Below are 55,533 nucleotides of genomic sequence, written 5' to 3'. Positions count from 1 at the left end.
GAGGCCGAGACGAAGAAATTCGCCGGCATCATCCAGAAGGAAGGATTGCAGATGGACGTGCAGTGACGCTTCGCAGTGCTCGTAATGACGGGATGGGAGATATCGCCGACCGAACAAAAGCGCCACGGGGTTTTATCTCGTCGTTTGCGCAGTTCAGTGCGCCAACACGCCCCCCGACAGAACGTGAAAAACAACCCCATGCACAGTAGAGGCACCTCGCAGCCTGGCACGGTGTCCATGCGATCAAGCTATTGCCGCGTCGAGGAAATCAGCGACAAGGTTGGCCAACGCGCAGAAATCGCGCAGCAATTGCAGTTCGAGGTCATGGCATATTCGTCTTTTACGAATTTCGATTGACGCGTCGGGCAAAACAGCGCACCTACTTCACACGGGGCGTGCCGATCGCCACACCGGTGAGCGTCCCGTTTATGTGCATCGGGCCATACAGTTCACCATAGGTATTGCATCCAAACACGCGATGGGCCCGGTACAGTTCGGACATGTCGCGATCGCATTGATGCTCGACGCCCAAGCGCCTCTGAACGGACTCGAAACCGATGTAGAGAGCGACCTCCCCGATTTCTTCATGGATTTGCGCGAAAAGATCACTGGTCGGATCGATCGGGTCACGCAGTGTGGCCACTGTAAACACGAGGCCTTTGTCAATGGCGGCGGCAAAATGTAGCGTGCCGTCCGCATCGATCCGGCGTATCGAGCGCGCGTAATACGCATCGCCGATCCGTACGAGCACTGGATGGGATGCAAATGCAGTCACATCGAGTACGCCGCCGGCGAGGCCGGCCATGCGAGAATACTCGGCTGCTGCGGGCTCGGCATTCAATTCACTGACAGTGCGTCGATCTGGATCAGCCTCCGTTACTACCATTTTTTCCGTGCTGGGCTCCCAAGTGTCGCAAGAGAAGATGAGGAACGGCAACGACGTCCTAAACACAAGGAGCACCGCCGCGTCTGTATGGGCGCGGCCCCCGAAGTAGACCCAGCTACGCTCAAATCGCAGGCCATCTGCGGCCGAGCCGCCAACCAACGGGATATGATCAAGCGAGGCATACACCGCCGCCAATACGACCTCTTCCCGCTGGCACATGCCATCGATGAGCAAGAGCCCGAAACAGCGCTCGCCATCGGCATTGCCGTCTTGTCGGAAGAAGCGATGCCGAATATCTGGGCCAAGAGTGCTGTTGTCTTCGATGCGAAAATCCGAGAGCCCCAGGATGGGGTGAGCAGTCACGTCGAAGTCGGCTGCGCTGAAGGCGAGCGCGACGATGCTGTTGTCATCCCATCCGTTCAGCGCAATCTCGCCGGCGGTCGTGCAACCGAAGACTGGCGTGCCATTGAAGCGGGCTGCCATTTCGGCCGCAAACCGTTGCGGGTCGTAACAAGGCGAAACAAACACTAGAACCGCCGCAAGCCCACTGGCCGGGAGAACGCTTGCCAGTTCCGCCGCCGCACCCGCGGCGGTAGACGCTTTCGTCTCGACCGCTACAACACCAGATGGGCATCGATTGAGCATCGGAGTGAGAAGCCTGGCTGCTGAAGCGCGATGAATTCCGATTGAATCATCATCGCGCTTTGGTTCTCTGATTGAGCTTGATCCCTTCGAAAGGCGGCTGCGAATGCGACCGTTCAGTTTACTCGTGTGGCAAGCAACTCGTGCAGGTTAGCGTCGAGCTGTGCGAGCATCTGCGGATCGGTGCCGAATAGACCCAGGTGCCCGTCGATGCTGGCCAGCGGGCGGAACTCGCTTCCCGGAATGAGCCGCTGCTCGGCCTCGCAATCGGCCGGCGGGAAGAACATGTCGTGACTGATCGGCATCACAAATGTCTTCGCCTTGATACGCCCGAGAGCAGCAGCAAGGTCGCCCTCGGCGTTGCGACTGACGTCGCCGCGCTGCCACTTCCACGCCATGGACAGCAGATTGTTCGGGTCCATCGGCGCGAAGTATCCGGTCATAAAGGTGTCGACAAAGGCCTCCACGGTTTCGAAACCCAGCGCCTTGTGCCTGTTGGCGCGGAAGAAGTCGGTGCTCCAACCCATCACGGCCCAGAGCTTCGCCTGTCGTTTGAGGCCCGCGGCAACGTCGGCCGGCGAGTCGTAGCGCCCTTCGCGGAAGCCCGGATCGGTCGTGATTGCCTCATTCAATGTCTCCGCGAAGAGGAAGTCGTGCTCGGTATTCTTCGCCGTACCGGCGATCGGCGCCGCGCGCTTGACGAATTCCGGATAGCGCACGGCCCACTCATAGGTCTGCTGCGCGCCCATCGAGCCGCCGACCACGAGTGCCAGGCTCTGAAGCCCGTACTTTTCGGTCAACAGCCGATGCTGGGCGCGAACGTCGTCGGCGATGCGGATCTTCGGGAAATTTGGTCCAGCCATCGCCCCACTGGCGTTGTGCGGCGATGTCGACAATCCACTGCCGATCTGGTTGACCACGATGATGAAGTACTTCGCAGGATCGAGCGCCCGGCCCGCGCCGATATAGGCCTGCTCCATGATCTTGCTCGTGCCCGAATACCAGGTGGGAACGAGAATGGCGTTATCCTTCGCAGCGTTGAGCGCGCCGTGTGTAGCGACGGCGAGTTTACAGTTGGGAATGGTGCCGCCATCCTCGAGCGGCAGGTCGCCGATGTCGATCATCTCGTAGGGGCCGTGACCTTCGGGCCCGTAATAGGGATTGTTGCTCATTTGAATTTTCCTTCGGCCTGGAGTCAGTTCATCGCGAGACCGGGATAGCCGTTGGCGGCCAGCTCGTCGCATTGTCTGTTGTAGTTGCCGACGCCCCCGATATAGGACAACAGCCGGCGCGGCTTGCCGTCGACGTTGGAGCCCATGTACCAAGAGTCGGTTTTGATCACGAGCGTCGCGGCAGCGGTGTCGTCATGGTGCTTCACCCAATTGTCCTCGAACTCCCGCGTGGCCTCGATCGTTTGCTTACCTTGCTTTCGCGCGTAGCCGATGCAGTCGGTGATCCAGTCGACTTGCTGCTGCAGACAAGTGGTCATGTTGCAGAGGGCCGCTGAAGGTGCGAGCGGCGCGCCTGTCGTAAACAGGTTCGGATAGCCATGGACCTGGAGGCCCATGGCGGTACGAATCTCCTGCTTCCATTGTTCCTTCAGCGAACGACCGTCGCGGCCGCGGAAGTCGATCCGGCTCAGCGCGCCGGATCCGGCGTCGAAACCGACAGCGAGGATAATGACGTCGACTTCGTGAACCTTACCGTCGGAGGTTTGGATACCCTCCGGTACGATGCACTCGATCGGCGTGGACCGGCAGTCGATTGCTTCGACGTTGTCCTGCAGATAGACCTCGAGATAGCCGTTCTCGAGCGGCACGCGATGCGTGCCGAAGCCATAGTCGGAAGGGATCAGGAGGTTGCACAGTTTCGGGTCGTTGCGCAGGCGCTCACGCATCTTGCCCCGTACGAAGTCGGACACGACGGCGCTGACCGATTCGACGAAGAACATCTCCGGGAAGGTCGCGAGCCACATCGATAGCGAGCCTTCTTTCCAGAACTTTTCCAGCACCTCCGTGCGCTCTCCGGGCGTCAGCTCCGCCCACGGACGGTTCTCGAAGTCGTAATGGAAGCCGGCGAAGGTCGAACGGACGCGCTTCTTCAGGTCGTGGAATTGACCGGCCCAAACGTCCCATTCGGCCTGGCTGTATCGCGGATTTTTCATCGGAACCACGTATTGCGGCGTCCGCACGAAGATCTTCATTTCGGCCACGTCGGAGGCGATGGTCTGGATGACCTGGATGCCGGTCGCACCGGTGCCGACCACCGCGACGCGCTTACCTTTGAGATCGACGCCGGCCTTCGGCCATCGTCCCGTATGGTGGATCTCACCTCGGAACGTCGACTGGCCGGGAAAGCGGTCGACGAGCGGGGCCGAGAGCATGCCGCAACAGGCGAGGACGTACTGAGTGTCGATCTTCTCTCCAGCGTCCGTCGTGACCGTCCAGCGGCCGTCCTTCTCGCGATAGTGCGCTGAGGCGATGCGGCTGTTGAATTGAATGTCCTTTTTCAAGTCGAGGTGATCCGCGACGAAGTTCAGCCAGCGTTCGGTCTCGGGCTGCGCGGGAAATCGTTCGCTCGGCTTCCAGGCCCTGTACAGATCTTCGGAGAACCAATACTGGTAGACCTCGACCTGGGAGTCGAAGCGCGCCCCCGGATAGCGATTCCAGTACCAGGTGCCCCCCACCCCCGATGCCGTATCGTAGGCGCGGACGTTCAGTCCCATCTCGCGCAGGCGATACAACTGATAGAGGCCGGCGATCCCGGCGCCAATGACCAGCGCGTCCAACCGCGTTGTCGGTGCGTCCGCACGCGGCGCATGTGTCGGCTCCAACAAGGTGCCCATAACGTTTCCCCTCTTTTGTATCGGCCGCTTGAGCGACCGAATGACCATTCGGCGTGGGGAGGAACGTTAGAAGCGACGTGCAACCTCGTCTTGAATGAACCGGTGTGTCTGTTGAAGGATCAGGTGAAGGAGCGCTAGCGAGAGCTGCCGTCCCTCAGGGCGGCCGGTGTCCGCCCCAGCCGTGCGCGCATGACGCGTGTCAAATGGGCCTGATCGGCGAAGCCACATTCCGACGCGATCGCCTTCAGCGGCAATCGACCAAGAGCCAGCATTTGCTGCGCTTTTTCGAGCCGGCGATCGACGACGTATTGGTGGGGGCTACTTTGAAACGAGGCGCGAAAGCGTTTCCCGAACGTCCATACGCCCATCGAGGCGACTTCGGCGAGTTCCTCGAGCGAGAGCGCCTGATCGATTCGGGCTTCGATGTAGTCGACAATGCGCTTGCGTGTTGCCGGCGGCAGCTCGCCCCTGCCCGACTTGTCGACAAACTGAACCGATGCAAAGTTGCGAAGCAGATTGACGACAAGCTGCGTGCTCAACGCGTCGACGTATAACGCACCGCCGATGCCGTTGCCGCCGGCTTCGCGAGATATCGCCTCGACGACTTCGGTCACGATCGAGCTTTGCGTGCGCAATATGTCGTGTAGCCGCACCGCAGCGATCGGTCGCTCGAGGACGTCGGCAGCCACGCGGGAAACCACGGCGTCCGAGAGATAAACATGCGAGACCTCAATCTGCTCGGTCCAGTGCCAGTGTGAGGCCTGCGAGCGGGTCAACAGCGAAACGTCCCCCGGGTGACACTCAGTCCGGGTCCAACGCCCCTCGAAACGCCGCTCCATCATAGTGCTGCCGCGCTTGTAAGAGACGATCATGAAATCGGCCATCGCGGGCACTGGGACGTCGAGACCACGATAGCGGTAGGTCCGCAGCTCAACACCCTTCCAGCCTTGACCGGTACTGCAGCGCAGCAGCTCGCCCGGTACCCACCGCGGAAGTTCTTCCGGTCGAATGAGCAGTGCCATGGGATTTTTCCATCGTCGCGGACAGACGGGCACCTGTACGAACTATTGTCAACAGCAGGTTTGTAACTGTCAAGCCGCCCTGAACGGGCGTGGCGCGCGCTCGCTGTATCCTCTGCACCGGGCGAGCCAACTTCAACGGCATGTGCACAAGCAGTTGCGGCAGATCCTTCCGGTTTTGGAAAGCAGCAATAGGCAGGAGACCTGCAGGCTTGAAACGCGACCAGGATATTGAGGTGACGGTGCTGGACTGTACCGCAATTCCCGTAATTCCGGCATCATCCAGCAGGAGGAGGGATTGCAGATAGACGTGCAGTAGCTCCTCGGATGGGCAACGCAACGCTGTGCCGCACCTCCGACCTGTTTTCCGATCTGGTCCTAGGCAGGCTCGGCCGACGGCTGCTGCACCAGAGCGGCAATCGCCGAAATCGAGTCCAGGCGCGTCAGGTCGAAACCGATGTCGGAGAAATTGATCCCGTAATCGGTCTCGATGCTCATGATCAGCTCGACCGCGTCGAGGGAATCGAGACGCCCGCTGGTGAACAGCGGATCGTCGTCACTGAGCGGCGAAATATCGCCCTTCATGATGAGGCGCTGCGTGATGTAGTGCCGCATCCGCGATCTGACTTCGGGGCGCTCTGTCGTGGTCATGTCGTGACTCCCAGGAGATAGAACAGGAATTCGGCGCGTTGCCAGAGCGAGTGCTCACGGTCCAACGGTGCATCGAAGATGTGAATGACACAGAAGAAGCCGGAGACCCACAGGCAAGGCAGCAAGCGGCCGCGCAGCCACCCTTTCGGGGCCGGCTGCGGCACGCGGCGCATCTGCGAGAGTCCCACGCTAACAGCCAGGACGAACGTGTAGAACGCGTGGGATTGTTCGCCGACCACGGCGCGCCAAAGCCCCATCTCACCGACGAAGTGAATGTCGCGAATGAAATGGAACAGCAAATTGCCGACACAGGCCGCAGTAAAGGTGGCGAAGAACATGCGAAGCCGGCGATGGCCGCGGAAACAGCGCACGAAGGTGGGGTAGAAGAAGTGATCGACCAGCAATTCCTTGTAGTAGAAGTAATAGCGGTTCCAGAACTCGGCGAGCGTCGCCGACTGCAGGGGACGATAGGTGTTGCGCAACAGCCGAAAGCCGGCAAGCCGCGCCGTTGCGACGATGACGCCGCCGAACACGGTCATGCTCAGCAGGTCGTCGACAAAAAAGACCACAACGCTTGCCCACCCCACCAGGCGTGGCTGTGGATGACCGGCGAGATACTGCAGCAGATTGTCGTCGAACATCGGAAGCCGTAACTGACCGTGGACGAGTTCGCCGAAGCAGATCTTGCCGATCGCCAGGATCAGGACCCAGGCCGCAAGCTTGACGCCCTTGAGCTGCGTGACCGCGAGCTCCTCCGACGTCTTGGCCTCGAAACGACGAAGGTAGGACAGTCCTTTCCCGAATGGGGTCAGCGTTGCTCCCCAAAAGGGATGAAAGACGCCGAGGTGCTGCCACACCGGAGCTCGCTCCTTGGTCGCGTCGACCAGACCGTAGGCAAGGAACCACAGATATGGCTGGAACGTCATCAGGAACGACCAGAGCAGAACACGCGGTGTGCCGGCCGTGAAACTGGCCTGCGTTACGACGACGAGCGCCAGGAATGCGATCAACAGGCCGAGCGTCGGGCGACGGAGCACGATGGCTCCCGATCCCTGCATGGCCAGCAATACGGAGAACAGCGCGAACGTTACGGCCACCATGGCCGCCGACACCAATGGCTGATCGATCCGGTCCGCGACGCCTTCGTCGATTGCGAGCCGGGCGAGAAACGTGCGGTCGACCAGGAAGCCGCTGCGCCAAAGCAGCAGCGAGGTCGCAAGAAAAATCAGGACGCGCCGGTATCGCCCGGCGTAGGCGCAGGCCAGCGCCAGACCGGCGGCCGAGAAGTCGATGCCGATCTGCCAGAACAGCACCGCCAGCAGCCCGACCCCGCAGCAAAGCACCACGCGTCCATGGGCCTCCTGCACTCCCGCCACAAGCGTCGGGTCACGATCGATTTGAGGAATCAGCCGCCACGACGGCTTCGCGAGCACACCCGTGGTCGCACCATCATAGGGCTGGCTCTCGACGCTCATCGGACAACGCGCGTGGACGCTGCGGGCTTTGGCATCTACGAGGCCCTTGCGACGGCTTCACCAAGCAGGGACGCCACCGAACGCCGGTCTGCCTTGCCATTGGCGTTGACGGGAATGTCTTCCAGCCAGATGAACCTGCCCGGTACCATGTAGGCGGGAAGATGCGCGGCGCAGTGCTGGCGCAGCTCGCTCTCCGGCAGTCTTGCACCCGCATAGGCAGCCAGCAGCCGGGTTGCACCGCCGGCATCCTGAAGCACCACAGCGAGCGCGCGCGTGACGCCCTTGCACGCGACGAGGGCGTGATCGATCTCCTCGAGCTCGACCCGGTAGCCCCGAAGCTTGACCTGATTGTCGGCCCGGCCACGAAAGCGGAGCACACCGGATCCAGCTTCGGCCTCGACGAGATCACCGCTGCGATAAAGGATCGATCGATAGCCCTCGATCAACGGATCCTGGCGGAAGCGGCGGGCCGTCTCTTGCGGATTGTTGATGTAGCCAAGCGCAACGCCCGGACCTCCGAGCCACAGCTCGCCCGCGGTGCCCGCGGGCACCGGCTTCAGGTCCTCGTCCAGAATCCGGTAGCTGAAATTGGGATTGAGCCGCCCCAGCGGAGCCAACCCGTCGGAGGTGTCAAAGGTGGATTCGACGATCTCGAAACCGCTACAGATGCAGCTTGTTTCGGTCGGGCCGTAGCAATTGATCAGCTTCGCCTTGCCGGCAAACGCGTCGTAGAACCGGCGAAGCCGCGCCAGCGGAAATCCCTCGCCGCCGAACATAAACCGGCTGACGCTCGGCAGCCAATCGGGACTGAGCAGGTGCATGGAGTCCAGGAACATGAACAGCGTCGGCACCGCGAAGAAGAACGTGCACTGATGCTTCGTGATCTCCGACACCAGCGCCGCGGGCGGACGTCCCTTCAGCGCGTCGAGCGCAACGATCGCCGCGCCGTTGAGCAATCCGGCATAGATATCGAAGACTGAATTATCGAAGTAGATCGGATTGACGTTCGTCAGCCGGTCGCCGGGTCCGATGCCAAGATCGTGCTTCGCCCAATCGATCAGGTGCAGCACTCCTTGATGGGGGATGACCACGCCCTTCGGCTCACCGGTCGAGCCCGACGTGAACATCACGTAGGCGGGATCAACCCCGGTGATCACAGCGGTTTGCGGCAGGTTGGCCTCGTCAAGCCGCGACACGGCATCGCGCAGGGCCGCACGGGCATCGGCGTCGCCGATCAATGCGCGGGTGCCAACTCCCTCGCGCACGCTGACGATCAGCGCCGGGCGGCATCGCTCCAGCATCAGCCGGGCGCGCTCCGCGGGAGCGGCCGGATCCAGGAACGCGTACGGCGCTCCGATCTTGATGCAAGCCATGGCGAGCGCATAGGCTTCGACCATCTTCGGCAGCTCGAGACAGACGACGGCGCCCTTGTCCACGCCCTGCGATGTCAGCCATCGCGCCAGCCGGTTTGCGAACTTGTTGAGCTCGACAAAGGTGAGGCTGTCGCCTTCGCAGATCAGGGCGACGGCCTCCGGCGAGGCCGCGGCAACCGCTTCGAAATGCAGCGCCAGATTATGGGCGACCATCGTTATGCCTCGACCCGCTCATGGTTGGCAGGATCATCAGGCACGATCGACGGCGCCGGCATGATGGCGGCAAAATCGCGCTGGCTCAGTGCAATCACGGCCGCAGGCAATGTCTCCTGGCGGAATTGCCCTCGCAGCGCATCGCTGAGCTCCATGCCGAGTTGCTGGAGGAACGCGGCAGCCATCGGGTCGGTCGCCAACGGCCTCCCCGCCCTGATCCAGGGTTCCGTTTGCGGGGCGAGGTCACGGCTCTTGCCGCGCGCAGAAGCAGCCTCGGGATCGACGCGCAGCACCGCATCGTACCGATACCGGATCAGCTCGTAGCTCGATCCGCGCTTGAGCTGGATCTCGGCTCCCGAAATCTGCGGGATGAATTCGGGGATGCCTTCGAAGTACTCGGGGTGGATCACCAGTTCGCGATCCTGGGCGATCGCCAGCGTGATCTTGCGCTCCAGCGATGCCGGGGTGACACCCGACGGGGCTTTTGCGGATTGGACCTCACGGTGAAAGACCGGCAAGAGCTCGAGGTTGCGAACATCGCCGACGAAGATGTGGCCACCAGGAGCCACCAGCTTGACGGCCTGCTCCAGGACCCTGTGCAGATATTCGATGCCGGGGAAGTACTGCACGACCGAGTTGATCACCACCGCATCGAACGATTGCGGCGACAAGCCGCCGATATCAGTGGCCTCCCGCTCGAGAAATTCGACATGCCGAAGCTCGGCCTTCGACTGCGCGAACGCGCGCAATCGGTGAACAGCGACCGGTGAGAGATCGGTCCCGCAATACACCTCACAGCCAGGCGCGAGCCTTTCGACGAGCAACCCAACCCCGCACCCGACCTCCAATATCCGCCTCGCACCGAGAGCGCGAATACGCTCGATCGTGCAATCCAGCCAATCGATCATCTCGGTTTCGGGAATGGGCTTGTTGGTGAAATTGCTGGTCCAGCCCACGAACGACGGCGCAACACTGTCAGGGCCATGGCGGTACACTTGATCGAAGGCCCGACGCCATTGCGTCACCCTGCGATCGGTTTCGGCCTGAAGGTGTTTCGACTTGCCGGCGCTCAGGCGGTCAGGAGCAACAGCCGCGAATGCGAGCTTGAACTGGCGGCCATCGGGGCTCTCCTCGGCGCAGATGACGGCATCCGTCACGTCCGGATGCGCCGCCAGTGCACGCTCAATCTCGTTCATTGGGGGTGCACGCAACCGAACCTCCTCTTGCAGCCAGCCGCCAGGGCAACGAGCGCCGGATCATGTTGAGAGCGCATCGCGCCGCAGACGGGATGAGAGGACCCAAACGCGCGTGCTACGGAAATTCGCTAAAATGCCGCCAAAGCCTTGCTAGAATCTAGAGCGCAGCGGGTTAAGCAACCTTAAAGACGAGAGCTCCGGAACCGGGCCGCTTAACGGGCGGACGCCTGGCCCCTCGCCCAAACAAAACCCCCGCAGCCTGCGCCGCGGGGGTCACCGTCTTCAGGCCGGTTTCGTGGTTCAGTGCGCCAGGATCGCCAGCAGCAGGAGGGCCACGATGTTGGTGATCTTGATCATCGGGTTCACTGCGGGACCCGCGGTGTCCTTGTAGGGATCGCCGACGGTGTCGCCGGTCACGGCCGACTTGTGGGCATCAGAGCCCTTGCCGCCGAAGTGGCCGTCCTCGATGTACTTCTTGGCGTTGTCCCAGGCGCCGCCGCCCGAGGTCATCGAGATCGCGACGAACAGGCCCGTCACGATCACGCCGAGCAGCATGGCGCCGACGGCCGAGAATGCCGCCGACTTGCCGGCGGCACCGCCGCCCGCGATCGCGTAGATCAAGAAGTAGACGACGACCGGCGACAGCACCGGCAGCAGCGAGGGGATGATCATCTCCTTGATCGCCGCGCGCGTCAGCAGGTCGACCGCCTTGCCGTAGTCAGGCTTGTCGGTGCCCTGCATGATGCCCGGCTTCTCGCGGAACTGGCGCCGCACCTCCTCGACGATCGCGCCGGCCGCACGCCCCACGGCGGTCATGCCCATTGCGCCGAACAGATACGGCAGCAGGCCGCCGAACAGCAGGCCCACCACGACGTAAGGATTGTTGAGCGAGAAGTCCGGATTGACGCCGGCGAAATAGGCGTGGTGCGCGCTGTCTGCAACGAAGAACTTGAGGTCCTGGTTGTAGGCCGCGAACAGGACGAGAGCGCCGAGACCGGCGGAGCCGATCGCGTAGCCCTTCGTCACCGCCTTGGTCGTGTTGCCGACCGCATCGAGCGCATCGGTCGACTTGCGCACCTCCTTCGGCAGGCCCGCCATCTCGGCGATGCCGCCGGCGTTGTCGGTCACCGGACCGAACGCATCGAGCGCGACAATCATGCCGGCCAGTGCCAGCATGGTGGCGGTCGCGATCGCGATGCCGAACAAGCCGGCGAGGCTATAGGTGACCAGGATGCCGGCGATGATGACGATCGCGGGCAGCGCGGTCGCTTCCATCGAGACGGCGAGGCCCTGGATCACGTTGGTGCCGTGACCGGTCACCGAGGCCTGGGCGATCGACTTCACCGGACGATAGTCCGTGCCGGTGTAGTATTCGGTGATCCAGATGATCAGCGCGGTGACGACGAGGCCAACCACGCCGCATTCGAACAGCGCCATGCCGGTGTAGTCGACGCCCTCGAGCTTGCCGAAGCCGATCAAATAATAGATCACCACGGCGATGCCGATCAGCGACAGGATGCCGGTTGCGATCAGGCCCTTGTACAGCGCGCCCATGATCGACTGGCTCGGCCCGAGCTTGACGAAGAACGTGCCGATGATCGAGGTGATGATGCAGATGCCGCCGATGGCGAGCGGCAGCGTCATCATGTTGGCGAGGATCGGCGTCTTGGCGAAGAAGATCGCAGCCAGCACCATGGTGGCGACCGCAGTCACCGCATAGGTCTCGAACAGGTCGGCCGCCATGCCGGCGCAGTCGCCGACATTGTCGCCGACATTGTCGGCGATGGTCGCCGGATTGCGCGGATCATCCTCCGGGATGCCCGCTTCGACCTTGCCGACGAGATCGCCGCCGACGTCAGCACCCTTGGTGAAGATGCCGCCGCCGAGACGGGCGAAGATCGAGATCAGCGAGGCGCCGAAGCCGAGCGCCACCATGGCGTCGACCACGGTGCGGCTGTCGGGCGCGAGCTTCAGCGAATGGGTCAGGAAGCCGAAATACAGGGTCACACCGAGCAGTGCGAGACCGGCCACCAGAAGTCCGGTGATCGCGCCCGCCTTGAAGGCGAGCTCGAGGCCGCCGGCGAGCGACGTCGTCGCGGCCTGGGCGGTGCGCACATTGGCGCGGACCGAGACGTTCATGCCGATGAAGCCGGCGGCTCCCGACAGGATGGCGCCGATGGCAAAACCGATCGCGACATAAAGGCCGAGGAAATAGGCGAGCAGCACGAAGATGACGATGCCGACGATGCCGATCGTGGTGTACTGGCGCCGGAGATAGGCCTGTGCGCCTTCACGCACCGCTGCCGCGATCTCCTGCATGCGCGGCGACCCCGCATCCGCACTCAACACCGAAGACGTCGCCCAAATCGCGTAGACGACGGAAAGCACTCCGCAGAGCACTATCAACCATAATGCTGTCATTTGATTTTTGCCTCAGATCCTTGATGTACGACCCCCGGCGCCTCTTGTTGTCCGTCGTGCGGTGCGGCGCCTTGATTTTGAACAAAGCCGCCCGCAGGCGGCTTTAGTCGGCCACAAGCTTGCCAAAATCAAATTGAGGGTGCAACGCCGTATAGGGGCGAAAAAGCCGATCTCGGCAAGTATTTAGACTTAATCCCAAGCGCCGGGGCCGGCAGCTCCGATGCAGCCGGCCGCTACGTTTGGCAGGCTCGGCCTAAGCTGCCGCCCCCACGGGATGCCGGGATGAAGACGCCAATTCCAACGTCTGCCCGTCAGCACTCGTACGTCGGTTGAAGATTTTGACCTCGTAGACGCTGTCGCTCGCGCCGGCCTCCAGCGTCACCGAGATGACCTGGTCGAGCGTGAGGACACCGAGCGGCACTTCCTGATCGGGTAGGATCAGCCTCGCCTGCTCGCCGACGAACACGATCACAAGATGGCCTTTCGCCATGTTGCTCTTCGCCAGCACGCGCAACTGGCTGTGATAAGGCTGCCGCGTCCAGGCCGATGGCAGGTCGGGATCAACCACGACCTGGATGTTGTTGGTCTTGGGGTGCACCGTCAGCACCATTTTCGCCTGATCGGGCTTCCAGTGCATGGGCAGCGCCGGCATGGTCTTCCAGAGACAATCGAACGCCGCGCACTCGCCTGGCCTGCTGTCATGGATGGCGCAGCCGAGGGTAGGCTCGCAATGTGAGCACCACGTGCCGGCAGGCTTGCCGAACGCGACAACGTTGTAGACCTTGCAGCAGAGCGTGCAGCTTCCGCACGCGCGCTCCTGAGCCGCCGGCGCCGCGCCCGCCCCCGAAATGACCGCCGTCATCGAAACATATCCCTCAGCCGCCCATCTCTCGGCGCTGATACATCCGCAGGCTTTCGCGGGGATTGCGAGAGGCTGGCCTTAAGCTGCCGATCTCACGTGGTATCCAAGCCTAGAAATGGCTGTAGGACAATCGCCGCAGCGTGACTTCGCGGCCTTGTGCGTCGATCCATTGCGGCGCCCCCTGGCCGGCAAGGATGGTACCGATCATCGTGACCTGGACCCCGGCCTGCTCGGCCTCCCGCGAGAAGGCTGCGCTGCGTCCCTTCGGAACCGCGCACAGGATCTCATAGTCGTCGCCGCCCGACACCAGCTTCTCGAACCCGACCGCGGAGATCGCGATGGCGGCGGCCGGCGACGCCGGGACCTGGTGCGCATTGACCACGGCACTGACACCAGAGGCGGCGCAGAGCTTGGCAAGATCGCCCGCCAGTCCATCGGACACGTCCATTGCCGCGCTCGCATGGTCGCGCACGACCTTCGCCAGCGCATTGCGCGGCCGTGGAACGCGGTAGCGATCGACCAGATAGTCCCGCGCAGCCGGGTCCGTCAGCGCCGCAGCGGCCGCACCGCCCGTGAGCACATCGAGGCCAAGGGCGGCGTCACCGATCGTCCCCGTCACAAAGATAAGGTCACCCGGACTTGCGCCGGTGCGTCCGACCATCCGCCCTTTCGGCACGCGGCCGAAGGCGGTGATCGAGATCATCTGCGGTCCCGGCGTCGACACCGTGTCGCCGCCGAGCAGCAGACACGCAAAGCTCTTGGCGTCCTCGCCGAGAGCATCCGCGAACGGTCTCAGCCAGGCATCCTCCTTGCTGCGCAGCGCCAGCGTCAGCACGAAGCCGGCCGGTGAAGCGCCCTTGGCGGCAAGATCGGACAGGTTCACCCGCAGCGCCTTGCGCGCGATGGTATCAGGGGGATCGGTGGCAAGATAATGCACACCCTCGACCACGGCGTCGGTGGTGACGACGATGTCGTCGCCCGATGTGGACAGGATCGCTGCGTCATCGACCAATCCGAACGCACCCGGATCAGTCGCGAGCGGCTTGAAATAGCGCGCGATGAGGGAGTCTTCGGCGGAAGGGTTGTGCGGCGTGGTCATCGCGTCAACCCCACACACAACTGTCATCGCCCGGCTTGACCGGGCGATCCAGTATTCCAGAGACGGTCATGTGAAGTCGATAGGCCGCGGCGTACTGGATGCCCCGCCTTCGCGGGGCATGACACCGGAATATGGGGCAGCAGCATCGCATCAATTCACCGCCCTACGCCCGTCCTACCCCCGCCCGAACTCATCACCGCGAAACTGACGGCCGATCTGGTCGAGCACGGCATTGACCATGCCGGTCTCCTCGCGGTCGACGAAGGCGTTGGCGACGTCGACATATTCGGACACCACGACGCGGCCCGGCACGTCCTTGCGATGCTGCAGCTCATAGGCCCCTGCCCGCAGCACCGCGCGCAGGATCGCCTCGATCCGCTTCAATGGCCAGCCCTTCGACAGCGCCTCGTCGATCAAGGGATCGAGCTTCTTCTGGTCGCGCACGACGCCGGAAACGACGTCGCGGAAGAATGCGGCTTCGGCCGGCAGATAGGTGTCACCTTCGACCTCGTTGCCGAGCCAGTGGCTCTCGAACTCGGCAAAGATGTCGTTGATGCCGGCGCCGGCGATGTCCATCTGGTACAGCGCCTGAACGGCCGCGAGCCGCGCCGCGCCGCGCCGGTTGGCTTTCTTCTCGGCGGGCGCAGCCGGTTTCCTGATGTCAGCCGTTTTCTTAGGATCAGACATGGCTCAGGCCCGCGCCAGGCGGCGCTTGATGCGCAGCATCGCAAGCGCCGCGCGTGCGGCATCGCCGCCCTTGTTGAGCTCGCTGGCGCGCGCCCGCGCCCAGGCCTGCTCCTCGTTGTTGACAGTGAGGATGCCGTTGCCGAGCGGCAGTTTTCGCGAAACCGCCAGATCCATCAGCGCGCGAGAGGATTCCTGCGAGACGATCTCGAAATGAATGGTGTCGCCGCGGATCACGCAGCCGAGCGCGATCACCGCGTCATAGGGCTTGCCGTTCGCCGCAGCCGCATCGACTGCGATGGCGACCGCGGCCGGAATCTCCAGCGCGCCGGGAACCGTGATGATGTCATGGGTCAGCCCCGCCGCCTTCAGCTCCGCGACCGCGCCGTCCAGAAGCGCGTCCTGGAGATCGTCATAGAACCGTGCCTCGACGACAAGCGCCCGTGCGCCGGAAATGTCGGTCTGGTCCTTCAGGGGTGCGCGCCGCGCGTCAGCCATCGTTCAATCCGTTCTACTGGGTCGGCGCGTTATGTAGTCGCCGCGGCCGCGTAAGCCAAGTTTTAAAGCGCAAATCCGGCTTCGCCGGTCAATTCATTTCCGTCAGCCGCGCCGCGTAGCGGGCCATCAGATCGACCTCGATATTAACCTCGCTGCCCGCCTTCCAGCCGCCGATCGTCGTGACTTCGAGCGTATGCGGAATGATCAGCACCGAAAAGGTCGTATCCTCAACCGAATTGACCGTCAGCGAGACGCCGTCGAGCGTGATCGAGCCCTTGGTGGCGATGAAACGCGCCAGCTCCCGCGTCGTCGAGAGCTCGAACCGCGCCATGTCGGGCAGGTCTTCGCGGCTCATGATGGTCGCAATCCCGTCGGCATGGCCGGCGACGATGTGGCCACCGAGTTCGTCACCGATCTTGAGCGCACGCTCGAGATTGAGCTTGGTGCCGAGCTTCCAATGCTTCGCCGTCGTCAGCGCCAGCGTCTCGGCGGCAGCATCGACGTCGAACCAGGTTTTGCCGTCGGCGACACCGGACGCGACCACGGTAAGGCAGACGCCGTTGTTGGCGATCGAGGCGCCATCGGCGATGGTGGTCTGGTCGTAGCTGCAGGCAATGCGCAGGCGGTGCAATTGCCCCTGCGCCACGGGCTTGAAGCTGATGATCTCGCCGATATCGGTGACAATGCCGGTGAACATGCTAGGCGCGCTCGTAGATGGTGAGAGTATCGGGGCCGAATGTCTCGCTAGCATGAACCTTGTAGGCCTGCGACTGCGTGATTTTCGACAGGGGCAATGCATCGAGCGCATCGACCCCGCCCGCACCCACCTCTTCCGCTCCGCGGAACAGCCAGATCTCGTCGACGAGGTCGGCGGACACGAAGGCGGCCGCGACGCGGCTGCCGCCCTCGACCATCAGCCGCGTGATGCCTTTCTCGGCGAGCGCGCGCAGCACGGCCGGCAGGTCGAGCCCGATTGCACCATTGGGCGGCATGCGCATGATTTGCGCACCGGCCGCGCCAAGGCGGGTCGCGGCGGCTGCTTCGGCAAGCTCGGAAGCCATCACCCAGAGCGGCGTTTCGCGCGCAGAACGAACAAGCTGGCTGGAGGCGGGAATTCGCAAATTCTGGTCGAGGACGATGCGCACCGGAGAACGTCCTTCCATGCCCGGCAGGCGGCAATTGAGCTGGGGATCGTCCGCCAGCACCGTCCCGATGCCGACGAGGATGGCATCACTCTGCGAGCGCAACAGATGCGCGCGATCGCGCACGGCTTCGCCCGTGATCGCGAGCGGCTTGCCGCCTTCAGCGCCGATCTTGCCGTCGGGCGAGACCGCGAGCTTCAGGATCACATGCGGACGTTTGTCGCGGATACGGCGGAAATGACCGGCGTGGTCGAACGCGGCCTCCGCCGCGCACAGGCCGACATCCACGGTGATGCCGGCGGCGCGCAGGCGCGCATGGCCCTGCCCCGCCACTTCAGGATTGGGATCCTCGATCGCCGCCACCACGCGCTTGACGCCCGCCGCGATCACCGCATCGGCGCATGGCGGTGACTTGCCGAAATGCGAGCAAGGCTCGAGCGTGACGTAAAGTGTGGCGCCGCGCGCCGCCTCGACTGCACGCCGCAACGCCTCGCGCTCCGCATGCGGCCGTCCCCCTGGCTGCGTCCAGCCACGGCCGACGATGACGCCGTCCTTGACGATGACGGCACCAACGGCCGGATTGGGCCAGGTGCGTCCCTGCCCGCGCCGGCCCAGCGCCAGCGCCAGCTGCATGAAGCGGCGATCCGAATCCTTGGACTCGCGGATCCTCGCGGCGAACTGATCTTCCAGGATGCGGAAGATCATTTGCGGATCGCGGCGAGCCGCGCTTCCTCCTCGCCGGAGAGCTCGCCGAGCACGTCGGCGAAATCCTTGGCCTCGCGGAAATTGCGATAGACGGAGGCAAAGCGCACATAGGCGACGTCGTCGAGCGTGCGCAGATGCTCCATCACGGTCTCGCCGATCACCTCGGACGAGATCTCGGCTTCGCCCCCGGTCTCGAGCTCGCGCACGATGGTGGAGACCATCTTCTCCACCCTTTCAGGCTCGACCGGCCGCTTGCGCAAGGAGATCGACACCGAGCGCATCAGCTTGTCGCGGTCGAACGGAACGCGGCGGCCGTTGCGCTTGATCACCGTGAGCTCGCGCAGCTGCACGCGCTCGAAGGTGGTGAAGCGGAAATTGCAGGCGATGCACACGCGCCGCCTGCGGATGACGGAAGAATCCTCGGTCGGACGCGAGTCCTTTACCTGCGTATCGAGACTGTTGCAGTTCGGGCAGCGCATCCGAGTACCTTGATCCCTAGAGCATGATCCGGAAAAATGCGAAGCGGTTTTCCGGAAAGATCATGCTCAAACAAAGAGCTAAAGCTCGATGATGATTCAACCCAATCTCATCGCGCTTTAGACTTGGCCTCTTACTGATAGATCGGGAACCGATCCGTGAGCGCCTTGACCCGTTCCTTGATCGCGGCCTCGACCAGCGGCGCCGTGCCGTCGTCGGACTGCGCGATCGCGTTGAGCACCTCGGCGATCATGCCGCCGACCTGCTGGAATTCGGCGACGCCGAAGCCGCGGGTCGTCGCTGCGGGCGTGCCGAGACGCAGGCCGGAGGTCACGAACGGCTTTTCGGGGTCGAACGGAATGCCGTTCTTGTTGCAGGTGATGGCGGCGCGGACCAGCGCCTTCTCCGAGACGTTGCCCTTCAGGCCCTTGGGCCGGAGGTCAACCAGCATCAGATGGTTATCGGTGCCGCCCGAGACAATGTCGAAGCCGTGGCTCTTCATCGCCGCGGCCAGCGCCTTGGCGTTCTCGACGACGTTCTTCGCATAGACCTTGAAGTCCGGGCGCAGCGCTTCGCCGAAGGCAACCGCCTTCGCCGCGATCACATGCATCAAGGGGCCGCCCTGCAGGCCCGGGAAGATTGCCGAGTTGAGCTTCTTGGCGAGCACTTCGTCGTTCGCGAGGATCAGGCCGCCGCGCGGACCGCGCAGCGATTTGTGCGTCGTCGTGGTGGTGACGTGGGCGTACGGCACCGGCGAAGCATGCACGCCGCCGGCGACGAGACCGGCAAAGTGCGCCATATCCACGAGCAGGTAAGCGCCGACGCTGTCGGCGATCTCGCGGAAACGCTTGAAGTCCCAGGCGCGCGAATAGGCCGAGCCACCGGCGACGATCAGCTTCGGCTTGACCTCTTCGGCCTGCCTCGCGACCGCGTCCATGTCGATGATCTGGTCCTCGCGGCGCACGGTGTAATGCGACGCCTTGAACCACTTGCCGCTCATGTTGACAGGCGAGCCGTGGGTGAGATGGCCACCGGCCGCAAGGTCGAGACCCATGAAGGTGTCGCCGGGCTGGAGCAGCGCCAGGAACACGGCCTGGTTCATCTGGCTGCCCGAGTTCGGCTGCACATTGGCGAAATTGGCGCCGAACAGCTTCTTGGCGCGATCGATCGCGAGGTTCTCGGCGACGTCGACCCACTCACAACCGCCATAGTAACGTGCGCCCGGATAACCCTCTGCATACTTGTTGGTCATCACCGAACCCTGCGCTTCCAGCACGGCCCGGCTGACGATGTTCTCGGAGGCGATCAGCTCGATTTCATGGCGCTGCCGGCCGAGCTCGCCCTTGATGGCGGCAGCGATTTCCGGGTCAGCCTGCTCGAGCGAGGCGGTGAAAAACGAATCGGGCGCAGAGGTTTTGGCGGAGGCAGAGGTCATCGGCGAATATCTCCACCGCCGCAGCCTGTTCGGAAGGGCTACGGTCGGTCTTGTGTGGCGGTTGGAAGCACGCGCGATCTACCACATCGCCCGCCCCCGGCCAAGCATTTGCGGGTCGGGCGTCGGAATTATGCAAGATATGGTGGAGATGGCTGACCTGGAGGCCCGCAAGCTTACGGGGGAGCCTCAGCGTAGAGATGTGGACTGGCCGGTTTAGGCGGCCCAATCCCCAACCGAAGCCGGCAAGTCACCCCCTCGGGGGTCGAGCTGACCGGACTTGCCGCCATTCAGGCCGTCCCGTCTACAGCCCGGTATACCCCGCCTTCACGGGGTCCACGCTGCCATCGAGCTGGCGCAGGTAGGTGAGGCCGCAGACGGTCAACCTGTGGGTGTCCTTCTCGCCGGCTTCCATCAGGGTATTGAGGTAGTTTGTCACCTTTTCCCGCGCCTCTGCGCTCGCCGCCGCCGTCCGGTTGGCGAGCAGGTCATAGGTCTGCATGATGCGGTCGATGGCAGCTTCCATGGCATCCTCTGGTTCATCGATGTTTTTGGAGTCTTGATCAGGCAACCGCGCGAGCCTCGGACTGGGTCTCGAATCGCGTGATCGCCTTGTTGGCGAGCCTGATCTTGTTGACTTCGCCGTGCTGGAGCAGCTTGACGATGATCTCGAGCAGGCGGTCGTTGGTCGCGAGCGTGTCGGGGATTGCGCCGGATCGGCGAAGGTAATTCGCGGCGATGGCGTAGGCATCGCTCACGAGTTCGACGTTGATAGCCTGCAACCCGCGCTCGACCAGCATCGCATCCTCCGATCCGGAGAGACAACTGCGACGCGAGAATCCGGTTCCGCCCCGGCTGGCTTTTTTTCGCAACTGCGAAGAGACGTCAAAACGCGCCGGTCCGGGCAAGCCGGGCCGACGCGCTTGGGGAAGTCAGGCACGTTGGGAAGCCTGCCGGTCTTGTTGCGGGCCGGCTTGGCCTTGACCCCTTCTGGAACTCAGAGGCGATACAGGATCTGGTCGGTCCAGAACCGCTCGAGGCGGTGCAACGACTTGTTGAGGGTCGAGAACTCCTCGCCCGAGATGCCGCCGACCTGTTCAACGGTCTTGACGTGCTTCTGGTAGAGGCTGTCGACGATGCGGCGGACTTCCTGGCCCTGCGGCGTCAGGCGGATGCGCACGGAGCGTCGATCAACGCGCGAGCGCTGATGATCGAGGAAGCCGAGCTCGACGAGCTTCTTCAGGTTGTAGGAGACGTTGGAGCCGAGATAGTAACCGCGCGTGCGCAGCTCGCCTGCGGTCAGCTCCTTGTCGCCGATGTTATAGAGCAGGAGCGCCTGCACGGAATTGATATCGGCGCGGCCACGACGATCGAACTCGTCCTTGATCACGTCGAGGAGCCGGCGATGCAGCCGCTCCACCAGAGTCAAAGCTTCCAGATAGAGCGACTGCACCGAACCCTGCGGGCCGGAAACGCGCTCTGCGGTATCTGCCGCAGTTGCGACGGCTTTCATCATGACACTTCCCCTGTTGTCGTTTTTGTCGACACTTATTCGACGCAACTTGTGTTCCGTCTGATAGGTCCAACTTAAGGGGGGCGTTTGAAGATCGGCTTAAATAAGAGAATAAAGAGATCATGAATTTAAGACAGTGAATTGCGGATTAAGCCTGTGCCACAAGCACTTTTCGCAACCGTCTGTTGACCGTGGCAAGGTCCTGTTCACCCTCCGTCCGGCCCCGCTGTCGCATTCCAGAACAGCCCCGCCCCAATTCGAAACGCTCGCGTAAGAGCTGTGGCTGAAAGCGCTAGGTCAATGAAAACTTACCTCGAATTTGAGGCAACCAGCGGTCAACCAAGTCATCACGACTCGGCAAATGCCACTCTCGTGTGCCGGACGAGCGCAGCGAAGATCCTGGACCAGAAGTCACAAGCGAGATTGCAGAGACATGGGCCCCGGCTCTGCAATGCATCACGCCGCAAATGGGGCGCGCTGCATTGCGTCCGGGGCACGAGAGTTTGCAGCGCTACGGCGGCCGTTCGCGCGCGGCCATCCAGGCGAGCGCGAGATAGGCGGCGAGCATGAAGGCCTCGACGCCGACGACGATCAGGCTGCCGCCATAGATCCCCGGAAACATCAGCTCGATCACCGCCATCGAGACCACGGTGGTCAGCCACACCACCGCGCCCCAGGGCGTGGCCAGCCACAGGCCGACGGCGGCGACGAGCTCGATCACGGCGAAGTAGACGGTCGCGGCCTGCCAGGCCATCGACTGGTTCTCGAATGCCTCGTCCTCGCCGCCGACGAAGCCGGTCACCTGCGCCCAGTGATAGAGGCCCTTGAGGATCGACAGCAGCGCCATCACCCGCAGGAACAGCACCAGCCGGCGCGTCCAGACATTGTCGTCGGACTCAGCTCGCTCCGACGAGATCGCAGCCACCGACATCGCGCTGTCTCGGGCGTTGTCTCTGACGGCATCCCTGGCATTGGCACTATCGCGGGTGGATATGTCGGACATGGCCCCTTCTGGCTGTTTCGCTCCGCAAAATCAATCGGCTGCCATCACCTTGCGGGAGGTCAAGCCGCGGTGACGGGAACCATGCGAACTGGTATAAGAATAATTCCAGCCGGAGGAAGAGCGTAATGGCTATCAAATACGGACGTCCGATCGAACTGCGCGAGGTTTCGCGCCGGGATGGCACGACCGCCTCCCCTGCCCTCGATCTGGCCGTCCGCCCGCGCCGCAACCGCAAGGCCGAATGGGCCCGGCGCATGGTGCGCGAGAATGTGCTCACCACAGACGATCTGATCTGGCCGCTATTCCTGATCGACGGCAACAACAAGCGCGAGCCCATCGCCTCGATGCCCGGCGTCGATCGCCTCAGCGTCGATCAGGCGGTGCGCGAAGCCGAACGCGCGATGAAGCTCACCATTCCCTGCATCGCTCTGTTTCCCTACACCGACCCGTCCCTGCGCGATGAGCAAGGCTCGGAAGCGACCAATCCGAACAATCTGGTCTGCCAGGGGGTGCGCGCAATCAAGAAGGAATTCCCTGAGATCGGCGTCCTTTGCGACGTCGCGCTCGATCCCTTCACCAGCCACGGCCATGACGGCCTGATCTCCGACGGTAAAATTTTGAACGACGAGACGGTCGCGGTGCTGGTGCGCCAGGCCCTGGTGCAGGCCGAAGCCGGCTGCGACATCATCGCGCCCTCCGACATGATGGATGGCCGCGTCGCCGCGATCCGGGAGGGGCTCGATCGCTCAGGCCTGCTCGACGTGCAGATCATGGCCTATGCGGCCAAGTACGCCTCCGCCTTCTATGGCCCGTTCCGGGATGCCATCGGCTCGGCCAAAACCCTTGTAGGCGACAAGCGCACCTATCAGATGGACAGCGCCAACACCGATGAAGCGCTGCGTGAGGTCGAGCTCGACATCTCCGAAGGCGCCGACATGGTGATGGTGAAGCCCGGCATGCCTTATCTCGACGTGGTCCGCCGCGTGAAAGACACCTTCGCGATGCCGACCTTCGCCTATCAGGTCTCGGGCGAATACGCGATGATATCAGCCGCCGCGAACAACGGTTGGCTCGACGGCGACCGCGCCATGATGGAGAGCCTGCTCGCCTTCAAGCGCGCCGGCGCCGACGGCGTGCTCAGCTATTTTGCGCCGAAGGCGGCTGAGAAGCTGCGCTCCGAAGCATAGGTGCCGTAGTGCCGTAGGGTGGGCAAAGCGTAGCGTGCCCACCATCCGGTAGCCGTCGCCACAAATCGTGGGCACGGCGCTGTCGCGCCTTTGCCCACCCTACAAAGCCGGTGGCCTTGTCTTCCAGCGTCGTCGTGACGGCCGGCCCCGAATGCCGGAACGTTTCGGCTAGTTGCGAACCGCGCGCCCTTGCCCGCCTACACCAATCAATCAGCCGCTTGCGCCGCAGGCCGCGGCCCGCACAACGGACGTAGCGCGTCGCGTTGCTCGGGCGACAACACCGTGACTGCATAGATCGGCTCGGGCGGCTCCCGTTTGAAGAACGGATGCGGCCATGTCTTCCCGCGCACCTTCCACGCAAGCACCTTGCCGATAGCGCGCAGGATGAGAGAGAGATTAATTGCAGTTGAGCCCACCGGCGGCTCGCCCACCGCATACTTGCCGAGAATGGCGCCGACCGGCGGGCCGGCGACATGGTCAACGGCGGGCGCGCCACCCTCGAACGCCTGGGCGATGATGCCGACAAAGGGAATGGTCGGCGAGACCGTGTTGCCGACCGGTGTGTTGCAGCAGCTTGCATACCACCGGTAGAGGCCCTTCGGGCTCAGTCGCACCCCCGCGATCCGGTCCTGTCCCTGCACAAAGGAGAGCGTCGATGGCGCGACCTGGACAATGTCGCTGCCGCCTTTCCTATTCAACAGATCGGCGCGGCCGAGCTGGTGTGCGAAGGCCTGGCAGTCGTCGCAGTAGCAGACTACACGATTGACCGTCCGGGGCGACACATCCGCGACCACGGCGCGGACGTCGCCGCAGCGGCATCGCAATTCGATCTGGCCACCCATGAAAATGATCCTGTCCGGGGCCCGAATTGCCCTCGCCCCTGCAGCATGATGCAAATCATGAACCGCGCAAGCGTCGCCGGCCGCCGAATCGCCCGAATATTTTGCAGGGTTGACCGGCCGACAGCCTTGGCGTGTGGCCGGATGGTGCCCATGTGCTGCGGGAGAGATCGGAAACCGGAAGGGAAGCTCATGTCTTACTCGGGTTCGCCAGATGACAGCGGCGTCTGGCGCAATGACGGCGGCGCGCAGCCGCACGCCTACGATCCCTATCTGCATCCGGAACTGTTCCGCGGCGTTGCGACGCGGCGCGTATTCGCGTTCCTGATCGACATGATCGTGATCTCCGTTCCCGTCGTCCTCGGCTACATCTTCATCGCCGTGTTCGGCGTGGTGACGCTGGGCATCGGCTGGGCGCTGTTCTGGCTGGCCTGGCCGGCCTCCGTGATTTGGGCCATCGTCTATTACGGCGCCAGCATCGGTGGCCCCTCGTCGGCGACGGTCGGGATGCGGATCATGGACCTGGAGCTGCGCACCTGGTACGGCGCGCCGGGCTACTTTGTCCTCGGCGCCACCCATGCCGTGCTGTTCTGGGTCTCGGTCTCATTCCTGTCGCCCTTCGTGGTGCTTGTCGGCCTCTTCAACGGCCGCCGGCGCCTGCTGCACGATTTCGTGCTGGGAACGGTCGTGATCAACAATTCCGTTCGCGCGCCCGTACCCCAGAGCGCACGGACCTGGTGAGGTCATGATGGTCAAGGACCTGCTAACCTGGATCCGCTAGACTGACTGATCTGACCAGCCGAGCAGACCGATTGACCGGGAGCTTTGGTAGCGCGATGCTGATACCCAGTTCGGAGGCCCACGACGTCCCTTGACCCAGCATTCGCGCGACACCCCACAATTTTACCTCACGGCGCCGTCCCCCTGCCCGTATCTGCCGGGCCGGCATGAGCGCAAGGTGTTCACGCACCTCGTGGGGGAACGCGCCGGCGACCTCAACGATCTCCTGACCCATGGCGGGTTCCGCCGCAGCCAGTCGATCGCGTACCGGCCTGCTTGCGACCAGTGCCGGGCCTGCGTCTCGGTCCGGGTCGTCGCCAATGAGTTCCGCGCGTCCCGCAATTTCCGCAAAGTGATGGCGCGCAACGCGGACATCATCGGCGAGCAGCGCAGCGCGGTGCCGACCTCAGAGCAATATTCGGTGTTCCGCGCCTATCTCGATGCCCGCCATCGCCATGGCGGCATGGCCGACATGACCGTGCTCGACTACGCCATGATGGTCGAGGACAGCCATGTCGAGACCCGCATCATCGAGTACCGCAAGCGCGGCCCCGACAGCGGCCTCACCGGCCGCGGCGAGGAGCTGATCGCGGTCGCACTCACCGACGTGCTCAGCGACGGCCTGTCGATGGTCTATTCGTTCTTCGAGCCGAGCCAGGTGTCCCGCTCGATGGGCACCTTCATGATCCTCGACCACATCGCCCGCGCGCGCCGGCAAGGCCTGCCTTACGTCTATCTCGGCTATTGGATCGAGGGCTCCAAGAAGATGGACTACAAGGCCCGTTTCCTGCCGCAGCAGCGCCTCGCCCCCTCAGGCTGGCTGCGCATCGACGCGCAGGGCGACTCGGCCTCCGAGCCGCAGGATTAGCTGCTTCACACTCTCTGTCATGCCCCGGCTTGCCGTCTTCGCTGAAGCTTCGCCGGCCGAGTGCCCTTGTAGGTCTGGCGTAGCCTAGCGGAGCCGGGACCGGGGCATCCAGTACACCGCAGCCTCTCGCTTCAATCGCAACCGTCTCTGGAATACTGGGTCGCCCGGTCAAGCTGGGCGACGACAGCGGCGGTATAGTTAGCCAAACAGCGTATCCACCAGCAGCTTCACGTTCAGAACCACGATCACGCCCGCGACGATCCAGGCGATGGCAACAACGGACACCGGTATCGCGAACTGCCCCATCTTGCGCCGGTCGGAGACGAAGCGAACCAGCGGGATGACCGCGAAGGGCAGCTGCATCGACAGCACGACCTGGCTGAACACCAGCAAATCCGCAGTGCCGCGCTCGCCATAAACAGCGGTGACGGCGATCACCGGAATGATGGCGATGCCGCGCGTGACGAGGCGCCGCGCCCAGCTCGGCAGACGCAAATCGAGAAAGCCTTCCATCACGATCTGGCCGGCCAGCGTCGCGGTGACGGTTGAATTCAGGCCAGAGGCCAGTAGCGCCACCGCGAACAATGTCGAGGCGATGCCGAGGCCGAGCAGCGGCGACAGCAGCTCGAAGGCCTGGCCGATCTCGGCGACGTCGGAATGGCCGCTGGTATGGAACGTCGCGGCCGCGACGACGAGGATCGCAGCGTTGATGAACAGCGCCAGCATCAGCGCGATGGTGGAATCCGTCGTCGCCCATTTGATGGCGTCGCGGCGTCCCTCGTCGTTGCGCGCATAGGCGCGCGTCTGCACGATCGAGGAATGCAGATAGAGATTATGCGGCATCACGGTCGCGCCGATGATGCCGATCGCGATGTAGAGCATCTCGGGATTGGTGAAGATCTCGCGCTTCGGCGCAAAGCCGCGCAGCACCTCGGCAACCGGCGGCGCCGCGGCGACGATCTGAACCGCGAAGCAGACCGCGATCACCGCAAGCAGCGCCATCACGAAGGCTTCGAGGAAGCGGAAGCCACGGTTCATCAGGACCAGCAGCAGGAACGCGTCGAGGGCCGCGATCAGCGCGCCGCCGACCAGGGGAATGCCGAACAGAAGTTTCAGCGCGATCGCGGTGCCGATCACCTCGGCGAGATCGCAGGCGATGATCGCCGCTTCGCAGGCAAGCCAGAGCAAGAAGTTCACCGCCGGCGAATAGGTGGCGCGGCAGGCCTGCGCCAGATCGCGGTCGGTGACGATGCCGAGCCGCGCCGCCAGCGACTGCAGCAGGATCGCCATCAGGTTCGAGAGCAGGATGACCGAGAGCAGCGTGTAGCCGAACCTTGACCCACCGGCGAGGTCGGTCGCCCAATTGCCGGGGTCCATGTAGCCGACCGAGACCATGTAGCCCGGGCCGACAAAGGCGAGCAGCCGCCGCCACCATGCCCCGGCCGCGGGGATGGCGACGGTGGCATTCACCTCGGCGAGGCTCTTGGTGGCCGGCGCGTCGGTGCGCCAGCCGGCAGCATCTTGGGTCAGGTCCTGGGTCAGATCCTGGGTCAGATCGGGCGATCGGGCATCCATGCGGTCAGAATACCGGAGTCGATTCTTATTGCAACTCATTTGCAACTGCATCTAGGCGCATTGGTTCCCGCCGCCCGTTCCGGCTTTGCCCGTTCCTGTCGGGAAGCGGGTGGGTTTGACCGTTCCCGGCAGCGAATACTGGCGGCATCACGAGTTTGCAGGAAATGCGCCATGTCAAATGCCCTTGGGCTTCCCGACACCTTCGACCGCCTCGCCTGGTCCAACCTAACGGCGCAATCGGCCGAGCAGATCGCGCTGGCCGCCGCCCCCATCGTCGCCGTGCTGACGCTGGGCGTTGCCGAGGGCCAGACCGGCGTGCTCCAGACCGCGCTTACTTTGCCCTTCGTGCTGTTCGCGATTCCCGCCGGCCTGCTGGCCGATCGCATCTCCCGCCGCGCGCTGATGGCAGGTGCCGAGGCGCTGCGGGCGGTGGCGCTGGCGGCGATCGTGCTGCTGCTCTGGCTCGGCGCGCTCAACCTGCCGCTGCTGGCGCTGCTCGGCTTTGCCGCCGTCTGTGGCACCGTCGTCTACAGCGTCGCCGCGCCGGCGCTGGTGCCCTCGCTGGTGAGCGCCGAACTGCTGTCGGCCGCGAATGCCCGCATCGAGCTTGCGCGCACCATCGCCTTTGCCAGCGGGCCGGCGCTCGGCGGCGCGCTGGTCGGCTGGTGGGGCGCGAGCCCGGCCTTCGGCTTCGCCGCGGCGCTGTCAGCGATCGCCGTGATGCTGCTCTCCGGCCTCTACGAGCCCGCGCGTGCGCCGGTGCCACGACGCCATCCGTTCCAGGACATTCGTGAGGGCGCCGGTTTTGTCTTCCACCATCCGCTGCTGCGGCCGGTGTTCATCACCCAATTCATCTTCAACACCGGCTGGTTTCTGCAGATCGCGGTGTTCGTGCCCTACGCGGTGCGCCATCTTGGCCTGACCGCGGCCGGCGTCGGCACGGTGCTGACGATGTACGGCGTCGGAATGGTGATCGGGGCGCTGTTCGCCACGCGCGTGATGAAGCGCATCGCCTTCGGCACCGTGGTCGGCCTCGGCCCGATCACCGGTTTCGTTGCCGCTGTGGTGATGGCGCTGACGGTGCTGGTGCCCTCGCCCTGGCTTGCGGCCTTGAGCTTCTTCCTGCTCGGCGTCGGGCCGATCCTGTGGGTGATCTCGACCACGACCTTGCGCCAGTCGGTGACGCCGCCGCGCCTGCTCGGGCGCGTCTCCGCCATCAACATCATGAGCTACGGCGCCCGCCCGCTCGGATCAGTGCTCGGCGCGATCGTCGGCGGCCTCTGGAGCGCGGAAGCGTGCCTCTATGTTGCGGCGGCCGTGTTCGGCGTGCAGGCGCTGGTGATCTGGCTGTCGCCGGCGGTGGCGCTCGACCGGCAGCCGGCGATGGTGGGCGACGAAGCCGCGGCGCGGGCCTAATTCGCCAGATACCTCTCATAGCTGCCGGTCACCGGCTCGCTCGCATCGACTTCGGGGTCGAGCGTGTAGAGATCCTGCGCGCGGCCGATGCCGCGGAGCGCATAGCGGCCGGTGGAAACGAGGTAGCGGCGGCCCGCGGCATCCAGGCCCTTGTAGAACTCGGCTGACGCCAGCAGCTCCCGATCGACCGAGCGGCTCATCGAGGCGATGCGGCTGACCTCGTTCACGGTCGGCCCCACCACGGTGAAATCGAGCCGGTCCTCGCTGCCGATATTGCCGTAAAAGACCTCGCCGACATGCAGGCCGATATAGGCGGACGTGGTCGGGCGGCCCTCCGCCGCCCGGCGCGCATTCAGCGCCGCCACGTTCTGACGGAACAGGTGCTCGGCCCGCAGCGCGGCCCGCCGCGCATCGGCCATGTCCTCGCCCCAGAACATCGCCAGCACGCCGTCGCCGATCAGCTTCAGCACGTCGCCACCTGCCTCGTGGATCGCGTCGATCACGGCCTGGGCGTAATCGTTGAGGAACGGGATGATCTCGTCCGGCGCGATGCTCTCGCTGATCCCGGTCGAGCCGCGCAAATCCGAATACCAGAGCACGGCATTGATGCGCTCGGTCACGCCGCGCGAGATCCGCCCGCGCAGGACCTGCTCGGAGGCATCGCGCCCGAGATAGACCCGCCCCAGCGTCCGCACGATGTCGACCTGCTGCGCCGATTTGATCGCAAGTCCCAGCACCGGCACGAGATCGCGCAGCGCGGCTAGCTCGGCTTCGCTAAAGCCTTCGTCCCGCCGCGTCGTCCAGTAGGAGTAGAGGCAGTCCATCTGCCCGAGCGCTCCGGTCTCGCCGAAGCGGTGCACGAAGGCCAGGAAATGGCGGTGACCGTGTTCGGCGAGCTCGCCGATCTGCGCGAAATCGAGCGAGGGCGCGTCGGCAAGATCGATCACCATCTCGTCGTGGCCATGCTCGAGCAGATGGTAGAACACCGAGCGGCGCCAGTTCTTGGCCGCATCGCCATCCGCCGTCGAGCCGTATTCGATGACGTTGCTCTCGTTGCTCGGCGTGTCGCTCCAGCGGAAGGCACGGCCCTCGTAGATCGGATGCAGCGTGTCGATGACGACGAGGCCGCGCGAAAGTTCCAACCCTTCAGCGCGGCAGCGCTCGCAGAAGCCGCGCAAGAGTTCGGGTTCGGGAAGGCCGGTGAGCCCCTGGCCGGCCACCCAGTTCATCAGCGCAAGGCGGGAGGTGAGTTGCATACGCCATTATGGCGTGCATTCGTGACGAACGAAAGGCCGCAACCAAGGCTCGCACCGCCAGCAGGTCGAATATGCCGCCAACGCTGTTGACGCGCTCTCGCCTGGGGTCGCAAATGCCGAAGATGACACCAAAGGCCAGAAATTCGACGACATGAGCCAGCGCCAGCTTCCGATCATCCTCGCGCTCGGCACCACGCAGACCCTGGCCTGGGCTTCCAGCTATTATCTGCCGGCCCTGCTTGCCGATCCCATGGCGCACGACCTCGGCATCTCCAGCAACTGGATTTTTGGCGCGTTCTCAGCCTCGCTCGTGATCTCCGCGATGCTGGGGCCCCGCATCGGGCGACAGATCGACCTCGTCGGCGGGCGACAGGTATTGTCCGCCTCGAACCTGACCATTGCCGCCGGCCTCGTCCTGCTCGGCTTCTCCCAGTCGGTGGCGGTGATGACCTTCGCCTGGTTCGTGCTCGGCATCGGCATGGCGATGGGGCTTTACGATGCCGCGTTCGCTGCGCTCGGCCGCATCTATGGCGCAGAAGCGCGCGGCTCGATCACCGGCATCACCTTGATGGCCGGATTCGCCTCGACCGTGGGCTGGCCGCTCACCGCCTGGGGATTGGCCCATATCGGCTGGCGCGATACGTGCTTCGCCTGGGCTGCCGCCAACGTCCTGATCGGCTTGCCCCTCAATTTCTTCGTGCTGCCTTCGATCAAGGGCGCCAGGCAGGCCGCGGCAACGGCGGAGAAACCGCACGTCCCGCTCGACCGCACCATGGTCCTGCTCGCCTTCGTCTTTGCCGCGGTCTGGACCGTCACCGGCGCCATGGCCGTGCATTTTCCGCGCATCCTGGAGGCGACCGGTGCGAGCCATGTCGAGGCGATCGCGGCCGGCGCGCTCATCGGCCCGGCCCAGGTGGTCGCGCGCATTCTCGAAGCCAGCGTCCTCTCCCGCTTCCATCCACTGTGGTCGACCCGCCTCGCCTGCCTCACCCACCCGATTGGCGCGGCTGTCGTCGCCATCTTCGGCGCGCCGGCCGCGAGCGCCTTTGCGCTGCTGCACGGCTCCGGCAACGGCATCTTGACGATCGCGCGCGGAACGCTGCCGCTGGCGATCTTCGGCCCGAAGGATTTCGGCTACCGCCTCGGCATCATCGGCGCACCGGCGCGGATGGCGCAGGCGATCGCGCCGCTGGCCTTTGGCCTGCTGATCGACATGATGGGCGCCAAGGTGCTGATGGTCTCATCCGCGCTCAGCCTGTCGGCGCTGGCCGCGCTGTTCCTGATCCGCGCAGAGAAGCGGCCGGATTGACCGTGCCGCCGCTTTCGCGCACAAGCGCTGGCATGACCGACGACAAGAGCCCGCCCCGCACCCTCAAAGGCCTGATCCGCTGGGCCATGACGCCGCCGCAGGCCTGGGGCGTCTATCTGCTGGCTTTGCTCCTGGTGTGGCTGGTCTCGTTCTATGCCGGGACGCTGAAGCCGAAGAAGACACCGGACGCCGGCCCGCCCGTCACCGCGCCGAAAAGCTGATCCGGTCTCAGTCGTAAAACTCCGGCGACATCTTCTGGGTGTCGCGCTGGCCCTTGTCGTGGTTGATCCAGAGCTGCGCCTTTTCCTTGTCGAGCGTGTCGGCGATCTTCTGCATCGAGGCCGCGCTCTGGTCCTTGTTGGTGTTCATGCTGGGAACGCGGCGGTTGTCCCAATTATCCCTGAAGTGAACGGCATCGCCTGAGAGCACCACCACGCCGGTCTTCGGCAGTCTCACCATCAGCGACTGGTGTCCCGGCGTGTGACCGGGCGTCGAGAGGATGGTGATGCTGCCGTCGCCGAACACGTCCTTGTCGCCCGCGAGCAGCTCGACCGGATGCGAGGGCTTGAAGCGCGGCTCATTGTTGGCGCCTGGCCAATCATATTCGGCCTTCTGCACGTAGAGCGTTGCCTGCGGGAACATCTCGACATTGCCAATATGGTCGGGATGGGCGTGCGAGACGCCCATCACCGTGACGTCGGCGGGCTTCACGCCGATCTGCTCGAGCTGCGAAGCCAGCGTCTTCGGGCGCCGCCAGGTGACGGCCTTGGGATCGGCCGGCACAAGGCCATTCGGCATCGCCGCAACGGCGTCGGGAATCCCTGTGTCCCACAGGAACCAGCCCTTCGCGTGCTTGATGAGATAGCAGGTGTCGACGAAGTCCATCGACTTGCCTTCGTTCACCCCGGGAGACCAGCGCCCGATATCGCCGGCGACGCCCTCCCCGCAATTCATGATGTAAAGCCTTTCGACGCCCGGCATTTGCGCGGATGCAGCCCGGACGGTCAGCGCAAGTGCGATCATAGTGAGAGCGAGCGTGAACTTGCGGGTCATCCTTGGTCCCTCCTGGCAGCCCTTCTTGTTGCGACCGAGGATCAACCCCGCCCTCGCCGCAGAATTCCGCTTCCACGCACTCCAAGCCTGCACAATGCCATGGCATCAGGCGATTGACAGGTCGGCGCGGTTTCGCTGTAATCAACGCCATGGGGATTTGAGCGATCTCCCCACGAGGCGACATGCCCAAGTATCGCGTCCCGTTCAGTTCCCACGAGGACGCATCAACATGCCTACATTCACGACCATATCTTCAGATAAATTGGCGCGCCTGATCGGCACGGCCAATGCTCCTGTCCTGATCGATGTCCGCACCGAGGACGATTTTGCCGCCGACCGGCGGCTGATCCCTGGCTCGATCAAACTCAGCCACGAGACGGTTGCGGAATGGGGCGGCCAATTTGCCGGCCGCCGTACCATCGTCTCCTGCTTACGCGGAGAAAAGCTCGCGCAGGGCACCGCGGCGTGGCTGCGCCAGCTCGGCGCCGAGGCCGAAACGCTCGAGGGCGGTTTCGAGGGCTGGAAAGCAGCAAATCTGCCGCTGCTCGACACCCGCAAGCTGCCCCCCCGCGATGCCAAGGGGCGCACGGTCTGGGTGACGCGCGCCCGGCCCAAGATCGACCGCATCGCCTGCCCCTGGCTGATCCGCCGCTTCGTCGATCCCGCCGCGGTGTTCTTGTTTGTCGCGCCGCCCGAAGTGGTCGCGGTCGGCGAGCGCTTCAAAGCCGCGCCCTTCGACATCGAGAACGTGTTCTGGAGCCACCGCGGTGAGCTCTGCACCTTCGACGTGATGGTCGAGGAGTTCGGCATTGCGACGCCTGCGCTGCTGCGGCTCGCGACTTTGGTGCGCGGCGCCGATACGGCGCGGCCCGATCTGGCCCCGGAGGCCCCTGGCCTGCTCGCGGCTTCGCTCGGGCTGTCGCGCATGTACGATGACGACCTCGAACAGCTCGAGGCCGGCATGCTGCTCTACGACGCCTTCTATCGCTGGTGCCGCGACGCCACGGCCGAGACCCACAACTGGCCGACCAACAAGGTGAAGGCGTAATGGACACCCGTAACGTTCAAGCAGGAGCTGATGCCGGTCACGGCATCAGCTTCGGTGAAGCCTTTCGTGTCTGGCTCCATGTCGCGTCGTTGAGCTTCGGCGGGCCTGCGGGCCAGATCGCCGTGATGCACCGCATCCTGGTCGAGGAGAAGAAGTGGATCTCGGAAGGCCGCTTCCTGCATGCGCTGAACTACTGCATGCTGCTGCCGGGACCCGAGGCGCAACAACTCGCCACCTATGTCGGCTGGCTGATGCATCGCACCGCTGGCGGACTGATGGCGGGCGGGCTGTTCATCCTGCCCGGCATCATCGCCATCATGGGCCTCAGCTATATCTATGCGGCTTATGGCAATGTCAGCTTCGTCGAGGCGCTGTTCTTCGGCCTGAAGGCCGCCGTGCTCGCCATCGTCGTCGAGGCCGTGTTTCGCGTCGGCAAGCGCGCGCTGAAGAATCGCATCATGATCGCGCTGGCCGCGATCGCCTTCGTTGCGATCTTCTTCTTCGCGGTGCCCTTCCCTGTCATCATCATCGCCGCCGGCCTGATCGGCTATGCCGGCGCCCGCGCCGGCCGCACCGAGTTCGCGCCCGCTGGTCATGGCCATGGCGGCAGCAACGCCGCCATCGACAGCATGCTCGGCGAAGCCGTGCCCGAACATGTGCGTCCCGACACCGCGCGTGCGATCCGCACCGCTGCGCTCTGGCTTGCCCTGTGGCTGGTCCCGGTGATCGTTCTGCTGCTGGCGCTCGGCCAAGCCAATGTGTTCAGCCAGATCGCGCTGTTCTTCTCGAAGATGGCGCTGGTCACCTTCGGCGGCGCCTATGCCGTGCTGGCCTATGTCGCCCAGCAGGCCGTTGAGCATTATCACTGGCTGAAGCCGCACGAGATGCTCGATGGCCTCGGCATGGCCGAGACCACGCCGGGCCCGCTCATCATGGTGCTCCAGTTCGTCGGCTTCATGGCGGCCTATCGCGATCCCAGCGGGCTGTCGCCGATGCTGGCGGCAACCCTCGGCGGCTTGCTCGCCACCTGGGTCACGTTCACGCCCTGCTTCCTCTGGATCTTCGTCGGCGCTCCCTACATCGAACGGCTGCGTGGCAATACGGGCCTTGCCGGCGCGCTGAGCGCGATCACCGCCGCGGTCGTCGGCGTGATCCTCAATCTGTCGATCTGGTTCGCGCTGCACACGCTGTTCCGCGAGACCGTACCGGTGCACGCCTTCCCGCTGGATTTCGACAGGCCGGTATTGACGAGCGTCGACCTGCCGGCGCTCGTGCTGTCGATCGCAGCCGCGACCGCGATCTTCCGCTTCAAGCTCGGCATGCTGACGGTGCTGGCCGGGAGCTGCGCCGCCGGCGTGGCGCTGCGGATGGTGGGGGTGATCTAGGGCGGAATTCCGCGAGCGTTGACGTGGATCAATACTGCCGACGTTGGGAGTGCGACCGGTGTGTTGAACCCGACTTGGAGTACCGACTTGGAGGACGCTCCAATGTGTAAATGGGCTTTGACGATTTTGACCGTGGCTATCGCCTTAGCAGCGGGGCACGCCCGGGCCCAAAGATTCGATCCGGCTTTTCCCGTTTGCTTGAACGTCGTCTCTCGCGGAATCAGTCCATACTATCGGTGCACCTATACGACGATGGACCAATGCCGGGCGTCGGCCAACGGTCAAATGTGCGTCCTCAACCCATATTACGCCGGTGCGACCGCCGGAGGGAAGATGCGGCGCAATTCTCGCCAAACATACACGCCGCCTGCGCCGCCGATCCACCACCGTGCCGCGCCGTACAATCAATTCAATGAACCTTATTATGGCGCCTCCCAAGGTTACGCACCGGGAGAAAAAGAACGATTTCTCCAAAGTACGAGACAATACATGTGACGGATGATGCGCCGGTCGGGCAAAGCAGCTGCGATCGGGAGGCCCTTCTGTCAAGCCCTTCGGACGCGATGGACGTTGCAACTCGCCGCGAGAAGGCAAAGGTGCGTCTGTTGTTTGGAATTTAGATTGGAGAGCGATGGCCTCTCCGCTTGCTCCGTCATTGCGAGCGCAGCGAAGCAATCCAGGGTCTTTCCGCAGAGGGATTCTGGATTGCTTCGCTGCGCTCGCAATGATGTCGAGATAGCCGCGAGGACCAGCGCACACGAGGCCCGCAGCACTACCGCATCATCATCCGCGCGATGGCTTCCCCGATCACCACCGTCGTGAAGTGGGTGTTGGCGCGGCAGTCGGACGGCATGATCGAAGCATCGGCGACGCGCAGGCCCGAGATACCCTTCACGCTGCCATCAGGATTGACGACACCGTCGGTATCATTGACGCCGCTCATGCGGCAGCTGCCGGCAGCATGCTGGATGTCGCCGGTTTCACGCCGCAGCAGCGCGTCGAGCTCGTGATCCGGCAGTGCTGCGGCCTGCGGCAATGTCAGGTCGGTGTCGGTCAGCCGGATCCAGTCGGCGATGCCTGACAGCGCCGGCTGCGAGGTGATCACCGCGAGCCGCTTCACCGCATCCATCATGCGCAGCATATCGCGGGGATCGGCCAGCATGTTCTCCTCGACAACAGGATCGATCGACGGATCTGTCGAGGCCAGCTTGAGCGTGCCGCGCGAATAGGCGTTGAACAGGCCGGCGCCGATCGCTCCGGGCATGCCGATGCCGCGATGATTGAACGCGATCAGGATCATGTCGCGCTTGCCGCCATCGGCGAGGCCTGAGGAATAGGTCACGCAGCAATTGGTATGGCGGGTGTCCGGATCGGTCGGCCGCAGATTTTCGTGCAACTGGATCGTGGCGCGAAACAGTGGATGATCGAAGAAATGCTTGCCCACAGGCAGATCGCGTTCGAGCGCGATGCCCATCGCCTTCAGCTCTTCCGCAGGCCCGATGCCCGAGCGCAGCAGGATCGCCGGGCTGTGGATCGCGCCGGCGCAGAGCACGATCTGGCGCGCGCTGATCTCGTGGGTGCCCTGCCCCTCGATGTGGACGCGAAGGCCGGTCGCCCTGTTGTCGCTGATCAGGACGCGATCGACCAGCGCACGCCCGCGGATCTCCAGATTGGCGCGGCCACGCGCGGGCTCCAGATAACCCTCATTGGTGGTGATACGGCGGCTGTCGCGGCTGTTGATGGGATAGCAGGCGACGCCCTCACCGTCAGGGCCGTTGAGATCGGCGCACCAGGGATAGCCGCTCGCGAGCGCCGCATCGCGCAAGCCGCGATCGATCGGGCCCCATTTCTCCGGTGGTGCGCGATAGACCGGCAACGGTCCGCCGCGACCATGGCCCGAGGTGTCGCCGAACTCCAGATCGTCCTCGATCACGGAGAACAGCGGCATCACCTCCCGGGCCGACCAGCCGGTGCAGCCATTGGCCGCCCACTCGTCGAAGGCATCGGCAACGCCGCGGATGGCGATCTGGCCGTTCATCATCGAGGAGCCGCCCAGCCCCTTGCCGCGCCAATAGAAACGCGGCTCCTGCCCGGCGACGCGGCGCGTCAGCAGATCGGGCCATTGCCACTTCTCCTGATATTCGCGCTGGTGGATGATCGGGATCGGGTTCGGCGTCCTCACTTCCCAGGGCGCCTCGTCGGCGCGCCAGTCGGGCCCCGCTTCGAGCAGCAGGACGCGTCGTGCCCGATCCTCGGAGAGCCTTGCTGCAACCGCGGCGCCGGCGGAGCCACCGCCGACAACAATGACATCGTACATCGCGTTACTTCTCAACGTTCCCAAGGACCGGCATGGCGGACGGTATCAGACCGCGCAGACCGATGCAGCAATGGAGGAGCATTGCTGCATATCAGGAACGAGAGCCGCGCCTACCCGATCACCCTGCCGAACTTGTTCGACTTCGGAAAACCCTTCGGCGGCAGCCGGCCGGCGTCGGCGCGGGTGCCTTGCCATTCGGCGAGCTCCTTCATGCTCGCCGAGAATTCGCGCCCCGCGGAGTCCTTCCAGGTCAGGCCGGCCTTGGCGTCGAACACGGCGACGTCGGAGAGGCCGCCGTCCTTGTACTTCTGCAAGCGCACGCCGCGGCCGCGCGCCATCTCCGGCACCTGCTCGAGCGGGAAGATCAGCATCTTGCGGTTCTCGCCGATGACAGCGACGGTGTCGCCAGCTACCTCCGTGATCGCGCGCGCCTCGTTCGGCATGTCGACGTTGAGGACCTGCTTGCCCTTCTTGGTGGTGCCGACGCAATCATCCTCGTTGACGACGAAGCCCTGGCCCTCGTGGCTCGCCACCAGGAATTTGCGGCCCCCCTTGTGCACGAACAGCGCGACGGGCGCCGCCTCCTGCTCGAGGTCGATGAACAGGCGGATCGGCTCGCCGTGGCCGCGACCGCCCGGCAGCTTCGCAACGTCGAGCGAATAGAACTTGCCGTTGGTGGCGAACAGCAAGAGCTTCGAGGTCGTCTCGGCGAAGAAGGCGAAGCCGAGCTTGTCGTCCTGCTTGAAGGCCAGGCCGGAGAGATCCTCGACATGGCCCTTCATGGTGCGGATCCAGCCCTTGTCGGAGACGACCACGGTCACCGGCTCGCGCTCGACGAGGGCTTCCTCCATCGCGGCGAGATCGTGCTCGGGCGCATCGGCGAAGGTGGTGCGGCGCTTGCCGAGCGGCGTCTTCGGTCCGAACATGTCACGGACCTTGCCGACCTGCTCGCCGACCTTCTTCCACTGCTCGGCTTCGGACGCGAGCAGGCTCTCGATCCCCTTCAGCTCCTTGCGGAGATCCCGGTCCTCGTTGCGGATTTCCATTTCCTCGAGCCGGCGCAGATTGCGCAGACGCATGTTGAGGATGGCTTCCGCCTGGATCTCGGTGAGCTTGAACGCCTTGATCAGGGCCGGCTTCGGCTCGTCCTCGGTGCGGATGATCTTGATCACCTTGTCGAGATTCAGATAGGCGACCAGATGACCGCCGAGGACTTCCAGGCGGTGCTCGATCTGCGCCTTGCGATAGCTGCTGCGCCGGATCAGCACGTCGCGCAGATGGTCGAGCCATTCGCGCAAGGCTTCCGCGAGCCCGACGACCTTGGGGATGCGGCCCTTGATCAGCACGTTGAGGTTCAGCGGAATCTTGTTCTCGAGCTCGGTCAGCCGGAACAACGACTCCATCATGAGCGCCGGATCGACGTTCTTCGACTTCGGCTCGATCACGATGCGGACGTCTTCGGCCGACTCGTCCCTGATGTCGCCGACCAGCGGCAGCTTCTTCTGGTCGAGCAGTTCGGCGATCTTCTCGATCAGGCGCGACTTCTGCACCAGGAAGGGAATCTCGGTGACGACGACGACCCAGGTGCCACGAGCGCCCTCTTCCTGCTGCCACCTGGCGCGGACACGGAACGAGCCGCGGCCGGTGGTGTAGGCTTCAGCGATCGCCTGCTTGGAATCGACGCAGATGCCGCCGGTCGGGAAATCCGGGCCCTTGACCCACTTCAGCAGCGCCTTGGATTTCGCGTCGGGCTTCTCGATCAGGTGCAGTGCGGCGTCGCAGAGCTCGGCGGCATTGTGCGGCGGGATCGAGGTCGCCATGCCAACCGCGATGCCCTGCGCGCCGTTGGCGAGCAGGTTCGGGAAGCCGCCGGGCAGCACGATCGGCTCCTTCGATTGGCCGTCGTAATTGGCGCGGAACTCAACGCCGTCCTCGTCGATGCCGTCGAGCAAAAGCCGCGCGACATCGGTCATGCGCGCTTCGGTGTAGCGGTAGGCGGCGGGGTTATCGCCGTCGATATTGCCGAAATTGCCCTGGCCGTCGACCAGCGGGTAGCGCGAGGAGAAATCCTGCGCCAGACGCACCATGGCGTCGTAGATGGCCTGGTCGCCATGCGGATGGAACGAGCCCATCACGTCGCCGACGATCTTGGCGGATTTTTTGAAAGCCGTGCCCGGGTCCAGCCTGAGCAGGCGCATGCCGTAGAGGATGCGGCGGTGGACAGGCTTCAGGCCGTCGCGCGCATCGGGCAGCGCGCGATGCATGATGGTGGAGAGCGCATAGGCGAGGTAGCGCTCTTCCAGCGCTTCCTGCAGCCGGACCTCGTGAATTTCGGCCGGTTCTTCCGGTGGAACGATTCGTTTTCCCATGCCGCCCGGTTAAACCGTGGAAGCGAATCGGGCAAGGAGGGAGTGGTTCCCTGTGGGCTGCTCCTACCCTCCCCAACCCGCCGTCACGGTCGGCTGGACGCTGGCCGGGGGTGTCGCCGGCATATTGGTGACACAGCGGCGGGCCGCCTCGATCTCGGCATCGGTTGCGCCATGGGACCGCGCCCATGTCTCTGCCGCCGCAGCGGAATATTTCGCCACATAGTACCGGACAAGGGTGCAGGAGGCGCGCCGAAACACGCCAGGTTGCGGTTCGCCGGCCATTGCGTCGGGCGCAAAAGCAAGCAGCGCCGCCGTCAGCGCAAAACCCTTGATCAACATCTGGGCTGTCCCCCGTTGTGGAACCAGCCCGGCCAACGCGGAAGCCCCCATTTTGTTCCAGAAAACTAGATATTGCAGGAGCGCGATACGCTCATGGCGCCCGCAGCGCCGCCTTGGCCTGCTGCCGCGTCAGGGCGTTGATGAAGCCGGCACGCGCATCGGAATGGCCCTGCCCGCGCGGCTCCAGCACATGGCGCAGCAGAAACAGGCCGGTCAGCCGAAAGCCGTCCTGGAGATCCTCGTCGGTGAGGTCATCAGCGGCTTCGCCATGGCGCAGGAAGGGCGGCAGCCGCAACAGCCGGTCGCGCCACGGCTCGCCCGCGCCGCGCGACACCGCGCCGCCGGATTTCGGCGAGACGTAGATCAGATCCGTGGTCTCCCCGGTCACCGCGCAGTTTTCGAGTGCCAGCCCGAAGCCGAGCTCGGAGAGCATGGCCAGCTCGAAATGGATGAGATGCACGGCCGCGCTGCCGACGTCGTCGAAATCGTCGAGCGAATGCTCGAGCAGCGCAAAGATGTCCTCGTGCGGATCGCGCTCGGGCAGCAGCCGCGCAATCGAGGCCAGGTGGGTGATGCCATAGACACCATGGGAGGATGCCAGCAGCGTAGCGGCGCGCAGCTTCAATCCCTCGATCGCGTAGGTGCCGAGATGCTCGTCGAGCCGCGCCCGCCACACCGCGCTGACGCTGTTGCCGGGCTGCAGGAGCGGCCGCAGCCGCGAGCTGGCGCCGCCGCGCACCAGGCCGAGATGCCGGCCGTGCTGACGCGTCAAGAGTTCGACGATGGCGCTCGATTCGCCATGCCGCCGCACACCCAGCACGATGCCTTCGTCGGTCCATTCCATGGGGATGAAGCTTATCGCATTTCGAGCTGTCGTAGGGTGGGCAAAGCGAAGCGTGCCCACCCATTTTTCGTGATCGAGAGAGGTGGTGGGCACGGCGCAAGGGCGCGCCTTTGCCCACCCTACGGAACCTCTCGAAATCTAGGCGTTGAACCAGCCCTTCGCATCGCCGGTGAAGGAGAAATACAGCCCCAATGCCGTCAGCACGCAGGAGACGATCTCGATGGCGCTGTCGAGCTCCAGGCCCCGCTCGCCGAGGATCTGAGCAAGCGAGATCGCCGACAGCACCAGCGCCGCCGCCAGCACCCAGCGCGGCCAGTTCTTGCGCCAGCGCGCAGCCAGCCAGACGAAATAGACCAGCAGCAGGATCATCCCGCCGGCGAGCAGCGTCGCCGTCATGATCATCTGCTCGGTCATCTCGATGGAGGGCGTGCGGTCCTGCACCGCCACCGACAGCGAGTCGAGCATCAGCGAGGCATAGAGCAGCGCTTCGAAACGCTGGACGTTGCGGGGCACGCTCATGAAATACCGATCTGTTCTTGCTTATTCTTTGGGGAATTCCAGGCCCATCTCGCGGTAGCGATCGGGGTCGTCACCCCAGTTCTCGCGCACCTTGACGAACAGGAACAGATGGACCGGCACATCCAGGATCTGCATCAGTTCCTTGCGCGAGTCCGCGCCGATCGACTTGATGGTGGCGCCGCCCTTGCCGAGCACGATCTTGCGCTGGCTTTCGCGTTCCACGAAGATCGTCTGCTCGATGCGCACCGACTTGTCCTTGCGCTCCTCCCATTTGTCGGTTTCGACCGTCGACTGGTAGGGCAATTCCTGGTGCAGCTTCTGATAGATCTTCTCGCGCGTGATCTCGGCCGCCAGTTGCCGCATCGGCGCGTCCGACATCTGGTCCTCGGGGTAAAGATACGGGCCCGGCGGCACCATCTCGGCAAGCGTGCTGCGGACGTCGTCGACGCCATCGCCCGAGATCGCCGCGATCATGAAGGTTCTGACAAACTTCATGCGCTCGTTGGCCGCCTGCGCCAGCGCCAGGAGCTTCTCGCGCTGGACCAGATCGACCTTGTTGATGACAAGGATCTTGTCGTGATTGACGCTGGCGGCCTTGGCGAGGATCGCCTCGGCCTCCTCGTCGATACCGGTCTTGGCATCGAGCAGCACGCAGACGAGGTCGGCATCATGGGCCCCGCTCCAGGCGGTCGACACCATGGCGCGGTCGAGCCGCCGCTTGGGCAGGAAGATGCCGGGCGTGTCGACCAGAATGATCTGTGCGTTGTTCTCGATCACGATGCCGCGGATCAGCGCGCGCGTGGTCTGGACCTTGCGCGAGACGATCGTGACCTTGGCCCCGACCAGCGCATTGACCAGCGTGGACTTGCCGACATTCGGCGCGCCGATCAACGCGACGAAGCCGCAGCGCGTCGCGGTGGGCGTCTCGCCGCTTGTTTCAGCCGTCATTGCCACCGCCAACGCCTTCACGTTCGATCATCACTGAAGCTGCTACTTTCTCCGCCGCGCGCTTGCTGCCGCCGATGCCTTCGGCCGGCGCCAGTCCCGGCAGGTCGACGGCGACGCGGAACTGCGGATCGTGATGCGGGCCGGTCCGCTCGACCTCGCGATAAACGGGCGTCGGCAATCCCTTGCCCTGCGCCCATTCCTGCAGCACGGTCTTGGGATCGCGCAACGGGCGCCGCGGCTTGTGCATGCGCTCGGTCCAGTTGCGCTTGACGAATTCGTCCGCCGCCGCATGGCCGCCGTCGAGGAAGATCGCGCCGATCACGGCCTCGCAGATGTCACCGAGGATGGATTTGCGCAGGCGGGCATCGGCGCTGGAGCCGACCGAGCCGAGCTTGATGTCGTCGAGCAGGCCGAGCGACTTGGCAACGTCGGCGCAGCTCTCCTTGCGCACGAGCTCGGCAAGCCGCTTGGACAACTCGCCTTCATCGGCATTCGGGAAGGCATGATAGAGCATGTCGGAGACGACGAGCCCGAGCACGTGGTCGCCGAGGAACTCCAGCCGCTGATAGCTGTCACCGCGCTTGCGCCCGGACTTCAGCGCCGAGACATGCGTGATTGCCTGCATCAAGAGGTTCGGATCAGCGAAGTGGTGGCCGACGCGGGCCTCGAGCGCCGCGTTAGCGTCGGCTGCCGCCTTGGCCTTGTCCTTGGCCTTGTTGCTCCGCGTCCGCTTCTTCTTCGCAGGCGCCTTGCCTTGAGGTCCCTTGCTTTCAGGCGCCTTGCTTTCAGGTGCCTTGCCCTCGGCAGTCTTGCTCGCAAGCGTCTTGGTTGCAGCTTCGCCGTCAGGGGCGGCTTGCGCCTCGATCGATTGGGTCGCGACGTCCTTGGCTTCGTCTTTCATCGGACGATTTTGAAGAAGCGATTCCAGCGCACCGACCACGGCCAGCGCCAGAACATCCAGGCATGCTCGCCCTCGCCGATCGAGAAGAAGATCATCTGGGCGCGGCCGATCAGGTTTTCCGCGGGCACATAGCCGACCTGGCCGAGGAAGCGGCTGTCGGTCGAGTTATCGCGGTTGTCGCCCATCATGAAGAAGTGGCCGGGCGGCACCGTATAGACGTTGGTGTTGTCCATGTAGCCGTTGTCGGCGCAGTCGAGCGTCTCGTAGGAGACGCCGTTCGGCAGCGTCTCCTTCCAGCGCTTCACCCGCGAGATGCCGCCGCCTTCGGAGCCGCACGGATCCTCGCCGACATATTCGCTCATGCGCTGGCGCTCGACCGGGGTGTCGTTGATGTAGAGCAGACCGTCCTTCATCTGGACGTGGTCCCCGGGCAGTCCGATTACGCGCTTGATGTAGTCGGTGCTGTCGTCCTTCGGCAGACGGAACACGACGATGTCACCACGGTTCGGATCCGAGCCCCAGATCCGTCCCGAGAACAGCGGCGGCGAGAACGGGATCGAATAGTGGCTGTAGCCGTAGGAATATTTCGAGACGAACAGATAGTCGCCGACCAGCAGCGTCGCCTTCATCGAGCCGGACGGAATGTTGAACGGCTGAAACAGGAAGGTGCGGATCACCAGCGCGATCAGGAGAGCATGGATCACGACCCGGACCGTTTCGCCGACGCCGCTCTCAGTTTTCGTTCCTGAAGTCACGCTCATTGCTCTCTCAATTCCGGCCGGCGATCACAGAACGCTCTCCCTCCGCGAACGGCCCACCCGGCGCGCGGCCCAAGGAGATTGTCCTGATTCTGATAGTGAGGGCCAATTCCGGCGTAAAGCCGAATTCACCCAGCCTGATTTGCGTCGGCAAACTTTAGACGGTTGTCGCAGGCCACGCAATCAAGGATCGCATCAAGAACTCGCAAGTAATTGACTTCTAACAAGAATTATAAATTTACCACTTGGCATTCAGGGCTTGGCCAGCGGCACGGCGGAAATGATCACGAACGCCTGCGCCAGCGGCCAGTCATCGGTGATCGACAGATCAATCTGGGCCTCGAACCCCTCCGGCGTCAGGGCCTGGAGGCGGGCCAGCGCTCCCCCGGTCAGCCGCATCGACGGCTTGCCCCCTGGCAGATTGATCACCCCCATGTCGCGCCACCAGACGCCCTGCCGGATGCCGGTGCCGAGCGCCTTGGAGCACGCCTCCTTGGCGGCAAAGCGCTTGGCATAGGTCGCCACCACCATCTTCTCGTTTTTGGCGCGCCGCTCCGCCTTGGCGCGTTCGGCGGCGGTGAAGATGCGGTCGAGGAAACGCTCGCCATGGCGCTCGATCACCTTGGCCACACGGGTGATGTCGATCAGGTCGGAGCCGATGCCGATGATCATGCACGGCTCCGGCCGCGATCCATCGCCGCCCGCATCCGGCGCACCGTCTCGGCAAGACCGACGAACAGCGCCTCGCCGATCATGTAGTAGCCGATGTTGAGCTCCATGATCTCGGGTAGCGCGGCAATCTTCTCCGCCGTCGCATAGTCAAGCCCGTGCCCGGCATGGACCTCGAGGCCCGCGTCCTTCGCCAGTTTCACACCCGCCACGATCCGCTGCCATTCCGCCTCGGCCCTGTCGGTGTGGCCGTCGGTGACGGCGTCGCACCAGGCCCCGGTGTGGATCTCGATCACGGGCGCGCGGAGGCGGGCCGCCATCGCGATCTGCGCGGGATCGGCGGCGATGAACAGCGAGACGCGAATGCCGGCATCGTTCAGCCGTGCAATATAGGGCGCGAGCGCATTATGCTGGCCGACCACATCTAACCCGCCTTCGGTGGTCACCTCCTGGCGCCGCTCCGGCACCAGGCACACCGCATGCGGCTTGGTGGCGAGCGAGATCCGCAGCATGTCGTCGGTCGCCGCCATCTCGAAATTCAGCGGCTTGGAGATCTCCGCCTTCAGCCGCGCCATGTCCTCGTCGCGGATGTGCCGGCGGTCCTCGCGCAAATGCGCAGTGATGCCGTCGGCGCCGGCCTCGATCGCCAGCAGCGCGGCGCGGACCGGATCCGGATGGCGGCCGCCGCGGGCGTTACGGACGGTCGCGACGTGGTCGATATTGACGCCGAGGCGGAGCGGAGATGCAGGCATTTCAGAACTCACGAAGTGACGTTTCCCAACTCGTCATGCGCGGGCTCGCCCCGCGCATCCATCTTCTTTGAAAAGATGGGTTGCCGGGTCAAGCCCGGCAACGACGTGCTTCATCCATTAACACGTTCGACTTTGGCGACGACCGCCTTGGCGCGCAGCTGGGCCAGGATCGCGCTCAGATGCTTGAGATCGTAGACTTCGAGATCGATCGTCGTCTCCGTGAAGTCGGGCGAGCGGCGCTGCATGCTGATATTGTCGATATTACCGTCATGCTCGGCGATCACGGTCGCGATCTGCGCCAGCGCGCCGGGCTCGTTGACGTTCTCGACCTTGATACGCGCCGGGAAGCGCTGCGGCGCGGAGTCCTCGATGTCCCAGCGGACGTCGAGCCAGCGCTCCGGCTCCTCCTCGAAATCCTTCAGCGCCGGCGACTGGATCGGATAGATCGTGATCCCCTCGCCCGGCGTGACGATGCCGACGATGCGGTCACCCGGGACGGCACCGCCGTTCGGCGCGAACTTCACCGGCAGGGCGGAATTGTTGCCGCCGATGGGAATCGCAACCGGGCTGCGCGACGGCTCCGGCGACTTCTCCTTGAGCTTGGCCGCGAGTGCACCCTTCTTGATGCCGTACCGCGCGACACGCTCTTCCTTGTAGTCAGGATACATCGCGCGGGCGACATGGGAGGCCTTGATCTCACCGCGCCCCACAGCCGCCATGACGTCCTCGATCGAGGTGCGCGCCAGCCGCGGCAATGCGCCCTTGAGCTTGTCGTCGGCATATTCGATCTTGGCGCGTTCGAACAGGCGCTCGACGATACGCCGGCCGAGGCCGACATATTGATCGCGCACGGCGGTCCGCGTGGCGCGGCGGATCGCGGCACGCGCCTTGCCGGTGACCGCGAGCGTCTCCCAGGCCGAGGGCGGCGCCGACTGCGCTTCCGAGGTCAGCACCTCGACCTCGTCGCCGTTCTGCAACTCCGAGGACAACGGCGCGAACTTGCCGTTGATCTTGCACCCCACAGCGCTGTTGCCGACGTCGGTATGCACGGCATAGGCGAAGTCGATCACATTGGCGTGGCGCGGCAGCGCGATCAGCTTGCCCTTCGGGGTGAAGCAGAACACCTGGTCGTGGAACAGTTCGAGCTTGGTGTGCTCGAGGAATTCTTCCGGGTTGGCGCTCTCCGAGAGAATGCCGATGGTATGGCGCAGCCAGGCGAACGCGTTGGACTCGCGCTTGAGGAATTCGGTCGGCGATCCCACGCCTTCCTTGTAGAACACATGCGCGGCGATGCCGCGCTCGGCGATCTGGTCCATCGCCTCGGTGCGGATCTGCAGCTCGACGCGCTGGTTGCCGGGTCCGATCACGGTGGTGTGGATCGAGCGGTAGTCGTTCTGCTTCGGCGTCGAGATGTAGTCCTTGAACCGCCCCGGCACGACCGGCCAGGTGGTGTGGACGATGCCGAGCGCGCGATAGCAGGCCTCGATGTCGTTGACGACGACACGGAAGCCGAAGATGTCGGACAGCTGCTCGAAGCCGACCGATTTGCGCTCCATCTTGGTCCAGATCGAAAACGGCTTCTTGCGGCGGCCATAGACCCGCGCCCCCAGGCCGCGATGACGCAGATTGTTGGAGAGCTGGTCCTCGATCTCGCCGATCAGATTGCGGTTACGCTCGGCGAGCGCATCGAGCCGCTGCATCACCACCGAATAGGCTTCGGGGTCGAGGGTGCGGAAGGACAGATCCTCCAGCTCCTCGCGCATCTCCTGCATGCCCATGCGCCCGGCCAGCGGCGCGTAGATGTCGAGCGTCTCCTCGGCGATGCGCCGGCGCGATTCCGTCGGCACGAAATCGAGCGTGCGCATGTTGTGCAGGCGGTCGGCGAGCTTGACCAGGAGCACGCGGACATCGTCGGCAATCGCCAGCAGCAGCTTGCGCAGGTTCTCGGCCTGCTTGGCCTCGCGCGAGACCAGCTCGAGCCGCTTCAGCTTGGTCAGGCCCTCGACCAGCGCGCCGATCTCGGGGCCGAAGATCTGGTCGATCTCGGCGCGCGTCGCCTCCGTGTCCTCGATCGTGTCGTGCAGCAGCGCGGCCACAATGGTGGCGTCGTCGAGCTTCAGATCAGTGAGAATCGCCGCCACTTCGAGCGGGTGCGAGAAATAGGGATCACCGGAGGCGCGGGTCTGCGACCCATGCGCCTTCATGGCGTAGACATAGGCGCGATTCAGCAGGTCTTCGTTGGTGTTCGGATTGTAGGACCGCACGCGCTCGACGAGGTCATATTGACGCATCATCCGCGCGCGCGGCTTCGCCAGCCGTGCCACTGGCGCAGTCGGGGCCACGGCAACCGATTCGGTTGCGGCCAGCATCTGCGTGGGTCTGCGGCGTCGATACACCATGCCGTCCTGCCTTCAAACGGACCAGGAAGCGGCCCGTTGTATACATCCTAAGCTCCGATCGCGGCTGCGGCCGATCAATTCACTGACAGCCGCGGCGCGAACGGGCAACGCTATGGTAACCACGAAAACGCCAACAAAAGCAAAGGCCCGAACGCGGGTTCGGGCCTTTGATAAGATCACAAGAAGTCGACGATCGCGAGTAAGACGATTACTCGTCCTCTTCAGGCTGCTCTTCGGGCGGCGCGAGGCCTTCGAGACCCTTCAGGAGCTCCTCTTCGGTCATGCGCTCCACGGCAACTTCGGTATCGTCCGCATCGACGCTTGCGCCGGCGGAGCCGATCAGCGGAACCGTGTCGGGCTCGGGCTCGTCGACCTCGACGAACTTCTGGAGGGAGTGCACCAGTTCCTCGCGGAGGTCCTCCGGCGAGATGGTCTGGTCGGCAATTTCGCGCAAAGATACAACAGGGTTCTTGTCGTTATCGCGGTCAACCGTTAGTTGTGAACCGGACGAAATCATGCGGGCGCGGTGGGCGGCCAGCAGGACCAGGTCAAACCGGTTGTCGACCTTGTCGATACAATCTTCTACGGTGACGCGAGCCATGGACTGTCGCTCCGTTGTGGGTGGGACGAAATATGTGGATGATCGGGGCTAGTTATAGCGGCCGGGCCGATTTCGCAAGGCCAAATTGTGATTTGGCCTCGCCAAACGGCTCTGCTACCCCCACATTGGGGCTGGGATGGGTGGATTCCCGGGCGGCCATGGAAATTGGCGGCGGGTGTAAGCAGGACCGCCATAACTATACCTTGATTGCCCCGACTTCTCCGGATTTGCGGTTTCGACGGGTTTCGGCAGCACTTTGAACTGCGCGGCACGCTGCCGCCGCGCCAACAATAAAACGATCAATCACGAACACACTACGCGAGCAAACTGAATGTCACCTTCCCCTACCAACAAGATCGCGCTCTTCATCGACGGGGCCAATCTTTACGCGACCGCGAAAACCCTCGGCTTCGACATCGATTACAAGCGCCTTCTGAAGGAATTTCAGAGCCGCGGGACGCTGCTGCGGGCGTTCTACTACACAGCAATCATCGAGGATCAGGAGTATTCCTCGATCCGCCCGCTGATCGACTGGCTGGATTACAACGGCTACACCGTCGTCACCAAGGCCACCAAGGAATTCATCGACGCCTCCGGCCGCCGCAAGGTCAAGGGCAACATGGACATCGAGCTCGCGGTCGATGCCATGGAGCTCGCCGAGCACATCGACCAGATGGTGCTGTTCTCCGGTGACGGCGACTTCCGCTCGCTGGTCGAGGCCGTGCAGCGCCGCGGTGTCAGGGTCACGGTGGTCTCCACCATCGCCAGCCAGCCGCCGATGATCGCCGACGAGCTGCGCCGGCAGGCCGACGTCTTCACCGACCTCGTCGAGTTGCAGTCCAAGCTTGGCCGCGACCCGTCCGAGCGCCCCGCCCCGCGCGACCGCGGCGAGCGTGGCGAGGGACGCCACCACGCCCCGCAATTCCTCCAGCGCGCAACCACGATGGCGCCGAGGGGCGATGACGACTTCGAGGAGTGAGGCGGCCCGGTCAAGCCTCAAGGCCCCGACTCTCATCCCCGACCGTGACTGTCCGCTCTGTCCGCGCCTGGTCGCCTTTCGCGAGGCGAACCGCGCGCGGGAGCCGCTTTGGCACAACGCGCCGGTCCCGCCTTTCGGCGACATTACGGCCCGTCTCCTGATCGTCGGTCTCGCGCCGGGGATGCAGGGCGCCAACCGCACCGGCCGGCCCTTCACCGGCGACTATGCCGGCGACCTGCTCTACGCCACGCTGCTGGAATATGGCTTCGCGAAGGGCCGCTATCAGGCCCGGCCCGACGACGGGCTGAAGCTGGTCGACTGTAGAATCGCCAATGCCGTGCATTGCGTTCCGCCGCAGAACAAGCCGCTGCCGGCCGAGATCAACACCTGCCGCCAGTTCCTCGTCGCGAATCTCGAAACCATGCCGAAGCTGCGCGCGATCATCGCGCTCGGGCGGATTGCGCACGACAGCGTGCTCAAGCCGCTGAAGCTGAAGGCATCCCAAGCTCCCTTCGGCCACGGCGCCGTGCACCAGGCCGGCCCGTTCAAGCTCTACGACAGCTACCACTGCTCCCGCTACAACACGAACACCGGCGTGCTGACGCCGGACATGTTCAGATCCGTATTCGCGAAGGTAAAGGCCGATCTCGACTAGGCTTTGGCAGGATTGGCCTTCAGCCAGTCCAGCACGTCGCCGGCGTTCCGGTCCGGCGGGAATACCGGATAGAACACGTGGGTGATCTTGGCGTCGTCAACGATCAGCGCAAGACGCTTGATCAGCGTGAGGCCCGCGACCTCCATGGTCGGCAGATTGAGCGCGCGCGTGAACGCCAGCTTCTCGTCCGAGAGCACGGGGAACGGCAAATGCAGGCGCGAGGCCATCTCGGTCTGGTAGGCGTTGCTCTGCGTCGAGAGGCCGAATACGTGGGCGGCGCCGGCAGCCTTCAACTCCGCGAACAGGTCGCGAAACGCGCAGGTTTGCGGCGTGCAGCCGCGCGCACCCGGGATCATGTCCCAATCGTCGACCAAAGAGATCTTGCCGGGCTCGCCGGTGCGGGGATAAGCGAACACCACGGTGCGACCCGGTAGCGCCGCCAGATTGACCGAGGTGTCATCGGTTGCGAGCAGGCTGATCGCGGGCACCATCAGCCCCTTCAGATGCGCGGCACCGCCATCGTCATCGGGAGCGGGAATCTGGCTCCAGTCGACCTCGAGCAAATTCTTCTGAGACATCTCGTCCTCTTGCCGTCCTCTCAGGCCCTATCCCCTCGCCCGCATCAGGCGGCCCTTCTCACGGCTCCAGTCGCGCTTCTTCTCGCTCTCGCGCTTGTCATGCAGCTTCTTGCCCTTGGCAACCGCGAGCTGCAGCTTGGCCCGACCGCGTTCGTTGAAATAGAGCTTGAGCGGGATCAGCGTCATGCCCTCGCGATCGACCGCGCCCATCAGCTTGTTGATCTGCCGGCGGTGCAGCAGCAGCTTTCGCGGCCGCTTGGGTTCGTGGTTGAAGCGATTGCCCTGGAGATATTCGGGAATCGTGGCGTTGATCAGCCAGATCTCGCCGTTCTTGGAATCGGCGTAGGACTCCGCGATCGTGCTCTTGCCGTTCCGGATCGACTTCACCTCGGTGCCGGTCAGCGCAATGCCGGCCTCGATCGTATCCTCGATGGCGTAGTTGAAGCGGGCCTTGCGATTTTCCGCCATGACCTTGATGGGACGTTCGTTCTTATCGGCCATAGCAGACAAACCTGATCGAGATACGCAGCGAAGCTAACAGATTGGATGAGACGCGCGCGTCACTTCTTGAGGAGATCGCGGATCTCGGTCAGCAGAACGACCTCCGCCGACGGCTTCGGCGGCTCCGCGGGCTTGGCCTCTTCCTTGCGCTTCAACGTATTCATGGCGCGGATCACCAGGAACAGCACGAAGGCGATGATGATGAAGTTGATCGTCAGCGTCAGGAAGTTTCCGTAAGCAAGCACGGCGCCTTGCTTTTTCGCATCCGCTAAGTTGGTGGCGGTCACCGCCTTCGACAAGGGGACGTAGTAGTTCGAAAAGTCGAGGCCGCCGGTCGCCGCGCCGATGACCGGCATGATGATGTCACCGACCAGCGAGGTGACGATGGCGCCGAACGCCGCGCCGATGATGACACCAACGGCGAGGTCGACGACGTTGCCTTTCATGGCGAACTCACGGAACTCCGTGAGCATCTTCCTGCCCCTCTCGTCGACGCTCATGAACGGCTCCCCGGCTGGAAAATCAGTTGATCAGCCCGGCGTGCACCATCGCGCTGCGCACGGCAGCGCGGGTCGGCTCGGACACCGAGACCATCGGCAGGCGCAGCGTCTCGTCGAACTTGCCGAGCAGCGACATCGCGTACTTGATCGGCGCCGGATTGCTCTCGATGAACAGGTTGTTGTGCAGCGGCATCAGCTTGTCATGGATCGCGAGCGCCGCCTTGGTGTCCCCCTTCGCCCACGCCGCGTGGAACTCGGCGCACAGGCGCGGTGCGACGTTCGACGTCACCGAGATGCAGCCGTGGCCGCCATGCGCCATGTAGCCGATGATGGTGGCATCCTCGCCGGAAAGCTGGTTGAAATCCTCGCCCATCGCGGCGCGCTGCTGCGACACGCGCACCATGCTGGCGGTCGCGTCCTTGACGCCGGCGATGTTCTTCAGCTCCCATAGCCGCTTCATGGTGTCGACCGACATGTCAATCACCGAACGCGGCGGGATGTTGTAGATGATGATCGGAATGCCGATCGCGTCGTTGATCGCCTTGAAGTGCTGGTACATGCCTTCCTGGGTCGGCTTGTTATAGTATGGCGTCACCACCAGCACGGCATTGGCGCCGGCCTTCTCGGCGTGCTGGGCGAGCTCAATGGCTTCCTTGGTCGAGTTCGAGCCCGCGCCGGCGATCACGGGCACCCGGCCCTTGGCCTCCTCGATGCACCATTCGACGACCTTTTTGTGCTCGTCATGGGAAAGCGTCGGGCTTTCGCCTGTCGTGCCGACCGGAACCAGGCCGTTGGTGCCTTCCGAAATCTGCCAGTTAACCAGGGAGCGGAACGCCGCCTCGTCCAGCGAGCCGTTTTTGAACGGCGTGACCAAGGCGGTGAACGACCCCCGGAATTTCGTCTTGGCTGCCATGGACTTCCTCCGTACGCGGCGAGTTTTAGAGCAAGCCCTTTCATATCGGGTCTCACCCGCTGGTAAAAGGGCCGCATCCGCGTGACGCACCCGTTTAAGCCGCGATTTTGCCGCGGTGGTGGTGCAAATCCGGCGACGGTAAGCGGCTGTTGGTATTTTGTCCGCATATTCAATCAAATACAGCCAGATCTTGTACACACAGGTCTTGAGCCAATTGACTGATTCGGGGCGACGAACCGCCGTGACCTCCTTATCCCGTTCCGCATGGCGATCTGCCGGTCTGGCGCTGTGCCTGATGGCCGGCCTGTCGGTCGGCTGCGTCGCTCTGGCCAAATCCAGCGAGACGACTGAGGACGGCACCAAGCAACCCGCCAAACAGGCGGCCAAGGGAACCGCAAAGCCAGCCGCCAAGCCGCCCGCGAAGGATACGGCGAAGGCGTCCGCCAAGGAGGCCTCGAAGGGCGCGGGCAAGGACAGCGCCAAGGATACGGCCAAGGATACAGCCAAGGGTGCAAGCAAGGGAACAACTCCGCCGACGGCGAAGGATGCCGCGAAGAAGCCTGCCGGCAAGGACGCCGCAAAGGACAAACCGAAACCCGCAGCTGCAGCCGCGGCACCAAAGTCACGACCAGCCGCTGGCGCGCCTCAGTCCGCGCCGGCGGTGACGGCCACCGTGAGACCGACTGCCCCTGCTCCAGCCTCCGCCAGATCCGTTGCAACGCCCGTGCTCGCGCCTGCGACCCGCCAGCACGCCGCGCCGCGCAAGCCGGTCACGCCGGCCGCCGTCGCTGCGACCTCATCGACGTCGCAAGCCGACAAGGACACGCTGGAGAACGTCATCGAGCTCGTGCGCAAGCGCAAGCCGGGCGATGCCACCAGTTACGCAGATTCGATTTCCGATCCCGTCGCGCGAAAACTCGCCGAATGGATCATCCTGCGCAGCGAAGACAATGGCGCGAGCGTCGAACGCTACCGCGCCTTCCTCTCCGCCAATCCGAGCTGGCCGTCGCAGACCTTCCTGCGCCGTCGCCTTGAAGCTGCGATGTGGGACGACCGGCGCGACGATTCCGTGGCGTGGTCGTGGTTCGAGAACGAATCCCCTGTCTCGGCCAAAGGCCGCTTCGTGCTCGCCAAGGCGATGCTGGCGCGCGGCGACCGCGCCAATGCCGAGCGGCTGGTGCGCGAGGCCTGGCGCAACGATCCGATGTCGGAGGACACCGAGAACAACGCGCTCGACCAGTTCGGCGCGCTGCTGACGCCCGGCGACCAGAAGGCGCGGATGGACACGCTGCTCTATGGCAGCGAGCACGAGGCGGCGATGCGCGCCGCAAGGCGTCTCGGCGCCGGCTATGTCGCGCTTGCGAAAGCCCGCATTGCCTCCTTCAAGAAAGCGCCGAACACGCGCGCATTGCTGGAAGAGGTGCCGCGCGAGCTGCACAGCGATCCCGGCTTCATCTTCAGCAAGATCCAGCTGCTGCGCCGGGAAGAGAAGTTTGCCGAGGCCGCCCAGCTGATGCTGGCGGCACCGAAGGATCCGAACCGGCTCTACAATCTCGACGAATGGTGGATCGAGCGGCGTCTCTTGGCGCGCAAGATGATCGACACCGAGGATTTTCGCAGCGCCTATCTGATCGCACGCGACGCGGCCCTGCCCTCGCGCGACATCTACAAGACCGAGCAGGAATTCACCGCCGGCTGGATCGCGCTGCGCTTCCTCAACGATCCCGCCGCAGCCACCCAGCACTTTGCCCGCATCGGCATCGGCAGCGTCAATCCGACCACGCTGGCACGCGCTGGTTATTGGCAGGGCCGCGCGGCCGAGGCTGCCGGCCGCCAGCAGGAGGCGCGCAACGCCTATGCCCGCGCCGCCGAACAGTCGACCAGCTATTACGGCCAGCTCGCGCGCGCAAAGCTCGGCCTGCCGCAGATCGAGCTGAACAGCCAGCCGCGCGGCCGCGGCGCGGAGCGGCTCGAGATCGTGCGCGCGGCGCAATTGCTCTATGAGCTCGACGAGCGCGAGATGGCGGTTCCCATGCTTGCCGATATGGGCGAGAACGGCGATCCCGAGGCGCTCGCCGGCCTCGGCGAGCTGACCCAGCGCTACAGCGATGCGCGCGGCATGCTGCTGGTCGGCAAGGCCGCGCTCAATCGCGGGCTACCGTTTGACTTCTACGCCTACCCCGTCAACGGCATTCCGCAGTTCACGCAGATCGGCCCCGAGGTCGAGCGCAGCATCGTCTATGCGATCGCGCGGCAGGAAAGCGCCTTCAATCCGGCCGTGGTCTCGCCGGCCCAGGCCTATGGCCTGATGCAGGTGACGCCGGATGCCGCGCGCTATGTCTGCAAGCGGCATGGCGCGACCTACGATCTGTCGCGGCTGAAGAACGATTCCTCCTACAACGCCACGCTTGGCGCGGCCGAGCTCGGCGGCCTGCTCGAGGATTATCGCGGCTCCTACGTCATGACCTTCGCCGCCTACAACGCCGGTCGGGGCAGCGTGAAGAAGTGGATCGACCGTTATGGCGATCCGCGCGACCCCAAGGTCGACGCGGTCGACTGGGTCGAACTGATCCCGTTCTCCGAAACGCGCAACTACGTGCAGCGGATCATGGAGAATCTTCAGGTCTACCGCGCCCGCTTCGGCGGCGGCACGCGGCTTCAGATCGAGGCCGATCTGCACCGCGGCGCCGGCAGCGTGGAGTAGCGGCCGCTCCATTTGCGGACGAGATTTGTGCGGGAACAGGTTCCGATCTCGGCCAGTGTTGCGCAAAGGGCACAAACAAATACCGAAGCGTTCTTATCGTGTTGTTTTGATTTAGCTTTCTGAACTGATGCCGACGCCCACCCGATCTCTCTTGGCAGCAGAAGCGGCCTTGGCAGCGCTTCAGATGGGTTGCTTGCAAAAATCGCTGGGAAAATTCGTGCCCAAACACGCGCTTCGAAATTGACCAGCCCAAGCAATTAGATGCATAAGGCTCGCACCGGAGAGGTGGCCGAGTGGCTGAAGGCAACGCTTTGCTAAAGCGTCATACGGTCTCAAGCTGTATCGAGGGTTCGAATCCCTCTCTCTCCGCCACCCAATTTAATGTCCGGCCCTGACACATGGGTAACAGATTGTACCTGAGACATGGGTGACAAC

54 protein-coding genes and 1 tRNA gene (1 of these 55 only partly in view) are annotated in these 55,533 nt (G+C 64.1%); 14 read left to right on the top strand and 41 right to left on the bottom strand.

The window, feature by feature from the left end; translation table 11 throughout:
- Window positions 1-66, top strand: the 3' end of a protein-coding gene (locus tag HYH07_RS26870) for a tripartite tricarboxylate transporter substrate binding protein (RefSeq protein WP_220005318.1). Its footprint begins 948 nt before the window's first position; 66 of the gene's 1,014 nt are visible here — the last part of the coding sequence; its start codon lies off the left edge, out of view; the stop codon is at window positions 64-66.
- 313 nt (window positions 67-379) lie between these two features.
- Here the strand turns inward: HYH07_RS26870 and HYH07_RS26865 are convergent, their stop codons facing one another.
- From HYH07_RS26865 to HYH07_RS26765, 21 genes are all read right to left on the bottom strand, one after another.
- Window positions 380-1,531: an FIST N-terminal domain-containing protein gene (locus HYH07_RS26865; protein WP_220005317.1), complete on the bottom strand. Its 1,152-nt coding sequence runs from the start codon at window positions 1,529-1,531 to the stop codon at window positions 380-382.
- A 113-nt stretch (window positions 1,532-1,644) separates the two neighbouring features.
- Window positions 1,645-2,700, bottom strand: coding sequence for an alpha/beta fold hydrolase (locus HYH07_RS26860; RefSeq protein WP_220005316.1), 1,056 nt, complete (start codon window positions 2,698-2,700; stop codon window positions 1,645-1,647).
- 23 nt (window positions 2,701-2,723) lie between these two features.
- Window positions 2,724-4,373, bottom strand: coding sequence for an NAD(P)/FAD-dependent oxidoreductase (locus HYH07_RS26855; RefSeq protein ID WP_220005315.1), 1,650 nt, complete (start codon window positions 4,371-4,373; stop codon window positions 2,724-2,726).
- A gap of 134 nt (window positions 4,374-4,507) precedes the next feature.
- Entirely contained in the window at window positions 4,508-5,395 is an 888-nt protein-coding gene (locus HYH07_RS26850; RefSeq protein WP_220005314.1) for a helix-turn-helix domain-containing protein, read from the bottom strand.
- Between the two features lie 375 nt (window positions 5,396-5,770).
- A complete protein-coding gene (locus HYH07_RS26845) occupies window positions 5,771-6,043 on the bottom strand; it encodes an acyl carrier protein (protein ID WP_220005313.1) in 273 nt (90 codons plus the stop codon).
- The gene (locus HYH07_RS26840; protein WP_220005312.1) at window positions 6,040-7,518 is read right to left on the bottom strand and encodes a hypothetical protein; all 1,479 of its coding nucleotides are present in this window, start codon (window positions 7,516-7,518) and stop codon (window positions 6,040-6,042) included. The genes HYH07_RS26845 and HYH07_RS26840 overlap by 4 nt, the downstream gene beginning before the upstream one ends.
- A 35-nt stretch (window positions 7,519-7,553) precedes the next feature.
- Window positions 7,554-9,104, bottom strand: coding sequence for an amino acid adenylation domain-containing protein (locus HYH07_RS26835; RefSeq protein ID WP_220005311.1), 1,551 nt, complete (start codon window positions 9,102-9,104; stop codon window positions 7,554-7,556).
- A 2-nt stretch (window positions 9,105-9,106) separates the two neighbouring features.
- Window positions 9,107-10,315, bottom strand: coding sequence for a bifunctional 2-polyprenyl-6-hydroxyphenol methylase/3-demethylubiquinol 3-O-methyltransferase UbiG (locus tag HYH07_RS26830; RefSeq protein WP_228749783.1), 1,209 nt, complete (start codon window positions 10,313-10,315; stop codon window positions 9,107-9,109).
- Between the two features lie 285 nt (window positions 10,316-10,600).
- A complete protein-coding gene (locus tag HYH07_RS26825) occupies window positions 10,601-12,721 on the bottom strand; it encodes a sodium-translocating pyrophosphatase (RefSeq protein WP_220005310.1) in 2,121 nt (706 codons plus the stop codon).
- Window positions 12,722-12,974: 253 nt separating this feature from the next.
- Complete coding sequence (locus tag HYH07_RS26820; protein WP_220005309.1) at window positions 12,975-13,583, bottom strand: hypothetical protein; 609 nt, start codon at window positions 13,581-13,583, stop codon at window positions 12,975-12,977.
- Window positions 13,584-13,692: 109 nt separating this feature from the next.
- The gene (gene thiL, locus HYH07_RS26815) at window positions 13,693-14,682 is read right to left on the bottom strand and encodes a thiamine-phosphate kinase (protein WP_220005308.1); all 990 of its coding nucleotides are present in this window, start codon (window positions 14,680-14,682) and stop codon (window positions 13,693-13,695) included.
- 174 nt (window positions 14,683-14,856) lie between these two features.
- On the bottom strand, window positions 14,857-15,369 hold the full coding sequence (gene nusB, locus HYH07_RS26810) for a transcription antitermination factor NusB (protein WP_220005307.1): 513 nt from the start codon (window positions 15,367-15,369) through the stop codon (window positions 14,857-14,859).
- Window positions 15,370-15,372: 3 nt separating this feature from the next.
- The gene (gene ribH / locus HYH07_RS26805; protein ID WP_220005306.1) at window positions 15,373-15,864 is read right to left on the bottom strand and encodes a 6,7-dimethyl-8-ribityllumazine synthase; all 492 of its coding nucleotides are present in this window, start codon (window positions 15,862-15,864) and stop codon (window positions 15,373-15,375) included.
- 88 nt (window positions 15,865-15,952) lie between these two features.
- Entirely contained in the window at window positions 15,953-16,561 is a 609-nt protein-coding gene (locus HYH07_RS26800) for a riboflavin synthase (RefSeq protein ID WP_220005305.1), read from the bottom strand.
- Window position 16,562: 1 nt separating this feature from the next.
- Entirely contained in the window at window positions 16,563-17,711 is a 1,149-nt protein-coding gene (ribD, locus tag HYH07_RS26795; RefSeq protein ID WP_220005304.1) for a bifunctional diaminohydroxyphosphoribosylaminopyrimidine deaminase/5-amino-6-(5-phosphoribosylamino)uracil reductase RibD, read from the bottom strand.
- Complete coding sequence (gene nrdR, locus HYH07_RS26790) at window positions 17,708-18,190, bottom strand: transcriptional regulator NrdR (protein WP_057756398.1); 483 nt, start codon at window positions 18,188-18,190, stop codon at window positions 17,708-17,710. The genes ribD and nrdR overlap by 4 nt, the downstream gene beginning before the upstream one ends.
- 131 nt (window positions 18,191-18,321) lie before the next feature.
- Window positions 18,322-19,623 carry a serine hydroxymethyltransferase gene (gene glyA / locus HYH07_RS26785; protein ID WP_220005303.1) on the bottom strand — a complete coding sequence of 434 codons (1,302 nt, stop codon included), beginning with the start codon at window positions 19,621-19,623 and terminating at the stop codon, window positions 18,322-18,324.
- Window positions 19,624-19,924: 301 nt separating this feature from the next.
- The gene (locus tag HYH07_RS26780) at window positions 19,925-20,146 is read right to left on the bottom strand and encodes a hypothetical protein (protein ID WP_057756403.1); all 222 of its coding nucleotides are present in this window, start codon (window positions 20,144-20,146) and stop codon (window positions 19,925-19,927) included.
- 37 nt (window positions 20,147-20,183) lie between these two features.
- Complete coding sequence (locus tag HYH07_RS26775) at window positions 20,184-20,420, bottom strand: hypothetical protein (protein ID WP_220005302.1); 237 nt, start codon at window positions 20,418-20,420, stop codon at window positions 20,184-20,186.
- 197 nt (window positions 20,421-20,617) lie between these two features.
- Window positions 20,618-21,136 (bottom strand): transcriptional regulator LdtR, encoded by a 519-nt coding sequence (ldtR, locus tag HYH07_RS26770; protein ID WP_027529973.1) that lies wholly within the window; start codon window positions 21,134-21,136, stop codon window positions 20,618-20,620.
- A gap of 508 nt (window positions 21,137-21,644) precedes the next feature.
- Window positions 21,645-22,136, bottom strand: coding sequence for a DUF6163 family protein (locus HYH07_RS26765; protein ID WP_220005301.1), 492 nt, complete (start codon window positions 22,134-22,136; stop codon window positions 21,645-21,647).
- Window positions 22,137-22,261: 125 nt separating this feature from the next.
- Between HYH07_RS26765 and hemB the strand changes: the two genes are divergently transcribed.
- Window positions 22,262-23,323 (top strand): porphobilinogen synthase, encoded by a 1,062-nt coding sequence (gene hemB / locus HYH07_RS26760; protein ID WP_220005300.1) that lies wholly within the window; start codon window positions 22,262-22,264, stop codon window positions 23,321-23,323.
- A 206-nt stretch (window positions 23,324-23,529) separates the two neighbouring features.
- Here hemB and HYH07_RS26755 read toward each other — a convergent pair whose 3' ends face one another.
- The gene (locus HYH07_RS26755) at window positions 23,530-24,165 is read right to left on the bottom strand and encodes a DUF6151 family protein (protein WP_220005299.1); all 636 of its coding nucleotides are present in this window, start codon (window positions 24,163-24,165) and stop codon (window positions 23,530-23,532) included.
- 189 nt (window positions 24,166-24,354) lie between these two features.
- Here HYH07_RS26755 and HYH07_RS26750 point away from each other — a divergent pair, with 189 nt between their 5' ends.
- A complete protein-coding gene (locus HYH07_RS26750) occupies window positions 24,355-24,903 on the top strand; it encodes an RDD family protein (RefSeq protein WP_220005298.1) in 549 nt (182 codons plus the stop codon).
- Between the two features lie 130 nt (window positions 24,904-25,033).
- Entirely contained in the window at window positions 25,034-25,810 is a 777-nt protein-coding gene (locus HYH07_RS26745) for an arginyltransferase (RefSeq protein ID WP_220005297.1), read from the top strand.
- Window positions 25,811-26,008: 198 nt separating this feature from the next.
- Here HYH07_RS26745 and HYH07_RS26740 read toward each other — a convergent pair whose 3' ends face one another.
- Entirely contained in the window at window positions 26,009-27,385 is a 1,377-nt protein-coding gene (locus HYH07_RS26740) for an Nramp family divalent metal transporter (RefSeq protein WP_220005296.1), read from the bottom strand.
- 171 nt (window positions 27,386-27,556) lie between these two features.
- On the opposite strand from HYH07_RS26740, the gene HYH07_RS26735 reads away from it, so the two are divergent.
- On the top strand, window positions 27,557-28,801 hold the full coding sequence (locus tag HYH07_RS26735) for an MFS transporter (protein WP_220005295.1): 1,245 nt from the start codon (window positions 27,557-27,559) through the stop codon (window positions 28,799-28,801).
- Here the strand turns inward: HYH07_RS26735 and HYH07_RS26730 are convergent.
- Window positions 28,798-30,057, bottom strand: coding sequence for an adenylate/guanylate cyclase domain-containing protein (locus HYH07_RS26730; protein WP_220005294.1), 1,260 nt, complete (start codon window positions 30,055-30,057; stop codon window positions 28,798-28,800). The two genes, HYH07_RS26735 and HYH07_RS26730, sit on opposite strands and share 4 nt — an antisense overlap.
- 151 nt (window positions 30,058-30,208) lie before the next feature.
- Between HYH07_RS26730 and HYH07_RS26725 the strand changes: the two genes are divergently transcribed.
- Together HYH07_RS26725 and HYH07_RS26720 are read left to right on the top strand one after the other, a co-directional pair.
- A complete protein-coding gene (locus tag HYH07_RS26725) occupies window positions 30,209-31,366 on the top strand; it encodes an MFS transporter (protein ID WP_220005293.1) in 1,158 nt (385 codons plus the stop codon).
- A gap of 32 nt (window positions 31,367-31,398) precedes the next feature.
- A complete protein-coding gene (locus tag HYH07_RS26720; RefSeq protein ID WP_220005292.1) occupies window positions 31,399-31,587 on the top strand; it encodes a hypothetical protein in 189 nt (62 codons plus the stop codon).
- Between the two features lie 7 nt (window positions 31,588-31,594).
- On the opposite strand, the gene HYH07_RS26715 is transcribed toward HYH07_RS26720, so the two are convergent.
- Window positions 31,595-32,419 (bottom strand): N-acyl homoserine lactonase family protein, encoded by an 825-nt coding sequence (locus tag HYH07_RS26715; protein ID WP_220005291.1) that lies wholly within the window; start codon window positions 32,417-32,419, stop codon window positions 31,595-31,597.
- A gap of 229 nt (window positions 32,420-32,648) precedes the next feature.
- Between HYH07_RS26715 and HYH07_RS26710 the strand changes: the two genes are divergently transcribed.
- The 3 genes from HYH07_RS26710 to HYH07_RS36750 all read left to right on the top strand — a co-directional run bounded on the left by HYH07_RS26710 (window position 32,649) and on the right by HYH07_RS36750 (window position 35,347).
- Window positions 32,649-33,467: a chromate resistance protein ChrB domain-containing protein gene (locus HYH07_RS26710; RefSeq protein WP_220005290.1), complete on the top strand. Its 819-nt coding sequence runs from the start codon at window positions 32,649-32,651 to the stop codon at window positions 33,465-33,467.
- Complete coding sequence (chrA, locus tag HYH07_RS26705) at window positions 33,467-34,852, top strand: chromate efflux transporter (RefSeq protein WP_220005289.1); 1,386 nt, start codon at window positions 33,467-33,469, stop codon at window positions 34,850-34,852. Before HYH07_RS26710 ends, chrA begins: the two co-directional genes overlap by 1 nt.
- Before the next feature lie 102 nt (window positions 34,853-34,954).
- The gene (locus tag HYH07_RS36750) at window positions 34,955-35,347 is read left to right on the top strand and encodes a DUF3551 domain-containing protein (RefSeq protein WP_220005360.1); all 393 of its coding nucleotides are present in this window, start codon (window positions 34,955-34,957) and stop codon (window positions 35,345-35,347) included.
- A 277-nt stretch (window positions 35,348-35,624) separates the two neighbouring features.
- Here the strand turns inward: HYH07_RS36750 and HYH07_RS26695 are convergent, their stop codons facing one another.
- From HYH07_RS26695 to rpoZ, 12 genes are all read right to left on the bottom strand, one after another.
- A complete protein-coding gene (locus tag HYH07_RS26695) occupies window positions 35,625-37,169 on the bottom strand; it encodes a GMC family oxidoreductase (RefSeq protein WP_220005288.1) in 1,545 nt (514 codons plus the stop codon).
- Between the two features lie 110 nt (window positions 37,170-37,279).
- A complete protein-coding gene (parC, locus tag HYH07_RS26690; RefSeq protein WP_220005287.1) occupies window positions 37,280-39,538 on the bottom strand; it encodes a DNA topoisomerase IV subunit A in 2,259 nt (752 codons plus the stop codon).
- 63 nt (window positions 39,539-39,601) lie between these two features.
- Window positions 39,602-39,877 carry a hypothetical protein gene (locus tag HYH07_RS26685; protein WP_220005286.1) on the bottom strand — a complete coding sequence of 92 codons (276 nt, stop codon included), beginning with the start codon at window positions 39,875-39,877 and terminating at the stop codon, window positions 39,602-39,604.
- A 91-nt stretch (window positions 39,878-39,968) separates the two neighbouring features.
- Complete coding sequence (recO, locus tag HYH07_RS26680; RefSeq protein ID WP_220005285.1) at window positions 39,969-40,721, bottom strand: DNA repair protein RecO; 753 nt, start codon at window positions 40,719-40,721, stop codon at window positions 39,969-39,971.
- A 138-nt stretch (window positions 40,722-40,859) separates the two neighbouring features.
- A complete protein-coding gene (locus tag HYH07_RS26675; protein WP_220005284.1) occupies window positions 40,860-41,240 on the bottom strand; it encodes a hypothetical protein in 381 nt (126 codons plus the stop codon).
- Window positions 41,241-41,261: 21 nt separating this feature from the next.
- Window positions 41,262-42,188 (bottom strand): GTPase Era, encoded by a 927-nt coding sequence (gene era, locus HYH07_RS26670; protein ID WP_220005283.1) that lies wholly within the window; start codon window positions 42,186-42,188, stop codon window positions 41,262-41,264.
- Window positions 42,178-43,089: a ribonuclease III gene (gene rnc, locus HYH07_RS26665; RefSeq protein ID WP_220005282.1), complete on the bottom strand. Its 912-nt coding sequence runs from the start codon at window positions 43,087-43,089 to the stop codon at window positions 42,178-42,180. Before rnc ends, era begins: the two co-directional genes overlap by 11 nt.
- Window positions 43,086-43,850, bottom strand: coding sequence for a signal peptidase I (gene lepB, locus HYH07_RS26660; RefSeq protein WP_220005281.1), 765 nt, complete (start codon window positions 43,848-43,850; stop codon window positions 43,086-43,088). The genes rnc and lepB overlap by 4 nt, the downstream gene beginning before the upstream one ends.
- A 249-nt stretch (window positions 43,851-44,099) precedes the next feature.
- Window positions 44,100-44,519 (bottom strand): holo-ACP synthase, encoded by a 420-nt coding sequence (acpS, locus tag HYH07_RS26655; RefSeq protein ID WP_057756466.1) that lies wholly within the window; start codon window positions 44,517-44,519, stop codon window positions 44,100-44,102.
- Window positions 44,516-45,268 carry a pyridoxine 5'-phosphate synthase gene (locus HYH07_RS26650; RefSeq protein ID WP_220005280.1) on the bottom strand — a complete coding sequence of 251 codons (753 nt, stop codon included), beginning with the start codon at window positions 45,266-45,268 and terminating at the stop codon, window positions 44,516-44,518. Before HYH07_RS26650 ends, acpS begins: the two co-directional genes overlap by 4 nt.
- A gap of 110 nt (window positions 45,269-45,378) precedes the next feature.
- Window positions 45,379-47,667, bottom strand: a complete 2,289-nt coding sequence (locus tag HYH07_RS26645) for a bifunctional (p)ppGpp synthetase/guanosine-3',5'-bis(diphosphate) 3'-pyrophosphohydrolase (RefSeq protein ID WP_220005279.1) — start codon at window positions 47,665-47,667, stop codon at window positions 45,379-45,381.
- Between the two features lie 208 nt (window positions 47,668-47,875).
- Window positions 47,876-48,268 carry a DNA-directed RNA polymerase subunit omega gene (gene rpoZ, locus HYH07_RS26640; RefSeq protein ID WP_027522935.1) on the bottom strand — a complete coding sequence of 131 codons (393 nt, stop codon included), beginning with the start codon at window positions 48,266-48,268 and terminating at the stop codon, window positions 47,876-47,878.
- 331 nt (window positions 48,269-48,599) lie between these two features.
- Between rpoZ and HYH07_RS26635 the strand changes: the two genes are divergently transcribed.
- Entirely contained in the window at window positions 48,600-49,247 is a 648-nt protein-coding gene (locus HYH07_RS26635) for an NYN domain-containing protein (RefSeq protein ID WP_018644573.1), read from the top strand.
- Window positions 49,228-49,902 (top strand): uracil-DNA glycosylase, encoded by a 675-nt coding sequence (locus HYH07_RS26630; protein WP_220005278.1) that lies wholly within the window; start codon window positions 49,228-49,230, stop codon window positions 49,900-49,902. Before HYH07_RS26635 ends, HYH07_RS26630 begins: the two co-directional genes overlap by 20 nt.
- Here the strand turns inward: HYH07_RS26630 and HYH07_RS26625 are convergent.
- Genes HYH07_RS26625 through dapA form a run of 4 tightly spaced genes read right to left on the bottom strand, consistent with a single transcriptional unit; the run spans window position 49,899 to window position 52,394 of the window.
- The gene (locus HYH07_RS26625; RefSeq protein WP_057756480.1) at window positions 49,899-50,480 is read right to left on the bottom strand and encodes a peroxiredoxin; all 582 of its coding nucleotides are present in this window, start codon (window positions 50,478-50,480) and stop codon (window positions 49,899-49,901) included. The two genes, HYH07_RS26630 and HYH07_RS26625, sit on opposite strands and share 4 nt — an antisense overlap.
- Window positions 50,481-50,507: 27 nt before the next feature.
- Entirely contained in the window at window positions 50,508-50,981 is a 474-nt protein-coding gene (smpB, locus tag HYH07_RS26620; RefSeq protein ID WP_024341117.1) for an SsrA-binding protein SmpB, read from the bottom strand.
- Between the two features lie 59 nt (window positions 50,982-51,040).
- Window positions 51,041-51,481 carry a large conductance mechanosensitive channel protein MscL gene (gene mscL, locus HYH07_RS26615; RefSeq protein WP_283842857.1) on the bottom strand — a complete coding sequence of 147 codons (441 nt, stop codon included), beginning with the start codon at window positions 51,479-51,481 and terminating at the stop codon, window positions 51,041-51,043.
- A gap of 22 nt (window positions 51,482-51,503) precedes the next feature.
- Window positions 51,504-52,394, bottom strand: coding sequence for a 4-hydroxy-tetrahydrodipicolinate synthase (dapA, locus tag HYH07_RS26610; protein ID WP_220005277.1), 891 nt, complete (start codon window positions 52,392-52,394; stop codon window positions 51,504-51,506).
- 295 nt (window positions 52,395-52,689) lie between these two features.
- Here dapA and HYH07_RS26605 point away from each other — a divergent pair, with 295 nt between their 5' ends.
- On the top strand, window positions 52,690-55,098 hold the full coding sequence (locus HYH07_RS26605; protein WP_220005359.1) for a lytic transglycosylase domain-containing protein: 2,409 nt from the start codon (window positions 52,690-52,692) through the stop codon (window positions 55,096-55,098).
- 279 nt (window positions 55,099-55,377) lie between these two features.
- Window positions 55,378-55,470, top strand: a tRNA-Ser gene (locus tag HYH07_RS26600).
- Window positions 55,471-55,533: the final 63 nt, after the last annotated feature.

Origin of the sequence: Bradyrhizobium sp. BR 10261 (assembly GCF_019455395.1) — a bacterium.
Taxonomy (GTDB): domain Bacteria; phylum Pseudomonadota; class Alphaproteobacteria; order Rhizobiales; family Xanthobacteraceae; genus Bradyrhizobium; species Bradyrhizobium manausense.
This window is presented reverse-complemented; position numbering and strand designations above follow the sequence as displayed.

What these genes read in the sequence shown, in the direction of transcription:
- HYH07_RS26865 (WP_220005317.1), bottom strand. Translation starts at nt 1,531, where the DNA reads ATGCTCAATCGATGCCCATCTGGTGTTGTAGCGGTCGAGACGAAAGCG.
- HYH07_RS26860 (WP_220005316.1), bottom strand. Translation starts at nt 2,700, where the DNA reads ATGAGCAACAATCCCTATTACGGGCCCGAAGGTCACGGCCCCTACGAG.
- HYH07_RS26855 (WP_220005315.1), bottom strand. Translation starts at nt 4,373, where the DNA reads ATGGGCACCTTGTTGGAGCCGACACATGCGCCGCGTGCGGACGCACCG.
- HYH07_RS26850 (WP_220005314.1), bottom strand. Translation starts at nt 5,395, where the DNA reads ATGGCACTGCTCATTCGACCGGAAGAACTTCCGCGGTGGGTACCGGGC.
- HYH07_RS26845 (WP_220005313.1), bottom strand. Translation starts at nt 6,043, where the DNA reads ATGACCACGACAGAGCGCCCCGAAGTCAGATCGCGGATGCGGCACTAC.
- HYH07_RS26840 (WP_220005312.1), bottom strand. Translation starts at nt 7,518, where the DNA reads ATGAGCGTCGAGAGCCAGCCCTATGATGGTGCGACCACGGGTGTGCTC.
- HYH07_RS26835 (WP_220005311.1), bottom strand. Translation starts at nt 9,104, where the DNA reads ATGGTCGCCCATAATCTGGCGCTGCATTTCGAAGCGGTTGCCGCGGCC.
- HYH07_RS26825 (WP_220005310.1), bottom strand. Translation starts at nt 12,721, where the DNA reads ATGACAGCATTATGGTTGATAGTGCTCTGCGGAGTGCTTTCCGTCGTC.
- HYH07_RS26820 (WP_220005309.1), bottom strand. Translation starts at nt 13,583, where the DNA reads ATGACGGCGGTCATTTCGGGGGCGGGCGCGGCGCCGGCGGCTCAGGAG.
- thiL (WP_220005308.1), bottom strand. Translation starts at nt 14,682, where the DNA reads ATGACCACGCCGCACAACCCTTCCGCCGAAGACTCCCTCATCGCGCGC.
- nusB (WP_220005307.1), bottom strand. Translation starts at nt 15,369, where the DNA reads ATGTCTGATCCTAAGAAAACGGCTGACATCAGGAAACCGGCTGCGCCC.
- ribH (WP_220005306.1), bottom strand. Translation starts at nt 15,864, where the DNA reads ATGGCTGACGCGCGGCGCGCACCCCTGAAGGACCAGACCGACATTTCC.
- HYH07_RS26800 (WP_220005305.1), bottom strand. Translation starts at nt 16,561, where the DNA reads ATGTTCACCGGCATTGTCACCGATATCGGCGAGATCATCAGCTTCAAG.
- ribD (WP_220005304.1), bottom strand. Translation starts at nt 17,711, where the DNA reads ATGATCTTCCGCATCCTGGAAGATCAGTTCGCCGCGAGGATCCGCGAG.
- nrdR (WP_057756398.1), bottom strand. Translation starts at nt 18,190, where the DNA reads ATGCGCTGCCCGAACTGCAACAGTCTCGATACGCAGGTAAAGGACTCG.
- glyA (WP_220005303.1), bottom strand. Translation starts at nt 19,623, where the DNA reads ATGACCTCTGCCTCCGCCAAAACCTCTGCGCCCGATTCGTTTTTCACC.
- HYH07_RS26780 (WP_057756403.1), bottom strand. Translation starts at nt 20,146, where the DNA reads ATGGAAGCTGCCATCGACCGCATCATGCAGACCTATGACCTGCTCGCC.
- HYH07_RS26775 (WP_220005302.1), bottom strand. Translation starts at nt 20,420, where the DNA reads ATGCTGGTCGAGCGCGGGTTGCAGGCTATCAACGTCGAACTCGTGAGC.
- ldtR (WP_027529973.1), bottom strand. Translation starts at nt 21,136, where the DNA reads ATGATGAAAGCCGTCGCAACTGCGGCAGATACCGCAGAGCGCGTTTCC.
- HYH07_RS26765 (WP_220005301.1), bottom strand. Translation starts at nt 22,136, where the DNA reads ATGTCCGACATATCCACCCGCGATAGTGCCAATGCCAGGGATGCCGTC.
- hemB (WP_220005300.1), top strand. Translation starts at nt 22,262, where the DNA reads ATGGCTATCAAATACGGACGTCCGATCGAACTGCGCGAGGTTTCGCGC.
- HYH07_RS26755 (WP_220005299.1), bottom strand. Translation starts at nt 24,165, where the DNA reads ATGGGTGGCCAGATCGAATTGCGATGCCGCTGCGGCGACGTCCGCGCC.
- HYH07_RS26750 (WP_220005298.1), top strand. Translation starts at nt 24,355, where the DNA reads ATGTCTTACTCGGGTTCGCCAGATGACAGCGGCGTCTGGCGCAATGAC.
- HYH07_RS26740 (WP_220005296.1), bottom strand. Translation starts at nt 27,385, where the DNA reads ATGGATGCCCGATCGCCCGATCTGACCCAGGATCTGACCCAGGACCTG.
- HYH07_RS26735 (WP_220005295.1), top strand. Translation starts at nt 27,557, where the DNA reads ATGTCAAATGCCCTTGGGCTTCCCGACACCTTCGACCGCCTCGCCTGG.
- HYH07_RS26730 (WP_220005294.1), bottom strand. Translation starts at nt 30,057, where the DNA reads ATGCAACTCACCTCCCGCCTTGCGCTGATGAACTGGGTGGCCGGCCAG.
- HYH07_RS26725 (WP_220005293.1), top strand. Translation starts at nt 30,209, where the DNA reads ATGAGCCAGCGCCAGCTTCCGATCATCCTCGCGCTCGGCACCACGCAG.
- HYH07_RS26720 (WP_220005292.1), top strand. Translation starts at nt 31,399, where the DNA reads ATGACCGACGACAAGAGCCCGCCCCGCACCCTCAAAGGCCTGATCCGC.
- HYH07_RS26715 (WP_220005291.1), bottom strand. Translation starts at nt 32,419, where the DNA reads ATGACCCGCAAGTTCACGCTCGCTCTCACTATGATCGCACTTGCGCTG.
- HYH07_RS26710 (WP_220005290.1), top strand. Translation starts at nt 32,649, where the DNA reads ATGCCTACATTCACGACCATATCTTCAGATAAATTGGCGCGCCTGATC.
- chrA (WP_220005289.1), top strand. Translation starts at nt 33,467, where the DNA reads ATGGACACCCGTAACGTTCAAGCAGGAGCTGATGCCGGTCACGGCATC.
- HYH07_RS36750 (WP_220005360.1), top strand. Translation starts at nt 34,955, where the DNA reads ATGTGTAAATGGGCTTTGACGATTTTGACCGTGGCTATCGCCTTAGCA.
- HYH07_RS26695 (WP_220005288.1), bottom strand. Translation starts at nt 37,169, where the DNA reads ATGTACGATGTCATTGTTGTCGGCGGTGGCTCCGCCGGCGCCGCGGTT.
- parC (WP_220005287.1), bottom strand. Translation starts at nt 39,538, where the DNA reads ATGGGAAAACGAATCGTTCCACCGGAAGAACCGGCCGAAATTCACGAG.
- HYH07_RS26685 (WP_220005286.1), bottom strand. Translation starts at nt 39,877, where the DNA reads ATGTTGATCAAGGGTTTTGCGCTGACGGCGGCGCTGCTTGCTTTTGCG.
- recO (WP_220005285.1), bottom strand. Translation starts at nt 40,721, where the DNA reads ATGGAATGGACCGACGAAGGCATCGTGCTGGGTGTGCGGCGGCATGGC.
- HYH07_RS26675 (WP_220005284.1), bottom strand. Translation starts at nt 41,240, where the DNA reads ATGAGCGTGCCCCGCAACGTCCAGCGTTTCGAAGCGCTGCTCTATGCC.
- era (WP_220005283.1), bottom strand. Translation starts at nt 42,188, where the DNA reads ATGACGGCTGAAACAAGCGGCGAGACGCCCACCGCGACGCGCTGCGGC.
- rnc (WP_220005282.1), bottom strand. Translation starts at nt 43,089, where the DNA reads ATGAAAGACGAAGCCAAGGACGTCGCGACCCAATCGATCGAGGCGCAA.
- lepB (WP_220005281.1), bottom strand. Translation starts at nt 43,850, where the DNA reads ATGAGCGTGACTTCAGGAACGAAAACTGAGAGCGGCGTCGGCGAAACG.
- acpS (WP_057756466.1), bottom strand. Translation starts at nt 44,519, where the DNA reads ATGATCATCGGCATCGGCTCCGACCTGATCGACATCACCCGTGTGGCC.
- HYH07_RS26650 (WP_220005280.1), bottom strand. Translation starts at nt 45,268, where the DNA reads ATGCCTGCATCTCCGCTCCGCCTCGGCGTCAATATCGACCACGTCGCG.
- HYH07_RS26645 (WP_220005279.1), bottom strand. Translation starts at nt 47,667, where the DNA reads ATGGTGTATCGACGCCGCAGACCCACGCAGATGCTGGCCGCAACCGAA.
- rpoZ (WP_027522935.1), bottom strand. Translation starts at nt 48,268, where the DNA reads ATGGCTCGCGTCACCGTAGAAGATTGTATCGACAAGGTCGACAACCGG.
- HYH07_RS26635 (WP_018644573.1), top strand. Translation starts at nt 48,600, where the DNA reads ATGTCACCTTCCCCTACCAACAAGATCGCGCTCTTCATCGACGGGGCC.
- HYH07_RS26630 (WP_220005278.1), top strand. Translation starts at nt 49,228, where the DNA reads ATGACGACTTCGAGGAGTGAGGCGGCCCGGTCAAGCCTCAAGGCCCCG.
- HYH07_RS26625 (WP_057756480.1), bottom strand. Translation starts at nt 50,480, where the DNA reads ATGTCTCAGAAGAATTTGCTCGAGGTCGACTGGAGCCAGATTCCCGCT.
- smpB (WP_024341117.1), bottom strand. Translation starts at nt 50,981, where the DNA reads ATGGCCGATAAGAACGAACGTCCCATCAAGGTCATGGCGGAAAATCGC.
- mscL (WP_283842857.1), bottom strand. Translation starts at nt 51,481, where the DNA reads ATGAGCGTCGACGAGAGGGGCAGGAAGATGCTCACGGAGTTCCGTGAG.
- dapA (WP_220005277.1), bottom strand. Translation starts at nt 52,394, where the DNA reads ATGGCAGCCAAGACGAAATTCCGGGGGTCGTTCACCGCCTTGGTCACG.
- HYH07_RS26605 (WP_220005359.1), top strand. Translation starts at nt 52,690, where the DNA reads ATGGCCGGCCTGTCGGTCGGCTGCGTCGCTCTGGCCAAATCCAGCGAG.